Below are 55,816 nucleotides of genomic sequence, written 5' to 3' on the forward strand. Positions count from 1 at the left end.
CCGGTTTTTCAAACAGTGWAGCAGCTGCAGTTCAGCTAACGGATATTGTTCCTTTCCTGGTAGAAGATGAACTCAAAAAATCGGGCGGAAATTACACCAGGACAGACGACTGGGGAGTGCACGTTGTTCAGGACGGATTGCTAATTACGGGACAAAACCCGGCTTCTTCGGAAGGCGTGGCAGAAAAATTAATATCTGCTCTGAAAAATAATTAATCTATCTTTTGAGAGAGATAAGCTTTTCGGGCGGCCGTTGAAAACGGCCGCCCGAAAAGCTAACCATATAAGTTTAACATTACACCAATGAATACGATGACAAAAATATATTAAAGGAGATCATAAAGCAACGGGGAAAAACTTTCATATCATGACCTTGAATTTAAAGCTTAAATAAAAATACTTTCCTAACAAATTAAAAGAAGCCTGCACTCCCCTTCATTCTCTTTCGGAGCACGATGAATACAAGGCAAAACGCTTTGTGCGGGATGGTCTACCGCAAGTCTCCACAGGTTGCCTTTCCCTAAATTAACCGGCTTCGCATCTGCATTTGCGGCATAATGAAGATCAAAATAGTTATCTTTAAGAAAAGTTTCAAATTCCTCATTGGGGCCGTCATGCAGTTTTCGAAGCGCATCCCTTATTTCAGGAATGAGAATTTTTTGGGTGCACTGGTCATTTGGGATAAGTTCACTGGCTGCTCCGTAGTACGTACATAAAAAAGTAGAAGTTTCTATCGGGGAACGGTCTGCGTGAAAAGAATACACATCGGTGGGTATAATATCAAAATCATCGTCACGCTCATATTTTTTTAATAAATTAAGGGACGGTGCCGCTCCAAAATCCGCAAGCAGCTGGATATCCTGCATGATGATTTCTCTTGCTGCGTTTCCTTTTTCAGACAAATCGAGCGCTAAAAGATCATCAATGGAAATTTCTGTAATATTCTCCTTCAGGGTAAGCTTTGATACAATTTCTTGAAAATCACCTTCCGGATTTCTTTCCCAGCAAAGTGCATTGATGTTTCCCTGAAATTTTGTATTTACCAATTCCGCAAATGAAGAGACTATACCAATATGATGATGTTGTGGATATGTATTCATAAATAAAGCCTGCATTCTGGCAATGCAAAAATAGGAGCTTTGAAGATACTTTACAAGATGATATTTCTTAATCTTTACGTCACTCGGCAAGCTGCAAATATTCTGAATATAAGTGGTAAAGTTACCAATTGCACACAATTTGCTCATCTGTACAAACAAACCAAATACAACATATTATGCAGTTTATTGAATTTAAAAAAGAACATTTTAAAAAAGATGAAGAAACACACGATTTCGTGATTGAAATTTCTAAAGCAGAAATCGGATTCGGGGAAATTAAAGTACAGGAAAGAAAAGATGATGAAATCTATGAAGATGCAGATTATGAGATCAAAGATGACCCCTTAAAGATTACCATAAAAATGAAAAACCCTACCGATATAAGGGTTAATTTTTAGAATCAATAAATGCTCCGAAGAAATTCCGGAGCATTTTCAAAAACTAATAAAACATGAAAAACTACTATTTAACTTAAACAAATTTAATTCTAAAAACCCGAGGACCTGCATGATAAACTTTCTTTGTAAAGATGCTGCAGATGGGGAAGCCCCGGGATTTGTTATTATGTCTTATTTTCCAATTCTTTTACTTTTGTTTTCCAAATAATAAAGAAATTGAGGATTTTAATACATTTAAATATAGCAATAAAAGCGATCAATGAAATGAGGCACGTATACATCGAAAAGCTTTCCAGAAAGATGTACTGCAGGGCAAATATCAAAATATTCATCATCACAAAAAGCCCCGTAATTTTTTTATGTGATATTCCCAGCTGCAAAAGATAATGATGAATGTGTGATTTATCTGCCTTGAATGGTGATTTGCCCCGCAATACACGGTCTGCATAGACTCTTATGGAATCGATCATCGGAATGGTAAACACGAAAAACAGGAAAAACAGTCCATAAGGGAAGCCGGACACAGCATGATCAAATTTCGTAATATAAATTCCTATCGACACCAGAAAATAACCCAAGAACAAAGATCCCGAATTTCCCAGGAAAACCTTTTTCTTTCCTGAAAAATTGTATCTGAGAAAGGCCGCAATACCTCCTATGAATAACATGACCAGTTTCATCAGACCGTAATTCTTCGTGATAATGGTAATTGCTAAAAGCAGGATGAAGCCAATTCCGGCCATACTTCCGGCCAGCCCGTCTATTCCGTCGATGAGGTTGAAGGCATTAACTGCTGCTGCAATCACCAGAACCGTAATGATATATTGAGCATAAACATTAATTTCGTAAATCCCGAAAAACCCGTACAATGAAGTGATTCTTACTCCTGAAGAAGCGATTATAATGCTTACACAAATCTGGATCCCGAGTTTGTAAATGGCTTTGATATCTGTTTTGTCATCAAGTGTTCCCACCAGAAGCATCACGTAAGACGTAATGATGATCGGTAAAATTTCTTTTAAATCCTTCATGCTGGTTAATCCACCAAGTAAGGCCACTATTACTCCTATTGCCAAGCCGCCGATAAGCGGAATGGCTTTCTGATGCACCTTTCGGGCGTTGGGAACATCAACCAGCTTACATTTTTCAGCAACAATGGTCATCAGCGGAATGATGCAGATTGAGAGGGTAAAAGCCAGCAGGCCGTACACTGTAAGTTCTGTAAAGTTTCTCATAATGATTTGCTTTTAAATCCTGCTTTTAGCATTGTTAAACAACTGAATATTCTGCAGATGATTTACATGATATTTTGCGAGCACTTCCTGATCCAGCTTTGAAATTTCCGGATAGACACTGTTCTTTTTCGTTACTGAGAAGCTCTCCTGAATGATCCGGCTGTACTTTTCAGCGACGGTTTTCCAGACGTACTTATTGTTTGCAATTTTTTTCATTTTCAGGGCGCAATTTCTAAGCTCATTTAGGGTAAGGTTTTGGAGCAGATTTTTCAGCTCTTCTTCGTTAGAAAAATAGAGAGCTTGGTCGCCTGTGGTCGTCCTGTTATAAGAAACGCCGTAGCTGATAATGGGCAATCCCAAAAACATAGCTTCCACCAGAGACGGATTGGTTCCTCCCGCCGAATGTCCATGAATATACAATGAAGCATTCCCCCGGATAACGTCTAATGTATGCTGATCGTAAATGGGATCCAGCAGACTGATGTTTTCAAAAACAGAAAATTTTTGCTTCAGATTTTTTCCGTAAGGGCTATTATCCCAGTTGCCGACTATAACAAGATGCTGTTCGGGATTTTCACTAAAAACTTTTAAAATTGTAGAGACATTATTCTCAGGCTCAACCCGGCATACTTTTACTGCGTAAGGTTTAGATAAAAAAGGATATGTTGCAAAGTCCTGATCCGAAGGGGAAATATTTAATTTCGTATGATCTGCACCGTATTCAATAACCCTGCTGATCGTTTTATAGCGTAAAGACGTATAATCCTGAATTGATTCATTATCCGAAATATCAATATGGGAATATTTCACGGCCAGATTTTCTGCCCACCACAGATACAGTTTTGCAGCCAGTGGCCATTTATCTCTTTTCCACTCGATTCCGTCAATAGAAATAATTATTTTTTTATTGGTAAATAATCTTACAAAAGGCAGAAGCCATGCTCCCGCAACTCCGAGAATAAGCAGGACATCACTGCAGCGCAAGGCATGGAGAATAGACCAGCTGTCGTACAATATGCTCTGAATTCCGTTGGCTTCCAGAGGGATATATTTAAGCTTGCTGCCTTTCCAGCTTTGTTTTCTTTCTTCTCTGCTGTATTTTTTTGATGAACAGTATACGGTAAAATCATAGGCGTCGGAAAGCTCTTCTACAAGATGTGCCGTAAGGGTCTCGAATCCGCCGTAGCGGGCAGGAAGTCCTACAGTTCCGATAATAGCTACTTTAGTTTTCATACGATTATATTTTTCTTATAAAAGCAATACGATTGGCATTCCAAATTTAATTTTAATTATAAATAATTGATTTTCAATAGTTTAATTTAATACAATAAAATACCATAATTCCAGATTCCGGAAAAATGACCGTTAAATGGAAATCATCTGCACACAGGTTTCTTCAAAATAAGCTTCTGAAAACTCAAGGCTTTTTTGATATGCTGCTTCGCTGAAAGATTGGTAAATGTCTTCGTTGCACATGAGGTAATGGATTTTCCCGGACAGTTCATAGACATCTGCAGAATTGATAAGAAAGCCGTTTTTATTATCGCTTACAAGCTCTGTGATTCCTCCCACCGGCGGAACGATTGCCGGAAGCCGGTAACGCATTCCTTCGAGAATTGTTAACCCGAAAGTTTCCACCCATTCATCCGGCCGCGAAAGGTTGACAATAATGCTTGCTTCACGATAAAAGGCGTGCGTATCTTTCTGCGTTGGATACATTTTAAGATGATCCGGTAAGATTTTCCCTTTAAAATAAGCATCAATCTCTTTCTGCGAAGCATTCAGCACAAGCTTAAAAATATATGTGCTGTTTATTTCTGCCAGCTTTACAAATTCGTCTACGCCTTTATACGATTTTAAAGAACAGATCATCAGAATAATAGGTTCTTTGCTGCGAATAATATAGGATTGATCTGCTTTTTCCGCAAACTCACGTTCCAGAACATTGTACAGCAGCACCTGATTTTTAACAAGCGGTTCCTTTTTCATCAGGTAATCTGAAACAAAAACCCCTTTTGATGCAGTTAATCTTGCAATTCCGAACAGAAAATTTTTAAAAATCCTGGGCTTAACGGAAGTTTCATGGATGTGATAAATTATTCTGCAGCCCCTTAATTTTCCTGCAACAGCGGCTCCAAAAGGAAGCACGGTATTAATGTAGATAGTATCTTCCCTTCTCAGGAATAACAGAAGCTTAATCATAAGAAGAAGCTGACTGATAAAAAAGTTACAGATTTTTATCAGCGGGTTCTGAGAAAACCGGTACCAAATCAGATGGCGGGTTACTTTAGGCAAATCGGATAAAAAGCCTCTGCTCCCACCGGAAGTAAATAAGTGCGCTTCAATATTTTTTCCTGTCCAGGTTTTTAAAAGCTGCATTAATACCTTCGGGCTTCCGCTATAATCGTTTAATAAATGTATGGCTACAATTCTGTTCATATCATCTTGCTATAAATTTCATTGAGGTGTTCTCCCCTTTTTTCCCAGGAAAACTTCTCAACATATTGTTTTCTGGCTCCCAGGCTGAGTTTTTTTCTGAGCGGTTTATCTAAATATAGTCTCATCAAAGCCATGCTGAGTTCTTCCAGTGTTTTTTTATAATTCTGCTTCGGAACGGTGATTCCGCAGGAGTTATTGATAAATTCTCCCGGTCCTTCATTCTGAAGGCAGATCACCGGCAAACCGAAACAAAGCGCTTCCGGTACAACCATTCCGGCACCTTCATGTGAAGGAAAAAGAAATACCGAAGCACTGTCATATAGTTTCATTAATTCTTTTCTTTCGACCCATTCTTTGATTTCAATAAAATCATTCATCCCGCTGCGTTCAATCAGGCTTTCGTAGAGTGCTTTCTGTTCTCCGGCTCCTACCAGGATCAGCTTGCATTCGGCTTTATCCTTTTCCGGAAGCTGACTGATAAATTCTATAAATGAGCGTATCGTGAGATCAAAACCTTTTAAAGGCACAAATCTTCCCACACTTATTACGGTAAATCCGGTTTTAAGTTTGATCTCCTCATTTTGCTTAAAATCTTCCGTTGCTACTGAAGGGTACAGCGAATAAGAATTTCCGCTGAGATTCAGCTTTTCGGGAACACTGGTATTCATGCACCAGATGTGCCCGGAATGTTTGATGGTGTTTTTTAAAGAAGAAGAAAATTTCCAGAAAAAATTTTTCACGATCCAGGTCAACCTGTCTTTTATAAAATGGGTTTTTGAATACATATTTAAATACTGGCTTGGAATTAACGGATGATGTCCTACAGGTCCCCAAACCATTGGTTTATGCAGCTTCCAGAGAAAGCTCGGCGTCCAGTCATTGTGGAAATTTACGTTGTGGGTAATATCAAATTCCAATTTTTGTTTTTTGATGAATGAAACAATGCCTTTCTGCCAGAGATAGTAGTACAGCAATGCTCCCCTGCTTCCTTTTTTCCAGAACCTCATCCAGTACGGAAGGTCGAAATAAAGAAAAGTAATGTTTCTGTAAATGCCGTTGGGATGTTCCGCAATATATTTTTCGATATTTTTTCTGTTGTTTTCCCGTGTAATGGCGATCACTTTGCGAAATCTCGCAATCTGGCAGATAAAATTCCAGCCCATTGCATCTTCGGAGCCTTTATACGGATTTACGGCATAGCAGCTCGCCAATATAGTCTGATTCGTTTTCATAATTTCTTGTTTTTAAGAGTTTTGCAGGAACGCCTGCGATGATACTGTTTTCAGGGAATGATTTTGTGATAACGCTTCCTGCTGCCAGAATGCTTCCGTCGCCTATTTCCACACCGTCGAGGATGGTAACTTTGCTTCCGATCCAGCAGTTTTTTCCTATTTTAATTCCTTTCCGGCTCACACCCTGGTGCCGAATAGATAGATCAGTACGTTCATAATTGTGATTTTCCGGGTGACAGCTAAGATATTGTCCGGCAATGCATTCATCACCAATTTCGAGTCCTCCTGCACCGCCGAGATAGGCAAATTCTCCGATACCGACATTATTCCCTATTTTGATTTTTTCACCGGTATTATTCATAGAAGTGGAAACAATAATCCGGCTGAAAGCTCCGATGGAAACATTATTTCCGAACTCCACCCCTTTTCTTCCCAATGCGGAAACGTAGACGTCATTTCCCAGTCTTAAGAACTTTCCCCATTGTATTTTGGACGGGTTAAAAAAGCCTACTCTTTTCCCAAGCAGCATTCCCTTAGGATTTTTTAGAAAAAGCATAACTTTTAATCCGCGGAGCATACTGCATGCCTGAATCCATATCATCTGGATAACTGCACCGGAGTTCAATCCGGGATCCACCGTGAAATCAGGGTTTCTCATTTTTGCGATTTTCTCTACTATTTTCATTTTGCTGTGATTATGCTGTTCATAATTGTGTTTAAAGTGTCATTCAGATCATTATTCTCAATGGCAATGTATTGTGTATTGTCATTATGTTTTCCCAGTTTTGAAAACAACCTGTTGTACTCTGCGTTGAGATCACACACCGATTGGTAAGAAAGCTCCTTTTTCCTGCTGAGGATTTTTTCGGGCGATGCATACAGGAAGAAGTTGAATTTCGGCTTCATGAGGAAAAAATATCCGCTTTCAGTAACCGATTTGGGAAGGTTAATATTGCTTCTTCTGGCATCGGCCATGAAATCAAAATAATACCGGTCATACAAAACAATTTTACCGCGCATCACATATTTCAGATAGATGATAAACTGTCCGATAATATAATCTGTATAGTAGTAGCAGAATCTTGCGAAAGAAGACAGGATATTGTTGTTGCTTCCCTGCCTTGGCAATGAGCTTACCACATCAAGGTGCGCTTTATCCTTTCCTTTTACCCAGACGCTCAGAATCGGTAATAAAGAGGGCCTGTGTCTTAAAATTTTCACCGGTCTGCGGTACCGTTTTTCAATCAGATTCGAAATTTCCGAAATGACTGTTGATTTTCCGGCACCGTCAACACCGCTGAAGGTCATGACAAATCCTTTTTCGGAGAATGTGTCACTGATATATATGAATGTGTTTTTTAAAAATGATAATCTTTGCTTTGTACGCATTTTCAGTTGACTAATGTGTTCCGATATTTTTACAAGTTTATGTTCAGGAATATTTTTTTCAGTAAAAGCTCTGTAACGTTCCGGTACTTCGCTGCCGTTGAGGGTATAGAAATAATGCAGGTATTTTGCGGTATCACCGTTACAGGCAGTTTTAACCCCGAATTCATTTGGGAAAGACCGTTTGATAATCTTATTCGCTTTCATAAATTCCAATCCTTTCCACTGGATTTTCAGAATGAGATCGAGATTGAGGATCTGCTTATCCTTTGTGATAATCCTTACCCTGTACATAAATGATGTTTTTGTAACTGCAACTCTTTCTGCGAGGCTGTTTCTTTTGAGAAACCGAACCAGGTTTTCGGCATTTTGCGAAGACATTATTATATCAATATCAGAATCGAGGCTTAGTTTTTCGGGTTCCCGGTTGTGAAATTTTAATGCTGCATAAGGAATCGTGTGAAGGCTGTCAAAAATATCCATGATCAACAGTTCCCTTTCGGTATAGGATTTTTTTGCAAAATCGTTCAGTGCTTCCGTCCAGGTCTGCAGCAGCCAGTGGATCTGGAGATGCCATTCTTTCTGTTCAGCATATATTTTGAGGTAGGCTAATATATTGGTTAAAAGATAAAATTTCAGGTGATGGTACAATTCTTCTTCATTAAAATGAAAGGCAAGCCTGTTCTTTTGTTTAATTTCGTTCAGAATAGATTTCCATGGTTTTTTATCAACTAAAATCCCGTTCTGGATGATGAAATGAAAGAAATCGAAGCCTTTTGGCTTTTCGCAGGAAGCCAGTTCCCAATCGTAAACGGATAATGAATTATAGTAGACAAAACAATTCCATGGCGTGAAATCACCGTGAGAAAAAGAGAGATTGATAGATTCTGTTTCATTGGTTTTTCCCAATATTGTGTTCAGTTTCCTGATTAAATTCGGCGGTATTCTTTCGTCATGTATGGTCTCTAAATTTTTTTTCAGCATCTGAAAATACCCCCAATCTTCTATTTGGCAGCGGCGCTGATATTTATTTGTTATTCCCTTTACTGTTTGGGCGTGAATTCTTCCAAAAGAGTTCCGGCGCTGACCGTTTTTTGAAATATCTTCGGTCTGCAAAACATTTCCGTTGTGCAAAATGGTTTTCGGAACGGAATACAGCCGGCTGGAAGAGGCAAAGCGTATGTTGGCAAGTTCATTGATCAACAGGTCTTTTGCGGTTTCGGTGCACGCAATTTTGTAAAAACTTCCTGCAGTGTACAAAAGTGCTTTGTTATTAGGTCCCGGTGTTCCGGTGAACATTGCCCAGCTTGTTCTGATATTGAAAACAGGCTTTCCTTCCAACTTATAATATAAAGTCTCTTTTTCAAAGATGAGGTTTTGCAATCCAAGTTCAAAGACAATTTTTACCGCCATTGCATATAATCTTGCCTTAAAAGATGAAGCATTATAGAATTTTAAAAACAAGGGCTTTTTTGATTTTGAATTCCAAAACCAGCGTAACGAACCATCCGAATTTCTGATGTAAGAAAAAGATATTTTTAAACTTCCAGGCTGTTCTGTAGTGTACAATTTATATCCTGTGTTATTAAATAAAGTCTTCATAATTCTTGCTTTTATCTAAAGGATATAAATACACTGCCAAAAATATAAAATACTGATTTTCAATTATTTAAATAAATAAAAATCAGTACCGTTTTTCCATATTCTGGAATAAAGTCTAATTTTTAAACTCCATTTGCTTCATTAGATCCGGTCTTTTCTTCTGAAGAACTATTCTCTGAAGCCTGGTAAGATGATTATTATTGCGGAATGCAATGGAGAAAATAATGATCTGGTAGAACAATATCCCGTAATTACTTTCGCCAAAGATGCCGAATTCGGTGAAAGAATTAATGATGATAGGAATCAAAATCCCGATCAGCATAAGCTTCAACTCCTTCTGCGCGGAAAGTATGGATTTAACGGTAAAAAACACCTGAAAAAGAACGATGGTAAAACCGATAAAACCGAGGTTCATCAATACCTGCATAAAGGTATTGTGCGTCATTTTTCCGGGATAGGTATGTGCACTCTGAAAGAATTCCTTATAATCAATCCTCATAAAACCGAAGCCTAAAAGCGGTTCTCTTGGTAATCCCTCTGATATCAAAGCCTGCCAGAAAGGCAGTCTTCCGGTAAGGCTCATGACTTCTTCCAGCCTGGACTGGTCTCCGCCTTTTAAAATCACCGTGTAAACGGCAAATGGTGCTATTGCCATAACGACGGCAATAATTCCAAACTTCAGTCCTTTCCGTTTGGTCTGGTTGATATGAAAAAATATGATCAGCAGGACTCCGATAAGCGAAGACCTTGAACCCGTCATGTACAATGCATATAAAATAATAATGATTTTAATGATGGTCCAGACTTTATTTTTAAACCGGTAAAGATCGAAAATCAGGCAGGCACAACCTACTCCGGCAAGCATTCCCAATTCGTTAGGGTTCATTAAAGTTCCGCCAAGGCGGGCTTCTTCTCCTCCGTCGGTAAGACGGAAAAAGACATCAGGGTTTGTCCACATCCCGATCACAAAAACCAGCTGCAGCACGAAAACAGTGTTTCCTAAAAGATGATACAGCCGTATTGAATGGCCTTCGAAATAGACATCAAGTATTGCTAAGCTCTTCACAAAAAAATAAGCAAAAACAAAGCTCTGAAAAGTCATAAACCATTGCAACGCACTGAATCCCGGATTGGTACTCCAGGAGAATGATACAAATCCTAAAAAAAGATAGGCCATATATAAAACCGGTGAAAATATATTTTTATACACCAAAGAATTAACGCCTCCGTAAGAAATAATTCTGTGATAAACCATTATGGATGAAATCATCACACCCATTCGGCCTACAACTTTTATGGCTCTTGTAATGGCTACATTTTCGCTCCACGTAAAAAAACATGCTACCATAAGCAGCAGGATGATAAAAAGCTGATTGTTGATTTTTTTGAGGAAACGCTGATGATCCGTAGCCAGAGTCTGCATTTTTAGAAAGTGTATAATTTATTGTTCATTTCACTCAGAACATTGTTCCAGTCGAAGGCCTCTTCTACCATTTTCAGTGCATTATCGCTCATTGTTTGATATTCAGCATTATTTTTCTGACGGATATTGTATATTGTAATGAAAGCATCGGTAAGAAGTTTTGCATCAGGAAAAGCTAAGCAAATTCCGGCATTGTATTGTTCGATAAGATGTCCCACATTGGTATTCCTGGTCACAATACATGGCTTCCCGAATGCGGCTGCTTCAATTACGGCAACCGGAAGTCCTTCATTTCTGGAAGGATGCAGGAAAACGTCCATTTTCCTGATCAGGTCATTTTTTTCGTCTCCGAATTTACTTCCCATCAATTCTACACAATGTTCGAGATTATTTTGCTTAATCTGCTGATGAAGATTTTCTTTTTCCGTGCTGTCTCCGATTATCCATAATTTTGATTCCGGATATTGTTTTGAAAAAGCGGCGAAGCCATCAATCAAAATGTCGAGTCCTTTTGTGTAGACATCAAGCCTTCCTACAAATCCGAAAATCATGGTTTTTTTTGCATATATTGTTTTGGGATCAGATTGTATTTTTTCAAATCCGTAATGAATCAAAACCGTCTTATCAGTACGCTGAAGCGTATGAAGTCCATCAATCTCACTTTCTCCGATACAGTGAATTTTTCCGGCATTCGTAATAACTTTTTTTTCAAACCATTTGAAATAAAACTTTTTAATAAATCTGCTTTTCTTCATCGCAATTTCGTTATAGGAACCATGCGGTGTGATCACATATCTTCGGTTGCTTTTCTTTAAAAACCGGCTTAATGAAGAAAATACGGGGATCCATCCGCCATGAAGATGGAAAATCGTTTCATGTGCGCTTTTAAGGATTTCTTTTTTTAATCCTTCCGGAATGGAAAAAGGATTTTTTCTTCTTTGAAAAATTTTTGTGGTAAATATTCTTTCGGGATAGTTGATTTCCGTGTTTTCCGAAATTCCCCATACTTCAACATTCATCTTTCGTAAAGCCTGTTTCGAGGCAATGTTAAAAACAACTTTGTTCACCCCATTCATTTTTTCAGGGTTTGCTTTTCCTAATATCAGATGTACTATGTCCATAGTGAAATCTTTTTTTTGTTAAGGAGAATTTTCCAGTAAGCAATCATCAGAATCTGGTTCATGGCAAGCCCGGCAACCGCTCCGTACAATCCTCCGAATTGTAATAAAAAATGAAAGCTCATTATAGAAAACACAAACGAAATGCAGTATCCTGTAAAAAATGCTTTATTCTGTTCCAAAACCCTTATGGAAATCCGTGTCGGATAGCTGTAAATAATCAAAATATAAAGTACCGAAACAAGCTTTACGACAAATCCATATTCCCGGTATTTTTCACCACCGAGTAACGTAATAAGCGTTTGGGAAAAGACGAAAAATAATCCGATTACTATTCCCATAACAACCATCCACTGCACCATATTTTTAAACATTTTTTTTCTTACCAATTCCTGATCCTGATAGTACAGCTTTGCCGTTTTAGGAATATAATAATTCTCAACTGTCTGCAAAATAACGTTGATGACGCCAAAAAATGACTGAACCAGCCGTAACGCTCCCAAAGCACTGACTCCCAAATACATTCCCGCAGCCAGCGTAAAAAAGTTGGATGAAAACCACTGTAAAAGCGATGCGCTTACCAGCCATTTCCCGGCATTCCAATGATACTTCCAGAGTGCGGAATTTTTAATGTTCAAATCCGAATTCCTGATGATATACCAGATTCCCGGAACGGAAGCTATACAATTAACCAATCCAATAATCAATAAACTTTTATCAAGCGAAAGATTTTCCTGAATAATAATTAAAGGAAAAACAAGAATAAAAATACTGTCAATGAAAAGCACAAGCTGAATACGGTCTGTTATCAGCAGAATTTTTCTCAGAAAATCCTGTAAAATATAAGCTGAAACAAATAAGATGATGGACAAAATATGATGTCTGAAAATTGTCAAAAAGGGAAATGGTAACAATTTCAATGAAAACATCAGCAAAGCAAAAATCAATATTAGCAGCAATGCAGCCTGAAACACAAAGCCCAAAGATTTTTTACCGAATTTTTTTGCTGCCAGAATCTGAAACGGCTGTACGATAAACGCATTGCAAACCGCCACCAAAAGGTAGGTTACCAAAAGAACCGATGAATAAAAACCGAAATCTGAAATGCTTAATTTCCTTGCCAGAACAAACGCAAGCAGAAAATTGGATCCGCTGAAAATAAGCTGATCGGTAAATACCAGAAACGAATGCTTTTGTATGAGTTTAAAAACATTTTTCATGATCTGAATTTTTTCAGCATCTTATTAATTGTGAGCATCAGGCTTGGGTAATACCCTTCTTTGTTCAGGACAAACCAGAGATTATCAAGATGGTATTCGTCTTTCAGAAGTTCAACATTCATGATATTTCGGGCGGCAGTTTTCCGGCTGTCCAGCAAAAAAATATTCTGATCGGCAATCTTCAGGAACAGCAGCGGAAGCTTTCCTTTTTTAACAGCCTGATTATTAATAATGCAGAGGTCTTTATCTTCCATATTCCTTCGTATGATTTCTTCCATTTCATGGGCGGTATGCTGAAGGTTTTCTTCTGCTGAAAAATTGAGGTAGTGATCTCCGATTTTATTTTTTAATGTTCCGGCAACATCCACTACCAATATTTTCCTGGATTGTGCTTTTAACGCCTTTATCATATGTTCTGCATGGAAAGCATGCTGCGCTGCAGCGTCATAAGAGGTAAGACAGATGATATTTTTTTCTTTGAGCATTCCTTTAAGATCCATCTCAAGAATATTTTCGAGGAAATGATGTAGTACCTGGTTTTTATCTTTAATGTATGGCGTAGCAAATGCAACAGGGATTGCGCTGTTTTTTTCGATGGTATCAATATCATTTACCTTGGCTTTGGCAAAATGAACCGCATAAATCAATATGATGGAACCGATCATTCCTACAATAGCAGCAACAATAATAATAATTGAACGCATGGGAGAAACGGGATGTTCCGGAAGCTCTCCTCTGGTAATGATTTTATGGAAAGAAATCTTGGCGGATTTGGCGATTTCTGCGTCTATCCTTTTTTCATTGAGGAAGTTATAGTTTTTTTCATACAGATTAAATTCCCTGTTCATGATGTTGAGCAGCTTTTCTTTTTCCGGCAGCCCTACAAAAGCCTGTTCGGCAACATTGATGTCTTTGTCCAGGTCATTATATTTTATCTGAAGATTATTCTGTGTATTTTTAATGCTTTCAATCTGGTAATCGGTAAGGTCTTTTATTTTAGCATCAATAGTTTTTACTTTTTCATGTTCGGGAGTGTAGGTAAGAAGAAGCTCTTTTTTTTCGGCCTGAAGCTGCTTAATATTTTTGATCATCTCCGTGGAAAGAAGATCGTTGAATGCTTCAAAATTCGTTGCCAGATCAGCAAAGTTGTCTTTTCCTTTTTCAACATAACTATTAAGGTTTTTGATGGCATCCAGATTCATTTTAATATTGCTTTTCTGAATTTTCAGCTGCGCGATTTTCCTGAGATCCGTTTCTGTTTCCTGCGGGATATTGATAATATTTTCTTTCTCCCTGTAATTTTCAATACGGTTTTCTGCCTGTGAAAGTTTATTATTGGCCTGCCCGATTTCACCTTTAAGAAAATCTACGGTGGTGTTTGCTGCGCGGTATTTGTTTTCAATATAATCCTGAATATAAGTTTCAGCCAAAGTGTTTACTAAAAGTGAGGCTTTTTCCGGAACGTTGCTTTTAAAATTGATTCTGATCACAGGAACGTCTTTATCTACTGAAACGATATCGAGGTTCTTGTTGATTTTATCTAAAAGATTTTCCCTGCTGAGAAATTCAAATTCATACTGATCAATGATTTTAGCGTCTGGTTTTGCCGACAAATATTTTTCATTCTTTGAAATGAGTATTTTTCCGCCTTTGATGTTTAAAGGACTATTAAAAGTTCCTTTTATTTCTTTGGATGAACCCGGAACTAACAAGGTATAATGATTTTGGGAATTTACAATAAGCTGAAATTTTTTATCATAATTTTTTTTATCGTTAAAAGTTGCTTGCACCGTAATGGGAGAATCATTGAATAATTCTACGGAACGCACTTTTCCTTTCCGGTATATTTCGGTTGAAAAGGGTAATTTTTCGAGGGTTTTTTCAAGCAAAGATGTGGATTTCAGGACTTCAATTTCCGTACTGATTTTATTGGGCGATGCAAATACATCAAAATCTTTGAAAAGATTCGCACTGGGAACACCTTCCTGAGTGTCTGCCAGTTTCAGTTTTGCGGTACTTTCGTACATCGGGGTAACGTAGTTGAGGTATTTTTTGGCACCCAATACGGAAATTACCATCACGGCAATTACGATAGGAAGACCTCTTAACAGAGGTTTTAAAAATCTTACATTCTCGTTGTTCATGGTTAATCGTTTATAACAGTCCGAATACAATTGCCGCAGCAGATGTAACCGTAGCAAAAGGGATAATGGTAGAAATTCTCTTGTCGAAATCTTTGCTTTTCTTGGAAGGAACGATAACGTAATCTCCCGGATGCAACACAATGTTTTGGTTGGGAACATCTTTCATTTGGGTAAGGTCTATATTCGTTACCCGCACATTTTCGCCTTCCTGCCTGAGTATTTTGACTGATTTCAGGTTGGCATACATTTCAAATCCTCCGGCTTTGGAGACGAGCTCCAACAACGTATTCTGGTCTTTATCAACCTGAATTACAGCCGGATTGCGCACTTCTCCCATTACTGCAATTTCCTTGTTGAGCACTTTCACATCAACAATGGGATTGACCAGCCATTTTTTAAGCTTGTTTTTTATTTCCTCTTTAAGTTCCGGAAGGGTTTTGCCTAACACGGGCGTGGTTCCCAGCCTCGGAATTTCAATATTCCCGTTGTTATCTACCAGCAGCCATTTTCCGTATACTTCGTTAGAATTATAGATTCCGTACACTGAACCTACGCTGAGATCATCCTGCCCCCAAACCGACAAAGTGATTTTATCATCTTTCCGGATTCTGTACTGATAAGCGGGATCAAAGCTGAAATCCTGCATATCCCGTGTAACATTCTCTTCTTCTAAAACGTTGTAGGTTTTGCAGGAAAGAACCAACAACAGAACAATGGCGTAAATGATTACTTTTTTCAACATGGCTTTAAAATAATAATGAGAAAAACCTCCTGATCGATTTAAATTTATTCTGAGCCATTTCCTGCCTGATGCTTACAATCTTTTGTATCGTTTCATTCATTTTTTCGCAGACATCATTTCCTTTCACCAAATAATCGAAAGTGCCGTATTTCAGCGTATCTACAGCCGTATCGATACTTTGCTGCGCAGAAACCATGATTACATAAATATTGGGGTCGTACCGTTTTATTTTCTTCAGTACCTCAAAACCGGTAAGGTCTTCCATATTGTGATCCAGGAAAATGATATCGGGTTTAAGATGAAGTGCATTAAGGCATTCCGTTCCGTTGCTGAAGATCGTAATATCGCTGTAATGGTGGTTTTTTAAGTACCGCTCATACATGCTTGAGCAGAATTGGTCATCATCTACAATAAAAAGCTTCAGATTGTGCGTGTTTTCCATTTGAATTAATTTATGGATTAACCGTTTCCACAATTATACCTTTTATTTAAACCACTGATTTGCAAATATTTAACTTTAAAAAACTTTCCAGAATATGGAATTTAATCCTGATTCCGGACGATTACAGCTGATCTTTTTTCATCATTGCAATGGCCTCCATGAGTGTATTTTTGATTTTTTCAAACAGTAAATACAGCTTAGAAATTTCCATTCTCTGTTCTTTTGCAGAAACTTCCAGTTCCCTCATTTCCGAAGATATGGACGTAATGCCTACCGCTTCCACGCTTGGCCTGATCTTATGAATGAGCCTCGCAATTTCTGCAAAGTTTTGATTGTTGAATGCAATCTCTATCAGCGGAAGCATTTCCTGAGTCTGGGTAATGAATAATGCAATAATTCTTTTAATAAACGCTTCATCCCCCTGTCCGAGTTTTTTTATGCCCGTTAAATCATAAGCCATTTCTTTTACCGCTACTGTATCTGATTGAGTTTTTTGCTGTCTGATATGCTTATCGATAATGGTAATCAGGCTTTCCTCTGCAAAAGGTTTGGTGATGTAATCATCCATTCCGATGCTCAGGCATTTGTCGATTTCGCTTTTAAAAGCATTTGCGGTAAGCGCAATAATCGGGGTTTTAATTCCCTTTTCTTCCCGTAAAATCTGCGTGGCCTCAATACCGTCCATTTCAGGCATCTGAATATCCATTAAAATAATATCAAACTGTTCTTTTTCAAGAAGCTCTACGGCAATCCTTCCGTTATCTGCTTTTGTTACCCGGCAATTGTAATGCTTCAGCGAATTTTCGGCAACGAGCTGGTTCAGCTCATTATCTTCAACCAGTAATACTTTCGTTCCATCCAGCACAATTCGCTGCTTTTCTGATGGATCTTCATTGCTTAATTTTTCACTTCCTTTTTGAAGAACAAGCTGTATGGTAATTGAAGTTCCGACGTTTTTTTCGCTTTTTACATCAATATCACCTTTCATCAGGTGGATAAGCTCTCTGGTAATTGACATTCCTAATCCTGTACCGCCATATTTTCTGGATATGGAGCTGTCTTCCTGATTGAATTTTTTAAATATGCCCCGAACATATTCTTCACTCATCCCGATTCCTGTATCGGTAATGCAGATCAAAAATCTCTGCTGATGAGGAAAATCTTGTATAACTTTACAATCAACCGAGATCTCTCCTGTGTTGGTAAACTTGAGAGAATTGCCGAGAATATTATATAAAACCTGCTCTATTTTAGAAGGATCTCCTTTAAAAACAGGGTAAAGCTTATCTGAAAAAAATGTGCTAAGCACCAGTCCTTTTTCCTGCGCTTTTGGTTTAAGAATAGTAATTACGTTTTCAACGCTTTCTTTCAATGAAAAGTTTTTATTTTCCAGCAGCATTTCGCCGGATTCTATTTTTGAAATATCCAGAATATTGTTGATAATTGAAAGTAAATGCTGGGAAGCATTGTAGCTGTAATCTAAAAATTCCTGCTGAGAGCCGTTTACACCCACCCTTTTCAGCTCACGCAAAAAGCCTATGATGGCATTGAGTGGAGTTCTGATTTCGTGGCTCATATTGGCGAGGAAAACCTCTTTGGCCTTAGATGCTTCAAGTGCTTTGGCCCGCTGAAGCTTCAGTTCTTCTTCCAGTTTTTTCTGATCTGTGATGTCGAGATGAATTCCTATTGCACCGAGAAGGTTTCCCTGATCATCGTAGTTGGGGGCTCCGCTAATCGCCCACCATCTTATTTCTCCCCGTTTGTTCTTTATTGGAAGCTGATATACGCTTGAGACGCCTTTTTTTCTTAATTCAATCTGGTCGTCTACAAATTGAAGATTTTCTTCACCGTGGATAAACAAATGTCCCGGATTTTTATCAATCAATTCATCGGCTTCATAGCCGGATATTTCACAAAAGTTCTGATTGGCGTAACGGATCTTTTCATTATTATCCACTTCCAGTAACCCGAGGTTCATATTGGCAATAATGTTCCGGTATTTTTCTTCCTGTCTCCTGAGGTGGTCTTCTGCTTTTTTTCTTTCCGAAATATCAGTATATTTCCAGAGATGCCCCTGGTATTCATCATTAATGAAAATAGGAATATAATCTCTCTCGAGAAATTTTCCGTTCTTCATTTCCAGCAGCTCGTTGGTAACAAGTTTCCTTACTTTAAGTATTTGATTGATTCTCTCGACAAAATACTCTTGATCTTTAAACAGTACTTTAGATTCTTCCGCAGAATTTGTGCAGTCCAGTCCTACCATTTCATCCACAGAAACCGGTATATTAAACATGTTGCAAAAAAGGTCATTAGTAAAGATGATCTGACGTTTTTCATCTTCCATTAATATGCCTGACTGCAAGTTTGCCAGTAGCTTTTTAAGCATTTCAACTGTTCGGGAAAGGTTTCTTTCAAGAACGAGGCGTTCTCTTACGTTGACAAGAACCTGGGTAAATATGGTGAGCAGGTTTTTCTCTGTATCCGATAAATTGTGATAATTTTTCACAAAATCAAAACCTACAAAACCTAGGCATTCATTCTGCATCATAGCCGGAATTACAAAAAGGCTTTTAATATCCTGGGCCTGTAATATTTCTTTGAGTTCGCTGTCGGGAAGTTCTTCAACATTAGGATAATAAATGCTTCCTCCTTTCCTGTTGATCTCCACCCAGTCGCCCATCATTTCAAGAGGGATATCCTGAAGGTTGTCTATTTGCGGGGTAATTCCTTCATTGCAATATTCATAAATATTGGAACAGGTTTTTCCGGCAAAGTTATACCTGAAAATATAAGCGCGGTCTGCCTGTACGAATTCAGACATTTCTTTAAGAGATTTGTTGACGCTTTGCGATACTTTTTCAATCGGAATATTGATATATTCGGAAGAAATATCCATTAAAAGATTCTGAAATCCAAGCTGTTTATTAAGCTGTTCCTGCAAAAAGATTCTTTTTTTAAGCTGCTCTGAAACATACGAGGAAAGTTCTGTAATATCTTCGGAATCCTGATTTTCAACAGAAGAATCAAGCATTTTAACCGCTTCATAAAGATTTGAAATTGACTTCTGCTTAAGAATATTTTCACTTTTGAGACTTTCATTAATCTCATTATATTCTTCTTCGCTTTGCTTAAAAACATGATCCATAAGATCTTTATCCCGCTCAAAAGATTTGTAGGATTCATTAACTGCATTGATAAAGCTTTTGAACTGAGGATGATTTTTGCAGTCTTCTGTAAGATATTTATCGATTTGCCTTCTTAAAAGCTTATGAAGTTCAATTTCCATTTTGCGCAATTTCATTAATGGTGGTGATGGTAATGGTCTGGTTATGCAAAACGCAGTTATCAAAAGGACGCAGTGGCGATATTTCGCCGTAAGAATAAAATCCGGCAATCAGAGTATCCGGTCCTAAAACATCCTTTACCATATCAACTTCTTCGGCGGTACGGTCTCCCAAAACAAGCTTTCTTCCCACACAGCTGATGATAATTGCCATTTTAGGATTTTGGCGGCAGATTTCAAGACACTGATTGGCTGCATCGTGAGCCGCATCAACCAGGCGGTCGATATTGGCTTTCATAAACCGTACTTTGCTGCCTTCCGGAAGATCGCCTGCAAATACCATTGTGCTATCATTCTCATTAACAGACAAAATGGTTCTCACCACAGGATAAGGATGATCGCCTGAAGTAAGCGACAACGGGAAAAGTAAAGCTGAACCCGGCAATTCCTGCGCATATTTTCCGAGGTATTTTTTATACAGTTCGAGTGCATTTTTACCGTCAATCTCATAGAGGACATTATTATGCGATTTGGTAACGGTTTTTTCAAGCCCGAAACTTTCCCATCCGCCAAATGAAGAATGCGATAGCATCAGATTGTTCCCGTAAAATCCTATCGCTACAATTTTGTTGGGTTCTGCCGCAGCATTTAGCCCTACAACCGTTTTTTCAAAATGGTCTCCATCACCGGCAAGGCCTCCGGTAATTAAGACACCTTCGGGACGTCCGGAATTGAGGCCTTCAACAAGCTGGCTTCCGTTGACACTGCTGCCGTCCGACAAAATGAATACCCATTTCAGGTCTTCTTTCGGGAGCTGATTGATAAGCAACTTTCCGGCCTCATAGCTATCAGGGAAATCCGTAATATCTATCTGGGCAGTTTTCAGGCAGGCGGTTTCAAAGCTGAGTATGGTTACTGCTACGGTATCATCATAAACATCATTGCTGTAAATTTCTCCGGAAGACGATGATAAAGCGATCTCCGCATTGGGAAACTTTTCTTTTAAAAGGCTGAAAAAAATTTTATCTTCAATACTGTTTCTTACTCCGTAAGCCAGTACCAGCTGGGCATTTTCGTAGTTGAGGTTTTCATCATTTCTTTCAAGCTTCCATTCTCTGTTTTTATAAAGTAGTTCGGCAACTTTCATGTATTATTTTGTATTTTGTTTTCAGTCTGGCTCAGTAAATTATATATTGTAGATTTCCCGATGTCCAGCATTTTAGCTGTTTTAATAACATCATTATTATTTTTTTTCAGAAAATGGAAGATAATATCGGTGGTGTATTCCTTCAATGTTTTGTGCCCGTTGAGAAAATTTTCAGATTTTTTTTCAAGGTTATAAAATGTAAGGTCTTCGGCCATAATTTCTCCGTGATCTGCCATTACACAGGCAAGATCAATAACGGATTTCAGCTCCCTGACGTTTCCCGGAAAACCGTACGACAAGAGCTTCTTTTTCGCTTCATTTGACAAGGATAAAGGTTTACATTTATTTTCCTTTGCAAACAGTTCTATAAAATGCCTTGCCAGAATTAAAGTGTCCTGTTCTCTTTCGCGAAGCGGCGGAAGTTCTATCGGAAGCCCAATAATCCGGTAATAAAGGTCTTCTCTGAAAGTGCCTTTTTTAACTTCATTAGCCAGATCTTTATGTGTTGCGGTAATGACCCGTACATCAAGCTTTATTTTCTGGTTTCCGCCAACTCTGGTAATTTCCCTTTCCTGAAGGGCACGAAGCAGCTTGCTCTGGATGTTGAGATCGAGTTCGGCAATCTCGTCGAGAAAAATAGTTCCGCCGTTGGCCTGTTCAAATTTTCCTAACGCCCTTTCTGTTGCCCCGGTAAACGCTCCTTTTTCGTGGCCGAAAAACTCGCTCTCGACAAGCTCTTTCGGGATGGCAGCCATATTTACTGCTATAAACGGTTTATTTTTCCTGGAAGAATTATAATGAATCGCTTTCGCAACAACTTCTTTCCCGGTACCGGTTTCCCCTGTAATCGAAACATTGATGTTTGACTGTAAAGCTTTGTTTATTTTTGAAAATGTATTTTTTATGGATTCGCTCTGGCCGATGATTGTTTTTTCAAAAGCATATTTTGTCCCGAGTTCGTCTTTGAGGTCTTCAACTTCCTGTTTTAGAGAAATATTTTCTTTGATTCTGATGATTGAATTCCACAGCAGCTCTTTCGTATGCTCGTTTTTTACAATATAATCTTTTGCACCAAGCTTTAAAAAATTTACGGCAACCTCAATATTTTCCTGTCCGCTGATGACGATAATCGGAAGTTCCGGATATAAATTTTTGATCTGGTTAAATAGCTCATCTCCCTGCAAATCAGGCAATCCGAAATCAATACAGATAATATCAGGAGACTGATAAAGCGCTGAAAGACATTCCTTTGCGGTACTGCAGATATGAACATCATAGTCGGGATTAAGCTGTAGGTAATATCTTAGCATCTCTGCGAAGAAAGGATCATCATCAACTAAAAATATTTTCATTATTGTGGCTGGTTTTAGTTTTTATGGTATCACTAATTTAAAAACTTTTGATCAGACTAAGAATAATTTTCAATAAAAAAATATAAAATAAAAAAAAATAAATATTTATTATCGCAATATTAAAAATCAAGTAAAAAAATTAAGTTTTTTTAAGCGATTGCAGTCTGCGTTTAAATATTAATATTTAATAATCCCGACAGTGCAGGACAATATATAACTCCGTTTGTTTTAGATTGCAATCATTAAATCGTATGACAATGAAATTCATCAATCATAGAATAAAAATTCTTGCCTTAGCAGCTTTTTATGCAGGAATAGGTTTGACTTCGGCACAGTCTGCAAACCAGAATAAAACAGAAGCCACAACAACTCAATCCGGCAAAATTGTCCCTGCTGATCTGAACTGGTCAGAAAGGATGCTGCTTTCAGAGATGCACCGCTTCCCGGAGTCCTGGATGCTTGATTTCAGCAAAAGCCCGAAGTGGACGTATCCTTCCGCCATTGTATTAGACGGCGCCGAACAACTCTACACAAAAACAGGAAAAAAAGAATATTACAACTACATCAGCGACTTTGGGGAAAAGCTTGTAACAGAAGACGGAACAATCCTCACGTACGAGCTGGAAAAATACAACATTGATCTTCTGAATAGTGGAAACGTATTGCTTTATCTTTACGAAAAAGAGAAAAAAGAAAAATACCTGAAAGCACTGCAAACTCTTCGTTTACAAATTGATGGTCAGCCAAGAACAAAAGAAGGTTCTTTCTGGCACAAAAAAATATATCCGTATCAGGTCTGGCTGGACGGACTTTACATGGGAATGCCTTTCTATGCCCATTACACAAAAGATTTTTCAAAAGGGAAAGATGCTGCAAAAGCTTACGATGACGTTGTTTTTCAATTCGATTCAGTGCAAAAAAATCTCCTTGATAAAAAAACAGGATTGCTTTATCATGCCTGGGACGAAAGCAGGCAGCAAGCGTGGGCTGATAAAGAAACCGGTCTTTCACCTAATTTTTGGGGAAGAGCTATGGGATGGTACGGAATGGCAATGGTGGACGTCCTGGATTATTTACCACAAAATCATCCCGGAAGAAGCAGATTAATTTCTTACATTAAATCTTTTGCAGATGCCATCATCAAAGTTCAGGACAAGCAAAACGGGCTCTGGTACCAGGTCTTGGATAAAGCAGAAGAAAAAGGGAATTATACTGAAGCTTCCGCCTCGGCAATGTTTGTCTACATGATGATCAAGTCTGTGAACAAAGGCTATCTGCCACAATCTTACAAAAAATACGCTCAGAAAGGATACAATGGAATCATCAAAAATTTAATCACCGTTGATGAAAACGGCGTAGTGAATCTCAACAAATGTTGCGCAGTGGCAGGCTTGGGCGGAAAACCCTACAGAGATGGTTCTTACGAGTATTATGTGAATGAAAAGATCCGATCTAATGATGCTAAAGGAACGGGTCCTTTTATTCTGGCAAGCATAGAATTCGAGAAATAATCATACAATAAATAGAGCTGCTCATGAAAAAACTGGGATTACTTCTATATTTTCTGGTAGTAAATTTAACTTCTGCACAGGAAAAAATTATGTTTTGGCCGAAAGGAAAAATGCCCAATTCCAAAGGATTACAGTTAAAAACCGAAGAAAAAGACGGAAGAATCATTCAGATAAAAGAACCTGAACTTTTTGCCTTTCTTCCGCCTAAAGAAGACAGAACACCAATGGCTGTCATTATTATTCCGGGCGGCGGCTATTACAAGCTGACTTATGATCTTAATGGATTCCAGATCGCTAAATGGTTCAACACCTTAGGAATTTCGGCTTTTGTGCTGAATTACCGTTTACCCATTTCTCCGGATGTACAACAACGTGAAATTGCTCCATTGCAGGATATTCAGGCGGCGATAAAATACATCAGGAAAAATGCAGGACAATACGGAATTTCTCCGGAGCAGGTTGGCGTTATCGGGACTTCAGCCGGCGGACATCTGGCTGCAACAGTCAGCAATATCACAACAGATTATACGGAATTGAAAGGCGACTGGACCTCTATTTCTACCATTCCGAATTTCGCAATCCTGGTTTCTCCGGTTATCGATTTGGGGGAATTTGCGCACGTCGGAAGCCGCAAAAGCCTGTTGGGAGAAAATGCTTCTCAGGAAAAAATCAAAGAATATTCCATGCAAAACCGGGTAACTGATAAAACGCCGCCAACTTTACTGATTCATGCACAGAATGATAAAACCGTTCCCGTAATGAACAGTATTCTGTATTATCAGGCAATGACCAAAAATAAAGTGAAAGGCGCGCTATTTATCTTTCCTGAAGGTGAACATAAAATAGGGATTACCAACAAATCCGAATTAACAGATCATTGGAAAGAACTCTGTTCCGACTGGCTCAAAAACTTGTTTCCTAAGCAGTAATTTCATTAACCGACAGTGCAGGATAATCAATCCTTAGATTTATTTTAGATTGCAGTACCTACAAATTATCCTAAAATTTTGAATCCGATCTTATGAAAAAATATATTCCGCTCTTTCTTTTAATTCTTTCGATTGCCGTTTCCGGGCAATACAAACCGTGGACTTCCGCAAAACAGCCTTTAAAAGAGATTAAAGCTTTAAAAAAGCAGATTAAAAAACCAACATTCAGAAATGCAGATTATATGATTACTGACTTCGGTGCTGTTGGAGACGGAAAAACAAAAAATACGGAAGCCTTCAAAAAAGCCATCGAAAAATGTAACGCTGAAGGCGGAGGAAGAGTAATCGTTCCGAACGGTATTTTCCTGACGGGAGCGATTTATTTAAAATCAAATGTTAACCTTCATCTCAGCGACAATTCCACAATTTTATTCAGTCAGGACAGCAACGACTACCCTATTGTTTTCACACGATGGGAAGGAATGGAATGTATGAATTATTCGTCATTAATTTACGCTTACGAAGAAGAAAATATCGCTATTACCGGAAAAGGAATTTTAGACGGAAATGCCGACAATGACCATTGGTGGTTCTGGTGCGGTGCCACAAAATATGGTTATAATGAAAACCGTCCCGGAAGACAGAATCCTGCCCGTGCAAAGCTTCACGAATATATGGCACAAAGAAAACCTGCCAGAGAAAGAATTTTTGGAGACGGTTATTATTTAAGACCGAATTTCGTTCAGCCTTACCGATCTAAAAACTTTTATATGGCAGATATTTTGGTTAAAAATTCTCCAATGTGGAACTTAAATCCTGTACTTTGTGAAAATGTTCTCATTGAAAGGGTAAAAGTCATCAGCCACGGACCGAATAACGACGGTTTCGACCCGGAAGCCTGTAAAAATGTCTGGATTAAAGATTCTTATTTTGACACCGGAGACGACTGTATTGCCATTAAATCCGGAAGAGACGAAGACGGAAGAGATATCGGAAGACCTGCCGAAAACCACATCATCGAAAACTGTGAAATGAAAGACGGCCACGGCGGTGTCGTTATCGGAAGTGAAATTGCAGGCGGTGCTAAAAATATTTATGCCGTAGGAAATGTAATGGACAGTAAAAATCTTGACCGTGCATTGAGAATTAAAACCAGCTCAAGCCGTGGCGGAACTATCGAAAATGTATTTTTCTACAATACAAAAGTCGGGGCTTATAAAGAAGCTGCCGTTCGTTTCAATATGCATTACGAAAAGCCGGGAAATCATATTCCGACGATCAGAAATATCTGGGTAGAGAATTTAACCGTAGACAAAGGCGGAAAATATGCAGTGTTTTCCGATGCGTATGAATCTTCCCCTGTAACGGATTTCACGATGATTAATGCTAAAATGATCGGCGTTCAGATTCCTTACAAAGTAGATTATATGAAAAACGTGACCTTAAAAAATGTAACTGTAAACGGAAAGCCTTTAACCGAGTTAAAACCCTAAAATGCACAGAAAGACCATTGTCGCCGGACTGATTGTTTTATCATCATTCTCACACTCTTTTGCCCAATCGAAACATTGGCAGAACATCGAGCGTGAGCTGCATTACAAAGAAGACAAAGGCGATTTTTTATTGGTCAACGGAAAGTACAGATTCAATCGGGCTTTGTACGGCGACAATCGTGCATCAAGAGTTGAAGCGGGAGATTTACCCGAGTTTGCACTTTATCTTCCCGGAATGGGCGGAAACCTTCAATTCATTATTCAGAAAGGAAATTCCATTAAGAAATTAATTCAGGCTGAAAAGATTGAAACCCGTTATCGTCCCGGTTCAATGCTGTATGAAATCAAAGACCCGATTCTTGGAAAAGGAAGTTTAAAATTAACTGTTTTAGCACAGGTTAAAGATGAAGGTTTAGTCCTTAAAATGGAAACTTTTAATATAGATTCTTCGGCAAAGATTTATGCAGTTTTTGGTGGTGCGAGCGGAACGGCTTTCAGCAGAAACGGCGACATCGGCGCAGACCCGGAATCCGGATTTTATCTCCTGCCTGAGTATTGCCTGAATAATGAATATAAAATTAGTACAAATCATTTTCAGCTTAATTATTTAAATAAGAAAAAAGAAACGCAAATCGTCAACGGAAGTTTTTCAAATGTAAATTCTTTAGAACAAACCGATGCAACGACTTTAGAAAAATTGGGTGAGTTTACTCAAAATAAAACAGATAAATCTCCGATTGTTTACGCTTCGTATTCTTCACAGAAAAATCCGGTTTTTATTCAAATTTCCAAAGGAAAACCAACGAAAAACTTTTCTGATGAAGAATTGGAAAACATTTTTAACGAAGCCGAAAAAGCCCGTTTAACCTTAACCAACAGGATTCATTTAAAAACTCCTGATTCAGATGTAAACAATTTCGGAGCTAATTTAGCTATTGCAGCTGACGGAATCTGGGAAACTCCGACATTTCTTCACGGCGCCGTTGCGTGGAGAATGCGATTAAATGCATGGCGCGGTGCTTACGCAGCCGATGTTTTAAGCTGGCACGACAGGTCAAAAGAACATTTTGAAAGCTATTCCAGATCGCAAGTTTTGGAACCTAAAACTGCTCCGGTTGTTATGGATACGATGCGTCATTTAGCAAGACACGAAGAAAAAATGGGAACTTCTGTTTTTTCAAGCGGCTATATTTCCAGAAATCCGAATGACAACTCAAAACCGCATCATTACGATATGAATCTGGTGTTTTTTGACCAGCTGTTTTCGCACTTCAATTACACAGGAGACGTAGAATTTCTCAAAAAAATGTGGCCAACAATGGTTCGTCATATGGATTGGGAAAAACGAAATTTCAAACGTGGCAATTTGTACGATGCCTATGCTGCAATCTGGGCAAGTGATGCACTTCAATACTCTGGCGGAAAAGTGACACATACTTCGGCGTATAATTACAGAGCCAACCGTGAAATGGCGAAACTGGCAAAAATCATTGGCGAAAATCCTCAGCCTTACGAACAGGAAGCTGATGCCATTTTAAAGGCTATGAAAAACGAACTTTGGATTAAAAACAAAGGCTACTTTGCTGAATATAAAGATGCTTTAGGCAATCAAATCGTTCACGATAAACCGGGAATCTGGTCGATTTATCACGTTTCGGATGCGTTTATTTTGAATGAATTTGAGGATTATCAGAATGTACAATATATCAATAACCATACTCCGAAAATCCCGGTTACGGTGAAAGGAGCTCAAAGTAAAGAGTATTACACCCTATCCACCACCAATTGGCAGCCTTACGACTGGTCCATCAACAACGTTGCGTTGGCGGAAAATTTACAGACCGCTTTGGCGTATTGGCAGGCCGGAAGAAATGATGAGGCCTACCAGCTTTGGAAAGGAAATTTGGTTGAATCGATGTACTACGGCATCAGTCCGGGAAATTTTGAGCAGCTTTCCCATTATGATGCTTTTCGCGGAGAATTGTACAGAGATTTTGCCGATCCGATTGGGGTGGCTTCACGAACTTTAACGGAAGGCCTTTTTGGAGTTTATCCTAAATTATTAAACAATAAAATTGAAATAAAACCCGGATTTCCAAAAGACTGGAATTTTGCTGAATTAAATCTTCCGGATTGGGAATATCAGTTTAAAAAAAGTGCTAAAAAAATAGAATTTGCTTTCATCTCAAAATACCAAAACCCGCTGTTTTTAGAAATGCAGATTCCTGTGAATGAGTCCAAAATCAAGTCGGTGAAGGTAAATGGCAAAAAAGTGGATTGGAACGTAAAACCAAACTCTATTTTACATCCAGTTGTTCAGTTTGAAACACCAAGAGGAACAGACTTCAAAATTGAAATTAAACATTCTGAAGAAAAATTAAAAAGTGAAAAGACAGATTATATCAGTTATATTTCTGAGAATTTCCAGCTGAATTTTGATTCAAAAAAGAAAATCACGCAAGTGTACGACCCACAAGGATTGATTAAGAATTCCCCTCCACTGGAGGGGTGGATTCGACCAACGGGAGAAGACGGGGTGGTCAACTCAACATTCAGTCTTATTCAACAAGAAAGAAAAGGAACATTTTTCGTTCAGGCCGAACAAAACGGAACGACCTGGTGGCAACCGGTGAATGTGGATATCCGCTTTCCTCTGGAAGTAAAATGGGTGAATAAAAAACTGAAGATCCAGTCAAGTATTTCCCATACAATTAATGGAAAACTAACAGTTAATGATTTTCAAACAACGTTCAGCATTCAAAAAAATCAAAATATATCGATTGAAATTCCATCAAATTATTTGAGTAAAGGAACCAATTCTATCAAGCTTGAATACAATGGAATTAAACAGAGTATTGAAATCACCGACTGGGAAATTGAGAATCAGGATGAGTTCAGCACTATTTCTTTAGCGTCAAAATACAACGAAAAAGTAACGGAAATTTTCAACCAAAAATATCTTTCTCCAAGATTAAAAGTTCCTACTTTACAGCTTCCGTGGCAGGGAATCGGGAACTGGTGCTATCCGTTGATCACGTCTCAAATTGATGATTCCGGATTGATGAACGAAAGAAAAAATGACAAAGCTGACTTCCTCGGAATTCCTTTTTTGATTGATAGAGCTGATAAAAATATTGTTTTTGTAAGTCAGTGGGATAACTATCCGGATTCGATTGAAATTCCCTTAAGTGGAAAAGGGAAAAAGATGTATTTTCTCATGGCTGGTTCTACCAATCCGATGCAGTCCCAGATTGTGAATGGTACAATCACAGTTCAATATACCGATGGTTCAACTTCAGAACTGGAACTGAAAAACCCTACCAATTGGTGGCCGATTGAGCAGGATTTGTTTGATGACAATTTCGCATTTGAAATTCCGGATGATAAAATTCCGTATCGTGTCAAATTGAAAACCGGAGAACTGTACAAAGGCGGAACTTTGAGTAAATATTCGAGCATCAAAGGATTTACAGACCGGCAGGTTGATGGTGGTTCTGCAACGATTTTAGATTTGCCGATTGACCCGAATAAAGAATTAAAATCGATAAAATTAACGGCAGTGAGCAATGATGTGGTCATTGGAATGATGAGTGCGACGGTTTTGAAATAAGTATTAGAAGAGGAATGAGTGAAGAATATAGAAAAAGATAGCGTTCCTACGGAACGCAGAAAAAATAAAATTTGTTCTCTACACAGATATTATTCCTAACGGAATAAATAAAATAATGTTCCATAGGAACATTATCTGTGTAGATAAATGTAAAACCAGCGAGGTTATTGCGTTCCATAGGAACGCCATCTCAAAAAGAGTTAAACTGGAAAATATTTTTTAAATATTAAAATAAATTTAAAAATGAAGAAAATTGCAATATATCTGAGTCTATTCTGCCTTGGGTTTTCATCTTTGAACGCTCAAAAAATCGATCGTAAGAAGGTTGTTCAGCGACACAATGTAGTTAACACTAAAGCGGATACTTTAGCTTCATTAACGGTTGGAAACGGGAAATTCGCCTACACGGTTGACATTACCGGAATGCAGTCGTTCCCGGAATATTATAAAAACGGTGTTTCCTTGGGAACGCAGTCGGAATGGGGCTGGAACAGTTTTCCGAATTCCGGAAATTATCAATTTGAGGAGACATTAAAATCTTACGATTTCAATAATGAAGGACGAAAAGCGTTGTATAGTGTACAAATTAAAGAACCGGAACGCAACAAAAAGGCGGTGGAATATTTTCGTGTCAACCAACATCGTCTGCAGTTGGGAAATATCGGTATTGAGCTGATAAAAAAAGACGGTAAAAAAGCGCAGGTTTCAGATTTACAGAACATCAACCAGAAAATTGATTTGTGGACGGGAATTATTACCAGTGCGTTTTCTCTGGAAGGAATTCCGGTAAAAGTGTGGACCACTTCATTTCAAAATTCAGATAAAATCGGGGTTAAAATTGAATCGGATTTGGTAACACAAAAGAGATTGAAAGTTTTCGCAAAATATCCTTATCCGAGCGGACAATTCCTGGATGAAGCGGCTTTCTACGGAAACGCAGATCAACATTCAACAAAATTAATTTCCTCAAATTCAACTCACGGATTGATTGAACACCAATTAAATACGGCAGATTATTTCACCCAATTGTATTTCACCGAAGGAAAATTAAGTGAAGCAGGTAAGCATTATTTCGTATTTGAACCTTCCCCGAAAAGCAAAACTTTAGAATTAACGGTTGAATTTTCAGAAAAAAATTCTAAAACTTCAAAAACTTTATTTGCAGATGCTGAAAAGGAAAGCATTTCCGGCTGGAAGAATTTCTGGGAAAGCGGCGCAGCCGTTGATTTTGAAGGGAGTACCGATAAAAGAGCCAGCGAGCTGGAACGCAGAATCATTTTATCGGAATATTTAACAAGAGTTCAGTGCGGAGGAAGCAATCCGCCACAGGAAACAGGTTTAACCTTCAACAGCTGGTACGGAAAACCACACACGGAAATGCATTGGTGGCACGGCGTTCATTATGCACTTTGGGGAAGGCCGGAAATTTTAGAAAAGCAGCTGGATTATTATTTCAGATCATTTGATAAAGCTAAAAAATTAGCAGAAAGACAAGGGTATAAAGGCGTTCGCTGGATTAAAATGTCGGATAATGAAGGCAATGAAAGTCCGTCTTCTGTCGCCGCCTTTTTGATCTGGGAACAACCGCATTTGATTTATATGTCCGAGCTTTTATATCGAGATAAAAAGGACAAAAAAGTGTTGGAAAAATATAAAGATCTGGTTTTTGCGACGGCCGAATTCATGGCTGATTTTGCAACGTATGACAAAGAAAAGAACCGCTACAATCTTGGGAAAGGAATGATTCCGGCGCAGGAAGTTTTCCCGGCAAAAGATACTTATAACCCTACGTATGAAGTCGCGTATTGGGATTGGGCGTTGAAAGTTGCTCAACAATGGAAAGAAAGATTAGGCGAACCGAGGGATAAAAAATGGGATGATGTGATTAATAAACTGGCTCCGCTACCGGTTCAGGACGGTGTATATTTATCGACAGAATCAGCAAAAGATTCATTCACTTTTCCAAAATGGATGACCGACCATCCTGCTGTTTTAGGCGCATTAGGAATGGTTCCGGAATCTCCGAAGCTGGACAAAAAGATCATGAAAAACACTCTGGATATTGTTTGGGAAAGATGGAACTGGGGACACACCTGGGGTTGGGATTTCCCGATGACGGCGATGAATGCAGCAAGACTCGGACTTCCGAATAAGGCTTTGGATGCTTTATTTATGGATATTCAGACCAATACGTATTTAAAAAACGGCCATAATTTCCAGGACGGACGTTTGAGAATTTATCTTCCCGGAAACGGCGGAACTTTAACAGCTGTCGCCATGATGCTGGAAGGCTGGGACAGTTCAACAGGACAATTTCCGGGTTTTCCGAAAGACGGCAGCTGGAAAATAAAAGCGGAAGGGTTTAAAAAGATGCCTTAAAAAGTTTCACATTCATATAGTTGAAGTCTGTCCGGATGAAGGGCAGGCTTTTTTTTGTTTAAGGTTTGGTGTTTAGGGTTTAGGGTTCAAAGTTCGGATTTAGAGTTTACAATAAAATTGGAGTTATCATCGTTTTAGAGTACAGAATCGGTAATTTAACAAATTCAAACTTATATGAGTTTATAATTTTAAATCATTGAAAATAAACCGATTATATTGTTATATTTTATTAAACATGATGATTATCAGTTATTGTAATTTTTTGTAACTTGTCTACTTTAACAAATCATTTTTCTGAAATTCATTTTGTTAAAATTAAATCATTCCTCATACCTCCAAACTATGGCAGAAACTTTTGAAATACATATCAACGAAAACTCCAGAGTTCCCAAATACAAGCAGATTGTAGATTCAATTCTAAACGGAATTGATGGCGGAGAGATTAACATCGGTGAAAAAATTCCGTCCATTAATGAATTGAGCGAATCTTGTTTTCTTTCAAGAGATACCGTTGAAAAAGCCTACAAAGAGCTTAGAAAAAGGCAAATTATTGAATCGGTAAAAGGCAAAGGCTATTATATTTCACGCATTAACAAGAATGATACGATTAATATTTTCTTTCTGATCAATAAACCGAGTACCTACAAAATGATGATTTATAATTATTTTGTAAATGCAATCGGTTCCAAAGGCAATGTGGAAATGTATATTTACCACTGTGATGAAACGCTTTTCATTAATGCTTTAAAAAAGAATCTGGGCGGATTTGATTATTATGTGATCATGCCTCACTTCCGGGACGATCAGTCGAAGCATACCAGCTCAACCCAAGAAGTGCTTGAGATGATTGAGCAGATCCCCAAGAATAAACTGCTGATGCTTGACAATACAAAGCCCAATATTTCAGGGGAATACGGCTCAATTTTCCAGGATTTTGAGCATGATATTTATAATGCCTTAAAGGAAGGACTGGATAAAATCAGGAAATATGAAAAAATAATATTGGTTTATCCCGATAAATCCATTCACCCCTATCCTTTCCGGATTGTAAGAGGTTTTGAAAAATTCTGCAGGGATTTTAAGCTGGATTATGAAATTCTCGATGAAATTTATCCCGATATGGAACTGCAGGATAAAGATATTTTTATTACCATCCGCGAACGTGACCTGGTAAATCTTGTAAAGCAGATCAGGCAGAAAAACATGAAGCTCGGTGAAGATATTGGTATTATTTCCTACAATGAAACACCATTAAAGGAATTGCTGGGAATCACTGTAATCACAACTGATTTTAAAGCAATGGGGGAATCTGCTGCGTATATGATTTTAAAAAACAAAAAAGAGTCGGTGAATAACGTTTTTAAATTTATTCAGCGGGATTCTCTTTAAGAATAATTTAAATCCTGTAACAGTTGCGCAATCGATTACATTATCTTATTATTTTAAATACATTATTTCATTATGATTAAAAAATTAATTTTAGCCTTGAGCTTTATGATGGCTTTTACCATTTCCGCACAAAAAAATAATGATACCCAGGCCGTAACCGAAGCTGCAGAAAAACTTAGGCTTGCGATGATTAGCGGAGAAAAATCAACCTTAGAATCTCTGATTTTACCGGAACTGACTTATGGACATTCAGGCGGACATATTGATGATGCCAAAGAGTTTGTCGAAAAACTGGTTACGAAGAAATCTGATTTTGTGACCATTGAAATTACCAATCAGACCGTACAGATTGTCGGCAATACAGCGATTGTCCGACATCATTTTTACGCAACGACAGCCGATGCAGGAAAAGCTCCGGGAGATGTTACTTTGGATATTTTATTGGTTTGGGCTAAAGTGAAAAATAATTGGAAATTAATGGCAAGACAGGCAGTGAAATCTGAGAAGAAAAAGTAATTGAATAATTATGATAAATAAATTAAATTCGCAGGGAATCCTTTGCAGATTTTTTATTTTGAATTATTTTTTTTCAAACGCAAAGATTTATTATTTATTCTAAGATTTCTTAGAGCAAAGATTGGAATCAATACATTGATTCTTATGAAGCTAGCTCCTTTAGCAGCTTTAAGTTTCGGCTAAAGCCAATTGAGTTTATTTAACAAGAAAACGGGCTAAAGCCCGTTCCTATTAATCAATTTATTTTTTAATATTTCTTGAGAATGTTTATTAACTTCCATCATCCAGCTTCCCGCTCAAAACCTACCTCACCCTAAAATCCTGCAGCTGCTCCGGCTTTTCACAGCAAAGCTGCTCCATTACCTGCCTGAACTGCATCTTGAGCATTTCAATAATATGGTCGCCGCCTTTGTCACCCAAAGCGCCTACGGCATACATAAACGTTCTTCCCATAAAGGCAAATTCGGCACCGCAGCTTAATGCACGGGCAACATCCGGACCGGTTCTTACGCCGCTGTCCATCATGATTTTAATCTGATCTTTGTATTTTTCGCTGATTTCTTTCACCACGGCAATCGTAGATTCTCCGGCATCCAGCTGTCTTCCGCCGTGATTGGAAATAATCATTCCGTCGAAACCCAAACGTATTGCTTCTTCGGCATCTTCATCGGAAGCTACTCCTTTGATGACCAGCTTTCCTTTCCACTGATCGCGGATCGCTTTGATTCTGTCCGAATTTAGTCTTCCCGAAAAAGTAGAATTCATGAACTGTCCGAGCTGTTTAACATTCATGTTTTTATCCATGTATTTTTCCATCGTTTTAAAACCCGGAACACCGTGCTTCAGCATTTCTAAACACCAGTGAGGTTTTACCAACGCCTGGGAAACATTTCTGAAATTCAGTTGTGGCGGCATTGCTAAACCGTTTCTAATTTCTTTGGCTCTGTATCCGAAGGTAGGAACATCTGCCAGAACCACCAAGGCATCATATCCCGAAACTTCACAACGGTTAAGAATATCATCACGCAGCCATTCTTCTCGTGGATGATACAGCTGATACCAGGCTTTACCTTCCGTTAATTCTGCAATTCTTTCAATGCTGCTTGTGGTAACGGTGCTTAAAATAAAAGGAATATTATGTTTAAAAGCTGCTTTTGCAAGGATTTCCGGGGCATTCGGCCACATTAATCCCTGCAGACCGACCGGAGAAATTCCGAAGGGTACGGAATACTTTACCCCGAATAATTCGGTTTCCATATTGGCTTCCGCAAAATTGTTATTTAAATACCTCGGACGAAGCAAGACTTCTCTCAACTCGTTGGTATTTCTGTCGCGGTTTATATTTTCATTACAGCCGCCGTCCAGATATTCAAAAGCAAAACGGGGCATTCTTTTTTTAGCTCTTTCAATTAAAAGCTCAAGCGATGCATATCTGGTGTCAAATGGAAATGCCATAATTACAGGTTTTTATGTTAAAAGTCAGAAGTAAAAAGTAAAAAGTTAGAAGTAAGAAGTAGGAAGTAGGAAGTTGATTCTTTACATTTTACTTTTCACCTTTTACTTTTTACTTACATATTACAAATTAAAAATTAACGGTTGAAGCACTTTCATCTGATAATGCTGCTGTAAAAAAGTCTCGTCTATTTTTTTATTGGAAATCACCATGGAAGCTCCCAATGCCGAACCCAATGGAGAATGACTGGACATCACATTGTAATGCTGAAAATGGTGCGACATCAGTTTCATAAATACATCATTGTCGGTAAACCCGCCATCGATATAAATATTTTGAATTTCCGAATTTCCAATAGCGTTTTTAATGGTGTGAATCTGTAGATCCATCAGTTCAATCATCAGCTGATGATACGCTTCTTCAAAAGTTGCGAAAGAATTTAAATCGGTTTCGGTGATCATTTTCCTTTTTAAAATTATCCCTTCAAAACGGAAATAAACCGCTTTATGCTTCATCAGTCGCAAATACAGTTCCTGGTCAAACTGTACTTCCCTGTGGAAACCATATTCTTTTCCGTAGTGTGCACACAATTTTTCGACCTGGATTTTATATTCATTTCCCATGAAAAAACGGGATGCTTTTACACGTTTTCCATCAATTCTCATGTAGTTCAGGCAATTGTTTTCGATGTCTTCATCGGTTAAGCTTTCATCATTGAAAGGATTCAGAGAAATACTCCAGGTTCCTGTTGAAAGCAGCAAGAACGGTTCTTTTTTGCTTAAAATATACGGCAAGAGTGCCGAAGAACTGTCGTGAATTCCAACACCTATTTTAATTTTCTTATTTCTGTATGAGGTATTGATGCTTGCCGAAGTCGGAACGATTGGAGGTAATAAAGCATCAATCTCTTCTTCGTACACCCAGTCGTGGTAATCTGCTTTATCATAATCCCATAAATTGGTGTGACAGCCGATTGATGTAAATTCCGACACACAGATTCCGGTAAACAGGTATGATAAATATTGAGGTAAATGAAGGCTGTACCGAATTTTTTTAAATATTTCCGGATGTTTATACTTCAGCCAAAACAGCTGCAACCCGGAATTGAGCATTCCTGCCTGCGGAGAAGCGGTTTCACGCGCGATCTTTAGTTTGCTTCCATGCTTTTGATAAAATAACTCCAATATTTCCTCATCCATCGGTTTGGTATAATTGTACAATGGCGTGAGAACATTTCCTTTCTGATCCAAATGTACAAAACTTGCTCCGTATGTTGAGAAATTGATGGCTTTAACTTCAAAGTTTTCATCATCAAGAATGGCATTGAAATTATCTTTGATCCAATTTTGTAAGGCTGCCAGATCTTCCGTCGGATAACCGTCTTCATCAGTCGTAAGGGGAAGTTCCGTATATTCCCGAACGATTTCTTTATAATTTTTATCAAACAGAAAGAATTTTTTATTGGTTTTTCCAATATCAAATACAATGGTTACCTTCTTTTTTTTAGACATTTTCAAGGATGATTAATTTTTTCATTGCGAAAGACTTTTTAAACGCAAAGCTCGCAAAGTTCTTTTTTTAAATATTATATGTTTTTAAGTTCGCAAAGGCGTTCTACTTAGCAAAGATTTTTTTAATACTAAATATTATATTAGGCTCGCAAAGGTGTTATACTCAGTAAATAATAGTTATATTCATTGAATATTCAATTACATTAATAATTTCTTTACACCATTAAGGAGTGTTCAGATATTAAGACCATTAAGAAAAAATCCACTAATTCTCTAAGCAATAAAGCTTAAATCCCAATAATCTAAACACTTTCAACCTTAATGATAAAAATATAAGGATACATATAATTGAAAACTTTCGATTGCACTTGAAAGTTCAAATTATCAAATTAAAACAGGTTATAATCCTGTTGCTTTTACATTCAGTCCTCTTTCGGAAATCAAATTTTCTCTCACTTTAAGATTTCTGTAAGATGCAATAGGATCCAGCGCTGCACCTGTCTGTAATCTTGCAGCTTGCAGTAACGGACGAACATCCGTTCTGTACGCATTTTGCAAAATTTCCTGAGCACGGACCACATCATTATTCAGCTGTGCTTCCTTCAATGCTTTTTGGTCTACTAAAAGTGCCTGTGCATAAGCGATCAAAATCGCTTCCAATGACTGAATAAGATCTTCCAACGGATCTTTAATATTGTGACTTGCATCAATCATCCAAGCCGGGTAAGGATTTTGCGGATTGTTCTCCATTCCGTATACCAATTCATTGAAAATCAGGAATAATGCGTAAGGTTTTATGGATCCCACCGTTAAATCATCGTCTCCGTATTTGCTGTCGTTGAAGTGGAAACCTCCCAATTTTCCTTTATACATCAACGTGGCAACGATTTGCTCAATGTTTGAATTGGGTAAATGATGCCCCAGATCCACTAAGGTATAAGCTCTTTCTCCACAAGCATTTGCCAGCATAAAAGAAGTTCCCCAATCCTGAATGGTTGTTGAATAAAAATTCGGCTCGTAAGGTTTATATTCGATGAATAATTTCCAGTCTTCCGGCATTCCGGCATAAATTTCTTTTAAACTTTGCTCTGTTTTTGACAATGCCGTCTGGAAGTTTAACTGTCCCGGAAAGCTTGCACCGTCTGCCAGCCAAACCGTTAAGCTTTTGGAGCCTAATTCTTTACCAATCCGAATTACTTCTTTATTGTGTTCAACCGCATAAGCTCTTGCATTTTCGTTTGCTGCATTTAGAGAGCCGAACTTATAAGATTGTTCTGCTCCAGGTTGATCCTGGAAGGTATTGGAATTCATTGCATCGAAAATCAATCCGTGAGCAGCTGCTTTTTCTTTAATTGCCTGTACATCATTCGGAATATCCCACGGAATATGAAGAGAAACCGCTCCTGCAGAGTTTGTTAATGCATGAATCAGCCCGATATCATCTAATTTATGTTCCAGTGTCGCAGGTTCGCCTCCATAAGAAAATCTTCCGAAACGTGTTCCTCCGGCACCCAAAGCCCAGCTTGGAATGGCTACCTGAAAATCGGCTATTTTATTGACGATTTCAGAAACGTTTGTTCCTGATTTCGCGAGTTTATCTGATAAATAGGCAAAATCCGAATTGAAATTTTCGGTTTCACTTTTATTGTTTTGCTCTATACTGTCTTTGTTTATAATCATGGTATGATTTATTTTCCACAGAATTTATTTTTTATGCGCAGGGTTTTACCCTATGCTATTGTAAGTCGCCACTTTGTGGCTCTGGTTGATGAAGTTTATTTGAAATTCATTTAACATAATAATATCAAACTTACGATTTAAAATATACTCCTTCAGTATTGATGTAAAAAATTATCTTGGGAAGGCATTTGCCATTCCGCCATTTACATTAATGATGTTTCTTTTCAATAGGGTTTCTTTATGTCGCCACTTCGTGGCTTTGAGAAAAAACAAATGATTAAACTGACAAAAATATAGTTTAATCAATTGCTTATTCTTTATTTTTATCTCGGGAACGCATTGGCCATCCCGCCGTCTACATTGATGATGTTTCCTGTACTTTTATTTAAAATGGCAAGGCATGCAAAAACGCCATTAGCGATGTCTTCCGGAAGAATGATTTCATTTAAAAGATTTCTTTTAGCGTAAAACGCAGGTAATTCTTCCACCGTGATTCCATTAGCTTTTGCGCGGCCTTCTGCCCATTCTCCTTCCCATATCTTGCTTCCCACGATTACGCCGTCCGGATTCACAACATTTACCCTAATCTTATCCGCAGCCAATTCTGCGGCCAATAGTCTTGTCATATGCTGTTGCGCTGCTTTTGCAGTTCCGTACGCGACATTATTCGGTCCGGCAACGAGTCCGTTTTTGCTTGCGATGTTGACGATATCGCCGCCCAAATTCTGCTTTTTCATGATCTCGGTTCCTGTTTTTGCCAATAGGAACTGCCCTTTCACCAAAACATTCTCCAGCAGATCCCAATCTTTTAAAGTAGTTTCTTCCAAAGATTTAGAAATGGCCAATCCTGCGGAATGGACAATAATATCTACTCCACCGAATGCCAAAACGGTTTGTTTGAAGGCTTCTGCAATCGCTTCATCATTGGTCACATCACACTGAACGGCAACTGCCTGATCTTTGCTGTATTTAGATGTTGCGGATTTTACAGCTTCCCCATTCAAGTCTGTATACACAACAACTGCGCCTTCCGCAACCATTTTGTCTGCAATGGCCTGCCCGATTCCGCCTCCGGCTCCGGTAACGATGGCAATTTTTCTTGACAACGGCTTTTCTTTCGGCATTCTCTGAAGTTTAGCTTCTTCCAATAGCCAGTATTCGATATCGAAAGCTTCCTGTCTTGGTAATGAAGTGTATTCTGAAATGGCTTCTGCGCCACGCATTACATTAATAGCGTTGACATAAAACTCACTGGCCACACGCGTCGTCTGCTTGTCTTTTGAGAAGCTGAACATTCCCACTCCCGGATAAATAATGATCACTGGATTCGGATCACGCATTGCCGGACTGTTCGGATGTTTGCAGGTTTCGTAGTATTCTTTATATTCCTGTCGGTATTGCTCGAAAAGCGGATTTAATTTTTCTAAAATCGCTTTTGAATCGCTTAAATCTTCATTTTTATCTAAGGTAAGCACCAGCGGCTGAATTTTCGTTCTCAGGAAGTGATCGGGGCATGAAGTTCCCAGCGGAGCCAGTCTTTCAAGATCATTGCTGTTGATGAATTCCAGCACGGCATCGCTGTCTGTAAAATGGCCAACCATTCTGTTTTCTGAAGAAGCCAGACCTCTCAACAACGGCATAATCTGCGCCGCTTTATTCTTACGTTCGTCAGCAGGCAGAGATTCTGTTTTTTGTCCGCCAAAAACCTGTCCGTTTTCTTCAATTTTTTTAGCGATGTATTCGGAAGCCATTTCGATAACTTCCAGGCTGTTGATATAGCATTCGTAGGATGTATCTCCCCAGGTGAATAATCCGTGGCTGCCCAAAACAATTCCCCTGATTCCCGGATTATCATGTAAACATTTTTCCAGCTGCAGACCCAGATCAAAGCCCGGTCTTTGCCATGGAACCCAGCCCATGGTATCTCCCCAGATTTCTTTGGTAATCGCTTCGCTGTCTTTGGCGGCTGCAACTGCAATTAATGCATCAGGGTGAAGGTGGTCTATATGTCTGAATGGAAGAAGTCCATGAAGAGGTGTATCGATGGATGGCGCTTTGCTTTCAAGATCGTAAATGCAGTGATCGAATAATCCTACCATTCTGTCTTCATCTTCCAGGCCTTCATATACATTCTTGAGGTTTCTCAATCTTTCGGTATATAACCCTGCGATGCCTTTTCTTGTTAACGTTCCGATATCGCCCCCGGAACCTTTCACCCACATTACCTCAACTTCTTCATTGGTTAAAGGATCTTTTTCTATGGTTTTGCAGCTTGTGTTTCCACCTCCATAATTGGTGATTCTTAAGTCTGCCCCGAGAATATTTGACCGGTATAAAAATAAGGCTACCTGATCATCTCCAAAAGATGCTGCTTTTTCATCATCCCACAAATAGTTTACGTATCTGAATGTTTTTAGTTTTTCCATTGTCTTTACTTATATTCTAAAATTCTAACCCAAAATTAGATTCTTCCATTGTTTACAGCATCCCGTACTATACTGTTAAATGCTTTTATTTAAAGATAAATTAACATTTTATTTTAATTCACATTGTATGGATTATTTTTATCTAATCTAGGGTTTTGCTCATTAATATTTTGTGATTTAGCTTAAAAAATAAACATTTAGAAATTTAAAATTTCCCAATGTTTATCTTGAATGATTTACGTTGATTAATATCCGGGCAACTGACTCAGATTAGGATTATCAACCAAAGGATGACCTGCCGAAGCTGCAGCAAATGGAAGCAGTTCTGTTTTATTCGGGACAAATCCGTAGAAAAGTCCGTCTCCACCCCCTTCAATCCAGTTCGGATAAGTACCTCCGTTTTCAGCGGAACCTGTAGGTTTGGTATAGATAATATTCCCGATCTGCAATGCATTAAATCCTTCAACAAATCCTACCGCTTTTCTTGCATTTCCGTTAAATGTACTTGTGTAAGCCTGGAACATATTTACAGGATACCATTTGTCTTCAGCCGTTGAAGTTTGTCCGTTTGCCAGTGCTATATTTTTTAAAGTCGTCTGATAGGCTGCATACCCAGAAGAGTTGGTAGGCACTGCCTGAACCAAAGCAATCTGTGCCGGATCTGTTAAATCGATATAGGTAACTGCCAGAAACGGATCTCCGTAAACCTGTGCATTTTTGTGGAATTTATACAATCTGTAAACCGGTATTGAAGCAAACTGTCCTGTTCTGTCCGAAAGGTTTTTCATTGCCTGTTTCGTAGCATTGATTTCGCTGGCGATACGGTTCATTCTTATTAAGTCTGTACGAAGCATAAATTCATCGGAAAATTCCCATTTACGCTCCTGAACAAGAGCATCCTGAAACGCTTGCTGACCGCTTGGTATTGGCAATGAACCAATTCCTGCACGGTTCCTTACCTGCTGTAAAGCAGCTGTTCCTGCGGCTGTAGGACCTCCATTCAAATAATTTTGTGTCTCAGCATACATAAGCAATACATCAGCGTATCTTATAATCGGAATGTTCAGGTTACGTGCATCGGCAGCCTGTGGCTCCACACACCAGCTTATTCTGAATTTACCCGGCATGATGCATGAATAGGTAGTTCCCACGTCTACCCAGGTATCTGATGCATTACCTGTTCTTAAGAAATAAATGCTGTAAGAAGTACAGGCAACATCCCTTCTTTTATCAGCCTGATTAAATGACAGGTAATAAGTAGGTAATATAAACTGCAGCGCTTTTCTTGATCCGAAAGTTCCTCCTCTGGAACCCGGATGTGCATACACTCCAAAGGCAGAGTTGGTGTTGGGACCATATTCAGCGATATGCCAAAGCATTTCCTGGTTTACGGCTGCAAAATTTCTTCTGTCAAAATTGAACCATAATGCTTCAAAACCGCTTTTTCCTCCCTGCGCCTGTACTAAGCTGTTGGTACCGGCATTAATTACAGAAGCCGCTGCTGCATCTGCAATCTGGTAAAGCTGCTGCACTCTGCTGTTATCAGAACGACGGGACATGGTGCCTGCCGATCCTGTATTCAAATCCCAACGAAGAGAATATCCCGCAGCATATAAAGCAATTCTTGCTAAAAGTGCATTGGCAGATTGTTTATTTAATCTTTCCGGAGTACCGTTTGAGGCTGGTAAACTGCTTAGCGATTCCTGAATATCAGCAATAATCTTATCGTAAATCCCGTCCCTTGGGGAACGTTTCGGGTATAATGTGTTCGTGTCGTTAGGATCTGCATCTTCAAGCGGGATCCAGATCGCAGGAACGTCTCCGTAAACACGTATTAAGTTATGGTAGCAAAACGCACGGATCGCTTTTGCTTCTGCCAGCAATGCATCACGCTTCGGACTTGCCGGCATTGTAGGCAATCTGCTGATCGCAATATTGGCTCTTTCAATAATGGCATACATCGCGGCATAAATTCCGGTAACCGTATTTGGGGTGTATGCATCATACTGATAATTGCAGATATTGTATTTGGAGTTATTGGTTGAACCATCTTCCGCAGAGTGGGTTACGGTATCTCCAGCACCCAGCTGATAGAACATTTCAGTTGGGACAAGACCCCTGTAAAGTCCCTGGACAAAAGCATCTGCTGTTTCTATGTTTTCGAATACCGATTCTGTATTGGATGAATTATACGCAGGCTGATCCAGAAAATCATCGCTGCAGGAATTGATGCTGATACCGCCGGCTAACATTACCGGAACAATAATCAGCATTTTTATAAGGTTTTTTTTATGATATCTGTTTTTCATGATGTAATCGTTTGCATTTAGAAAGTTAAATTAATACCAAGAACATAACTTCTTGAACGTGGAAATGAAGAGCTGTCGTATCCCGGTGTCACCGTAACACCACTTGCAGCAGAGACTTCAGGATCATAGCCCGAATAGCCTGTGATGGTTGCCAAATTATTAACGGTAAAATAGATGCGCGCATTGGTAAGTTTAACCGTACTTAAAAATTCTCTTGAAAAGGAGTACCCCAACGTAACCATGGCAATTCTTAAATAAGAACCATCTTCAACATAATAGGATGATGGATAGGTGATATATCCTGAATTGGTCGTATTCAAGCTCCAAAGGCGTGATCCTTCATCAGGATTCAGCTCTTTTAATCTTGCAAGATTTGTAGTGGCCTGACCAGTATTAGGATCAATGATACGGTAATAATTATCTCCGAATTCCGAAGGTGTGTTCTGGAATAAAGCATAAGGACTTAAGCTGTGCTTAGTTGCATTGTAAATATCACCCCCGACACTGAATTTCATAAATACCGCCAGATCAAAACCTTTGTATGAAAAATTATTGCTGATCCCTCCGATAAAATCAGGAGTTCCGTTTCCGATTTTCACCAGTTTCCTTGTAAACTGATCTCCGGCTTCATTGTCTGCCGCAAACTTGATATCACCCGGTTTCGGAGTTCCTGAAGCAGGCTTTACCACGCCTGGTTTTAATGTTAAAGATCCGTTGGATTCCTGGATAAAATCGTCGGTGGTGTAAATTCCCTGGTAAACATATCCGTACATATCTCCCAATTCTTCTCCAACTGTCGCATAATAGGTTACCATACCTGCCCTGTTGCTTCCGACACTGAAGTTCCTGAATTCTCTTCCTTCATCCAATGATAATACTTTTGATTTATTGAAACCTATATTGGCGTCGGTAGACCATCTGAAATCGCCGGATTTTACGTTGATTGAGTTTAAGGTAAATTCCATACCGGTATTTTTCATAGAACCGATGTTTTTAAACTGTCTTGCGTACCCTGTTGAAGCAGGCAAAACGGTTTCCAGCAACATTCCCGTAACATTATTGTTATACCATTCTGAGGTTAATTTAACCCTGTTATTGAATAATGCCAAATCTACTCCGATGTTGGTTGACCTCATCTCTTCCCACTGTACCATACGATTCCCTAAAACACTGCTTGTTACGAGGGCTAGATTTCCCACCGTATTATTCAGAGGATAATCGGTTGCAACAACATTGGTTCTGAAAACGTTATCAGGAATACTGTTATTGCCGACAATCCCATATTCAAACCTAAATTTAAGATCATTAACATAATTTTCGATTTTTGAATTTTTCCAAAACCCTTCTTCTGAAACTCTCCATGCAGCAGCTACCGACGGGAATACGCCCCACTTGTTATCCGGTCCGAATTTAGAAGATCCGTCACGACGCACCGTACCGGTAAGAAGGTAACGGTTATCGTAATTATAATTAACTCTTGCAAAATAAGAAAGCAAACTGAATGATGATCTGTCTGTATTTTTATCCGCAACAGTAGCATTGGAAATAACATCCAGTCCATAATTTAAAATAGATGGAAATCTTACCAGCCTCATGCTGTTGCTCTCGCTTTCCTGATAGATGATTTCGTTACCGATTAATCCAGTGATTTTATGCTTTTCACCTAGCGTTTTATTATACGTCAAGGTATTGGTGATCTGGTAGCGATAGGCCTCAGAATTTCCGATGCTTCCGTTGATGCCTGTATTAACCGGATCAGTAAGGTAGGCACGGGAATTTTTATCTGAAAATGCAGTAGCTTTGGTATTGGTCCAGTTATATGATCCGGCAGTTCGGAATGTAAAATCTTTCAGCAAATCAAATTCAAGCCCTACGTTGGCAAGAAATGTTCTTACCCTTCTGTTTTGTGTAGATGCTGCCGTTTCAATAAATGGGTTTTCCGTATCGAAACCTGAATCCAGCGCTGAGAAATCCGGGAACGTCTGGGTATTAAACAGCTGATCCTGGGTAAATAATGTTCCTCCCGTAATAGGCTGAAGCAATATTTTTTTCATTCCTGAATAAGCTCCTCCGCCATTCGTAGAATTGGAGGTAAACATGGAACTGAAATCCAGACGTATTCCTTTATACAGTTCTGAGTTCACATTAGCACGTAACGAGTTTCTGGTTTCGCTGAAATTTTGCAGCAAACCATCCTGCTTATTATAATTGTAACTGATGAAAGTTTGTGTTTTATCTGAACCTGCCGAAACACTAACATTGTGGTTCTGCGTAACTCCCGTTCCTCCCAGCAATTTTTCCTGCCAGTCTAAAGACGGTGCGGATGCATAACGGTTGTTGATCCTGCTAAATGCGCCGGTGTAAAATCCCGGTGAGTCTGTTCCCAGGCTGTTATCAAAAACATTGCTCCATTGGGTGACTTTACCCTGAAGCTGTGCCATTTCGTACTGATATTTCACGAACTGCTCAGAATTGGAAATCATGTCCAGCTTCTTTGAAAGCATATCAAATGACATGAAAGAATTGTAGTTGATGGTAACCCTTCCCTTTTTTCCTGTTTTTGTTTTAATGACAATAATACCGTTAGAACCTCTTGCACCATAAATAGCGATAGCGGAAGCACCTTTTAACACATCAATGCTTTCAATATCGTTGGGATTGATAATATTCAGCGCATTATCCAGCTGGAAACCGTCTACAATATAAAGCGGCTCCGTTCCCTGGGTAATGGAAGCACCACCACGAACAGTAACATTGGCTCCCGCTCCTGGCGCACCACCTGCCGTAATGATGTTTAATCCTGCCGCTCTTCCTTGTAAAGCCTGTAATGCATTCATTGCCGGTGTTGCAGCCAGATCTTTTGCAGAAACCGAAGATACCGATCCCGTTAAGTCCGATTTTTTAACTTTACCATAACCGATAACGACTACTTCCTCAATATCTTTAGTCTTGTCTTTCACAGTGTCATTTACTGTCTTTTGCCCGAACATAAAGCCGGATGCAAGCAAAAACAGCGGTGCAATAAGCGGCTTAAAATTCTTCTGTTTGATTTTAATAGACATATATTAATTTTTACATCACCAAAATACATCCTTAGAAATATACCGGCATCCTGCCATATCCTGTATTAAAATATTCATCATTTAAGTTAAATAAATATCAATTTTACAATTAACAACCGTTAAACATATAAATTTAATCACAATTAAATGAAATAAAACAAAATTCCACAATAAATAAATTTTATCGGAAATTAAAGAGGCACTCCCGATTATATGCATCGTATAAAAAAAGGTGCTGAAAAATCAGCACCTAAGAGAAATTAAACTATATAAACTGTATGAAATAATACCTGATGAATGCTGTATCTACCGCAAAGAATTTCCGTATCCGACAATCAGGATAGAAATAAACATAACGATCATCCCAACTACAATTGTGGAAATTGTTTTTTTGGAAACGCCTTTCCATTCTTTGATGACTACCCCCCAAAGATTGGCAATTAAAATGATGAATGCCATGTGCAAAATCCATGAACTCGGGCCATTTCCCATTTTACTTTCACCCATTCCGTAGAAGAAAAACTGTAAAAACCACATGGTTCCTGCCAATGCACAGAAAAAAATATTTCTCGCAACAGGAACATTTTTTTTGGTATAATCGGTATATGATTTATTCTTAAAAGATAGATAAAGGCAGCCGAGGAGATTGGAAGCCATACCGCCCCAAAGCACTACAATATAGGTTACATTATTCTGGAACAAAAATTCTCCGTTACCGGGATTTGCCGTTTTCCATGCTTCGTTGGCCACCATCGCCATGGGTTTTCCGGCTTCCAGTCCGAAATTGAAACAGGCACTTAAAACTCCCGAAATGATGGCAACCGTAAGTCCGAGTCCGAACTTATATTCCGTTTTCACCTGTGTTCCATGAGGATCTGTTGATTCGTGCTGAAGTTCTTTGTCTTTCATGACACCGGCCTTTCCGCTGATGATAATTCCGATAACGCACACAAATAGTCCGAGAAGCACCATTTTTCCCCATGTGCTGGAAATCATTAATCCGATATTGTCTTTTCCTGCCTGAGGCGAAAATTCGTAAAAAATAGAAGGTACCAGCGAACCGATAACCATCGTAAGTCCCAGCATGATACTGCTTCCCAAGGCAACGCCTAAATACCTGACTCCCAAACCATACATGAATCCACCGATTCCCCAAAGCGCTCCGAACAAAAAGGTTAATCCTAAAATTGATGAACTTTCATTCTGAATAATTTCCCAAAAATCCGGAATGGTGAGATAGGAAGCCAGCGGCGGAACAATAATCCATGAAAAGACACCTCCTATTAACCAAAATGTTTCCCATTGCCAGCCTTTTACTTTTTTATAGGGCAAATAAAAACTCCCAGAAGAAAAACCTCCTAAAAAATGAAAAATAACTCCTAATAATGCGTTCATAATTTTATCTTTCGATTGAGTCTGAAAATTAACAAGATGTAATCGATCTCGCATCTTGTAGTGTCATGTAATAAATATGATTTCTAGAACAGAAAACAAATTTAAAATTTATTAACATAAATGAATATGATTATAGTATTGACAAAATAAAATGCACATTCAAAAATTTTATATTATTTTAACTGATATACTTCGCTTGCCGCCAGCAACAGGCAACCCAATCCATAATCTTCAAAATCAGGCTCTTTGTTTACTGAAAGCGGCTGACCGTCTTTAGGTTCTTTTCCGGTTCCCTGAACCCATCCTAAAAATCCGTTGGGTTGAACCGAATCTTTTACAATGGCATTCCAGGCTTTTGTTATAACAGGCAGATATATTTTTTTATCAATTAAATTATTATTGATTCCGTAGGCCATTCCATATACGAAAAGCGCCGTTCCTGTCATTTCTTTACCTCCGAAATTCGTGGGATCGTGCAAACTAACATTCCAGAAACCGTCTTCTCTCTGAATCGGAACCAAGGCAGATAATAAATCTTTATAATCCTGTAGATATTCCTGATAATGAGGATCAGATTTTGGCGTGTCTTCCAAAGTTCTGGCAAGTGCCGCTACCACCCATCCGTTTCCACGGCTCCAATAGCAATCTTGGCCATTCGGTTCTTTGTAAGGCGGAACAAAGCTTTTATCCCTCCACCAAAGCTTATCTTTCGGATTGTACAATCCGTTTCCTCCATGCTTATATTTGGTGAAAGCATACATTTCGTAATTTTTGTCGAAATATTTTTTGTCGCCGGTGATTCTTCCCAGTTTGCTGTAAATCGGCATTCCCATTTGTAGCGCATCAATCCACCACCAATCATCGGATTTTCCGGAAGCGATCATGCTGTCCATCGACATTTTTACGTATTTGATTCTTTCCGGATGTTTTTTCCCATCAATTTCGTAAAGATCAAGGTAAGTCTGTCCGCAAGCCTGGTTATCGGCATTTCGGGTATAAGTGCCACGCATCATATCCCATTTGTGCTTTTGAGACCAGTCCAAAGCGTAGTTATAATATTCTTTTTTAGGATCAACTTTATATAAAGCCATCAGACCTTCATAATAAACTGCTCTTGTCCATAAGTTACTTGGCCATACTTTTTTACCAACCACTTCTTTTCCCGGATCCGGCCACTTGTTCATAAAATACCGATTGGCTCGTTCGGCGACTTCCAGCACTTCTTTTTTATTCGGAAGATCTGCATTTGCCGTTGTGTTTTGCTTTTGAACCGAACAGGAAGTCATTCCCGCAATCATCAGTGCAAAAAAGCCTGCTGTTAATAGTTTTTTCATTTTATATTTAAATTTAATTATCAATTTTTGGGTTTACAGTAAAAATTTTGGGTTTTGGAATTTCCTTCACCGATTCATCAAGATAATAATCCGGGTGCGGTGGCTGATTGTAGCCGACATTCTGCCAGACAATGCTTAACCGATACTGCGGATTGTGCATTAAAGTGTACAATCGATGATTTGTCGGAATGGTTGTACTGAAAATTCTCAATTCCTGATTATCTGCTGTCCTGTACATTACTTCCTCGCGCCAGTCTCCGAATAAATCGGCAACTAATGCCGGGTTTTTCTTTGTTCCGTTATTGGATTCACATTGAAAATCTTTTGCATTAAAAACAAGATTTGATTTTTCGTTTCTCCAGTCCCATTTTGAAACAACCGTTCCGTCGAGAATTTCGTTTAAAAGATCACCATCCCAGTAAATTCCCATATTTGCCGGAGGATTTTTATCGCTGATCTTTTTCCCTTTTGCAGTATAAATACCTTTTAGTCCGGCTCCGGCAGCCCAACATTCCGAGCCTTCATGACGAGGGTCGATATTCAACGACAACCCTCTTCCCGGCCCCTGGAATTTACCGGCTTTACTGTAGACGGTAGACGGTAATTTCCACAACACTTTTCCGGTTTTACCATCTCGGAAATGCGCTCCCGCATCATCAAATCTTTCCTGAATATCAAAAATTTCCAGTCCGGGATTGGATGGATCTAAATCTCCGACATGCAAAGCATCGCCGTGCCCGAAACCTGTACTGTTCAGTACTTTTCCGTCGTCATCAACCGTCATTGCGCCGAAAACAATTTCGTCTTTCCCATCATTATCGACATCGGCAACTGTTAAATTATGATTTCCCTGTCCGCGGTATTTTTTGTTTTCTTCCGAACTTTCCGTATCAAAAAGCCAGCGGAGATTCAATTTTTTATTTTTATAATCCCAGGCTGCAATCGCTGTTCTTGTGTAATATCCTCTCGACATCATCACACTCGGTGTTTTTCCATCGAGGTAAGCAACCGCTCCTAAAAAACGGTCGATGCGGTTTCCTTTGGCATCTCCCCAGGTTTCAGTCATTTCTTCATTGGTAGGATTTAAATTTCCTGAAAATCTTGGAACCTGATAATTTACCGTATGGATCTCAGCTCCGGTTTGCCCATCAAAAACCGTCAGAAATTCCGGTCCGGAAAGAATCATTCCGTTTTCATTGACGTAATTTTTTGTTGGGTCACCAATGAATTTTCCTTTTCCGTCTTTGCTTCCGTCGGCGGTTTTCATGACGATTTCCGCTTTTCCGTCCTGATCTAAATCGTAAACCAAAAACTGGGTGTAATGCGCACCTTCCCTGATATTTTTCCCTAAATTAATTTCCCATAAAAACTGCCCATTCAACCTATAAGCCTGAATAATAGGCGGATCTGTTTCGCCTTTCTGACTGTTGTCTTTGGATCTTCCGGTCTGATGAAGGATGATTTCATATTCTCCGTCACCGTCGAGATCGGCAACAGAAGCATCATTCGGCGTGTAACCTTCCGGAGTTTTCAATGGAATTGAAAAATAGGTTTTTTGATTGGCCATATATTTAGCAAAATCCTGGTCAACGTCCTGATGTTGTGTATTTGATTTTACGAAATAGGTATAGCTTTTCTTTTTGTCAGCGGTTTTATCTAAAAAATTCGTTTCGTGAAGCAAAGGTTTTTCATTCAGTTTTTTAGTCTGATTGTTTTCTGTGCGATACACATCGAAATGTGTATTTTGAGCTTCCGTTCCCAGCAATCGCCAGCTTACAAAAACACCGGATTCCGCTGGAATGGCAACGATTCCTCTTTTCAGGTATTCCATTTGTCTTTGCGCAAAAAGGGTTTGCGAAAGAAATAGCGCAGATGTAATGAAGATATATTTGATTTTCATAAATCTTTTTTAGTAAGTTTTGGCTAAAGCCGAATTGGAAATCTCATTTTTATTAAACGGGCTAAAGCCCGTTTCTATTGATTTTGCGTCGAATCTTGTGTTTTGCAAAACCTCATAGGTTTTTGAAACTTATACGGGTTGTCAATTTGAATCGCTCGCAGCCCGACTTGAACGGAGCTCTTTTTGTCGCAGCAAAGCGGAGACAAAAAAGCGGGAGTGGAAGGCGGAAGAGCTGCCCTAAAAATTAAACCCAAATTCAATCGATTGCACAAATTGTTTTATTTTATTTCTGGGAAGCTTCTTTAAGCAGCCACATTACCCATTCTTCGGTTCCTTCATAATTGGAAAAGTCCTGAGTAAGCTTTTTTCCGTCAATGTATTCGTTATAACACCACGGATCGCCCAATGCGAAAACGGTTCCTTTTCCTACTTTCGCTATTGCACCAATCACCTTATTTTCGGCATAAAGAAATGGCTTTGCAGGTGCTTTTACTGAAATCGTACTAACTTCTTTCATATATAACTTCAGTTCTGAAAATACTTCATTTCCCGGTTTTACATAAACTGCACCTTTTTCAAACTCTCTGCCTTTCAGCCTGTTGATGCTGTCATCATTGAAATGAATACCGAATTGTTCGGCCAGTTTGTTGAAATGCTCAAACTCAGAGTTTCCGTTATCGTTACTCATTAAAACCAAAACACCGCCTTTATTAATCCATTTTACAAGGTTTTTAATGGTTTTTGAGTCTATCAGATTGGCTTTTCCTCCGTAAGCTTCCTTGTCGATATCCGGGTCAACAATAATGTAGATATTGGCATTTTTTAAATCTTTTTTAGACGGAGCCGTTGTTAATGTACTGATTTCGGCGCCTTGCTTTTGAAAAAGTTCGCCCAACATGGAGAATCCGCCGTTGCTGGTATCATTCCATGTGTAATGCCAGGATTCCAATTGCCTGGTTTCTTTGTTTTCTCTTTTTTCATTGTTGAAAAAGTTGTCCAAAACGACCTTTGGTCTGTTTTGGGCATTGGATAATCCAAATGTGAGGAGTGTTCCCAATGCTAATGTTTTTACGATATTTTTATTCATAAGTCTTTATTTAATATTTAAATTCAATTTATTCTGCTGTAATTTTTAACGCAAAGTGTGCAAAGATTTTTTTGACTACTATTCTTTTTTAAGTTCACAAAACAAGTTTCGCCGATTCCGATTATCAATTATAAATTGAGGCAAAAGCGTTTCACTTAACAAAGATCACAAAGTTTAATTTTATTTCGATGCATCAAAAAGAATTTATTTCGGATAATATACAGGAATTAATTGAATTTCGCCATCTAACCCTGAAGGTTGCACTTTCCAGCCGGAGGCATCAAACGGTTTGTAATCGATGTTCACAAAATTGATTTCATGATAATTTCGCCACTGGATTTTGTTTTGATCCATATAGCGTATTCGGTTGGCCATCAGATTTGAAACCTCAATCTGAATGGTATTTTTCCCTTTTTTTAAATATTTTCCAACGTTGATTTCAAACGGAAGGCTCCAAACGATTCCTGCGTTCTGACCATTGATGATTATTTTTGCGCTTTCATATAATTTATCAAGTTTAAGCACAAAATCATCAGCTTTATTTTTCTTAATTTTAAAAGACGTCCTGTAAACTCCAGTTCCTGAAAAACTTTGTGTTGAAGCGTCGTCCGTGAAACTCGTCCACGGTTGAATCTTATCCAAAGTTCGGGATTTAGGAAGTTCCGGGCCGCCTTCTTTGAAAGTCAGCTGCCAAGGTTGATTTAATATAATCGGTGCATCTGCTCTTTCAACGTATTTCCATTTTGGAATTGAGCGATCCTGAATTTCTGATGCTTTTATAATTAATGATTCTCCTGATTTCAATTGAATTCTTACTGAATTATTCTGCGTTTCGGCAATTCCAAAATCTCCGTTTCCAGGATTCATTAAAGCAGCTTGATTTCCCATGAAATTCAAAGGAATGTTTTGATTGATTTCTTTCGAAGTATGATTGACGATGTAATAATATTTTCCGCCATCGAACTTTCTTCTGACGAATTTCAGGCCGGCATCGGTTAATTTTTCCCTTTCAATTTTTAAGAATTCCAGTGCTTTTTCAATATCAGAGCTCAAAACAATTTTTCCTTTTCCGAAGTTTGCTGACTGTAAATTTACATTTTGCTGAAAAGCAATTGTTTTCCATGCCTCCTGCAACTCTTTTCTTCTTTTTTCAAATTCAAAAAATCCGGGAACATCTTTCGGTTCACTTTGAAAAATTACAGAAGCACCTTTCTGAGCTAATTCGAGGATATTCTTTAAAGTAGATTCAGGTAAATAATTCAATTCCGGAATAATTAAAACTTTGTAAAAGCCACCATCTTCAGCCACCTTAATATTCTGATTTACAAACTTCGCTTCAGAAATCATTTTATCCGAAATCATATCGAGAGAATAGCCGGCTTTGCCCAGTTTTTCAAGGTCTTCATAGAATACCGTCGGATGCAGCCATTTTTCAATATTGTGAATTTTGAAGGTCATATCCTTTCCTTTCGGACTTGCCCATTGGTCGTAAACCGGCCAGTACAGGAGGATTTCATTGTCTGACTTTCCGCTTTGTAAAACGGATTGTGTTCTTTCGATGTAAGAATTCAAGCCTTTGATATTCGGCCACAAACTGTTTTCAGGAACGAAATTCGTTGAAGCATAAAACAGCCAGCCCGGAAACTGAACATCAGCCGGCGTGTACGTTGTGCCGTGATAAAAAATGTGATTGATTCCGGACAAAAAAATCTGTTCCGCTTCCGGTTTTACCTGCGACCAGGACGTTTTGAAATGTTCTGTCAGCCATGTGAACGACTCGTTGGAAATCAAAGGTTTTCCGGTAATATTGGCTGCCGAAGATGCGAATTTCAACATATTGATATCCGGAACTTCCTTTGTATTAATGTCTTCCAGATTTCTTTTCAATCCCTGAATATCGAATTTTGTGCTTCCGAAAGTTTCAGATTCCGGAATATCGACTGCGGCGTATAAATCCAGTAAATTTCCTGGAGAACCGTGCGCCTGATTGGTATTTTTGGAATTCTTAGAATGCGCCCAATTGGTGAAATTTTCTGTAAAATTGTGAAGAATCAATTCACTCATCGTTTCCCGGTAATCCGATTTTATTCTTCCTGCCATTTCACTTTCGCTATCGTTTACCAGATATTTGATGTAAGGACTCAAATCATAGCCTCTTCTTTGTTTGAATTCTTCCTTAAAACCGGCAGTCCAGTCGGCATTGTACACTTCATAACTGTCATTAAAAAATGAACGGATTCCGTAGTTGGAATTTCCAAAAGCTGTATCAAATGATTTTAAATATTCTTTGGCTGCATCGGGGGAAAAATGGTCTAATGTATACCCTTCTCCTCCCGGAGCAGCACGTTTTACTTTTTGTAAAGTTTTACCCGAAAAAACTGCATACACTGTCCATTTTCCGGAGGTTGGTTTCCAGTTTAAAATTCCGTCCTGAGTTACTTTATCCGTTAAAACAATAGCTTCATTTTTTTCATTATAAGCAGTGACGATATCAAGCTTTACTGTTTTTAAATTCTTTTGTTTTTCGTCTTTCAGAATAATTTTTTCTGAAATTTTTTTATCAGGTGAAATCTCGTAAGTCTGGACAATCATTTTTGTCGCTGCGTCCTGTTCGCTCACTTGCGGCCCACCGATCGGCCATCCTGTTCCGACTGCCATATCAACGCCCATATTCAGACTTTTGGCTTTATCTGTGGTGAATTGCAGCATCTTCATCCATTCCGGGGAAAGGTAATTGATGTATTTATTTTCAAAGCCTTTTGCACCATAAATCGGGACAATCTCCACTCCACCGAAACCCGCTTCGGATAGTGTTGTTAATTGTTTATCCAATCCCTTTTCGTCGACGGCGCTTCCCATCCACCACCAACGCGTCCACGGTTTTGCGGCTTCGGTGGTTTTTGGCCACGGATTCTGTGCGGAAAGATTTCCGAATGCAAAACAGAAAACGCTGATTTTTATGATATTTTTAAATTTCATTTTTACTTTTAAATTTAACCACAAAAGTCACAAAAGATTTCGGACACATTTGTTATTTTAAGTTTGTGATTCGGGTTTTGAGAAGAACACATTATTTTTAAAAAATCGAAGATTTTTTGTTTAATCAACATTAAGAAATTAAGATTTAAGCATCTTCTTAATGATTGTTATTCTAAACCAAACTATTAATTCTTAATTTTATGTTCACTCTGTTTTTTAAATTCTTAATGTTCAAATTTTTAATATTTTAAAAGAATAAACTTTGTTTATTTAATTGAGTTTATTAAGAAGCTGTTTAAACTTATTTTAGAAAAAAAGTTCCGAGAAAATTAGCAATTTTGGATTGCAATTAAAAAAACTAATAATCTGGAACTCATCAGCAAAGATAAAATAGAGAAATGGATTTTACCCCATTTAAGCAAAGGAAAAAGGGGATTTTCTACAAAGTTTGACGTGGTAAAAATAATCCAGACCATTATAAAACGGCTGAAAACCGGTTGCCAGTGGCGTGAGATTTCTTTAAAAGACTATTTTGGGGAAGAAAAGATAAGCTGGCAAAATGTGTATTATTTTTTTAATAAATGGAGC

Annotated in this window: 36 protein-coding genes and 1 pseudogene; 10 read left to right on the top strand and 27 right to left on the bottom strand. The window is 38.5% G+C overall.

Annotated features, from left to right (window positions below; all coding sequences use genetic code 11):
• Positions 1-215: pseudogene (locus SOP96_RS06850) on the top strand (type 1 glutamine amidotransferase domain-containing protein); the annotation flags it as partial.
• 188 nt (positions 216-403) lie between these two features.
• On the opposite strand, the gene SOP96_RS06855 reads toward SOP96_RS06850, so the two are convergent.
• Positions 404-1,099 (bottom strand): DUF1826 domain-containing protein, encoded by a 696-nt coding sequence (locus SOP96_RS06855; RefSeq protein WP_326320285.1) that lies wholly within the window; start codon positions 1,097-1,099, stop codon positions 404-406.
• 176 nt (positions 1,100-1,275) lie between these two features.
• On the opposite strand from SOP96_RS06855, the gene SOP96_RS06860 reads away from it, so the two are divergent.
• Positions 1,276-1,497 carry a hypothetical protein gene (locus SOP96_RS06860; protein WP_326320251.1) on the top strand — a complete coding sequence of 74 codons (222 nt, stop codon included), beginning with the start codon at positions 1,276-1,278 and terminating at the stop codon, positions 1,495-1,497.
• A gap of 164 nt (positions 1,498-1,661) precedes the next feature.
• Here SOP96_RS06860 and SOP96_RS06865 read toward each other — a convergent pair whose 3' ends face one another.
• The 15 genes from SOP96_RS06865 to SOP96_RS06935 form a co-directional block, all read right to left on the bottom strand.
• The gene (locus SOP96_RS06865) at positions 1,662-2,732 is read right to left on the bottom strand and encodes a glycosyltransferase family 4 protein (RefSeq protein ID WP_326320252.1); all 1,071 of its coding nucleotides are present in this window, start codon (positions 2,730-2,732) and stop codon (positions 1,662-1,664) included.
• A 12-nt stretch (positions 2,733-2,744) separates the two neighbouring features.
• Positions 2,745-3,965 (bottom strand): DUF1972 domain-containing protein, encoded by a 1,221-nt coding sequence (locus SOP96_RS06870; protein WP_326320253.1) that lies wholly within the window; start codon positions 3,963-3,965, stop codon positions 2,745-2,747.
• A 132-nt stretch (positions 3,966-4,097) separates the two neighbouring features.
• The gene (locus tag SOP96_RS06875) at positions 4,098-5,171 is read right to left on the bottom strand and encodes a glycosyltransferase family 4 protein (protein ID WP_326320254.1); all 1,074 of its coding nucleotides are present in this window, start codon (positions 5,169-5,171) and stop codon (positions 4,098-4,100) included.
• Complete coding sequence (locus SOP96_RS06880) at positions 5,168-6,403, bottom strand: glycosyltransferase family 4 protein (protein WP_326320255.1); 1,236 nt, start codon at positions 6,401-6,403, stop codon at positions 5,168-5,170. The genes SOP96_RS06875 and SOP96_RS06880 overlap by 4 nt, the downstream gene beginning before the upstream one ends.
• The gene (locus SOP96_RS06885) at positions 6,351-7,088 is read right to left on the bottom strand and encodes an acyltransferase (protein ID WP_326320256.1); all 738 of its coding nucleotides are present in this window, start codon (positions 7,086-7,088) and stop codon (positions 6,351-6,353) included. Before SOP96_RS06885 ends, SOP96_RS06880 begins: the two co-directional genes overlap by 53 nt.
• Positions 7,085-9,391: a hypothetical protein gene (locus SOP96_RS06890; protein WP_326320257.1), complete on the bottom strand. Its 2,307-nt coding sequence runs from the start codon at positions 9,389-9,391 to the stop codon at positions 7,085-7,087. The genes SOP96_RS06885 and SOP96_RS06890 overlap by 4 nt, the downstream gene beginning before the upstream one ends.
• Before the next feature lie 115 nt (positions 9,392-9,506).
• Positions 9,507-10,814, bottom strand: a complete 1,308-nt coding sequence (locus tag SOP96_RS06895) for an O-antigen ligase family protein (RefSeq protein WP_326320258.1) — start codon at positions 10,812-10,814, stop codon at positions 9,507-9,509.
• Between the two features lie 2 nt (positions 10,815-10,816).
• The gene (locus SOP96_RS06900) at positions 10,817-11,935 is read right to left on the bottom strand and encodes a glycosyltransferase family 4 protein (RefSeq protein ID WP_326320259.1); all 1,119 of its coding nucleotides are present in this window, start codon (positions 11,933-11,935) and stop codon (positions 10,817-10,819) included.
• Positions 11,926-13,152: a lipopolysaccharide biosynthesis protein gene (locus tag SOP96_RS06905; RefSeq protein ID WP_326320260.1), complete on the bottom strand. Its 1,227-nt coding sequence runs from the start codon at positions 13,150-13,152 to the stop codon at positions 11,926-11,928. The genes SOP96_RS06900 and SOP96_RS06905 overlap by 10 nt, the downstream gene beginning before the upstream one ends.
• A complete protein-coding gene (locus SOP96_RS06910) occupies positions 13,149-15,296 on the bottom strand; it encodes a GumC family protein (RefSeq protein ID WP_326320261.1) in 2,148 nt (715 codons plus the stop codon). Before SOP96_RS06910 ends, SOP96_RS06905 begins: the two co-directional genes overlap by 4 nt.
• Before the next feature lie 10 nt (positions 15,297-15,306).
• A complete protein-coding gene (locus tag SOP96_RS06915; protein WP_326320262.1) occupies positions 15,307-16,038 on the bottom strand; it encodes a polysaccharide biosynthesis/export family protein in 732 nt (243 codons plus the stop codon).
• 4 nt (positions 16,039-16,042) lie between these two features.
• Positions 16,043-16,480, bottom strand: a complete 438-nt coding sequence (locus SOP96_RS06920; RefSeq protein WP_326320263.1) for a response regulator — start codon at positions 16,478-16,480, stop codon at positions 16,043-16,045.
• 121 nt (positions 16,481-16,601) lie between these two features.
• A complete protein-coding gene (locus tag SOP96_RS06925) occupies positions 16,602-19,769 on the bottom strand; it encodes a response regulator (RefSeq protein ID WP_326320264.1) in 3,168 nt (1,055 codons plus the stop codon).
• The gene (locus tag SOP96_RS06930) at positions 19,759-20,913 is read right to left on the bottom strand and encodes an FIST signal transduction protein (protein ID WP_326320265.1); all 1,155 of its coding nucleotides are present in this window, start codon (positions 20,911-20,913) and stop codon (positions 19,759-19,761) included. The genes SOP96_RS06925 and SOP96_RS06930 overlap by 11 nt, the downstream gene beginning before the upstream one ends.
• Positions 20,910-22,265 carry a sigma-54-dependent transcriptional regulator gene (locus tag SOP96_RS06935; protein ID WP_326320266.1) on the bottom strand — a complete coding sequence of 452 codons (1,356 nt, stop codon included), beginning with the start codon at positions 22,263-22,265 and terminating at the stop codon, positions 20,910-20,912. Before SOP96_RS06935 ends, SOP96_RS06930 begins: the two co-directional genes overlap by 4 nt.
• Before the next feature lie 257 nt (positions 22,266-22,522).
• Between SOP96_RS06935 and SOP96_RS06940 the strand changes: the two genes are divergently transcribed.
• The 7 genes from SOP96_RS06940 to SOP96_RS06970 all read left to right on the top strand — a co-directional run bounded on the left by SOP96_RS06940 (position 22,523) and on the right by SOP96_RS06970 (position 34,092).
• On the top strand, positions 22,523-23,776 hold the full coding sequence (locus SOP96_RS06940) for a glycoside hydrolase family 88/105 protein (RefSeq protein WP_326320267.1): 1,254 nt from the start codon (positions 22,523-22,525) through the stop codon (positions 23,774-23,776).
• A gap of 23 nt (positions 23,777-23,799) precedes the next feature.
• Entirely contained in the window at positions 23,800-24,705 is a 906-nt protein-coding gene (locus tag SOP96_RS06945) for an alpha/beta hydrolase (protein WP_326320268.1), read from the top strand.
• A gap of 92 nt (positions 24,706-24,797) precedes the next feature.
• Positions 24,798-26,198, top strand: coding sequence for a glycoside hydrolase family 28 protein (locus SOP96_RS06950; protein ID WP_326320269.1), 1,401 nt, complete (start codon positions 24,798-24,800; stop codon positions 26,196-26,198).
• A gap of 1 nt (position 26,199) precedes the next feature.
• Positions 26,200-29,808 carry a DUF4450 domain-containing protein gene (locus tag SOP96_RS06955; protein ID WP_326320270.1) on the top strand — a complete coding sequence of 1,203 codons (3,609 nt, stop codon included), beginning with the start codon at positions 26,200-26,202 and terminating at the stop codon, positions 29,806-29,808.
• Positions 29,809-30,051: 243 nt separating this feature from the next.
• A complete protein-coding gene (locus tag SOP96_RS06960) occupies positions 30,052-32,187 on the top strand; it encodes a hypothetical protein (protein ID WP_326320271.1) in 2,136 nt (711 codons plus the stop codon).
• Positions 32,188-32,529: 342 nt separating this feature from the next.
• Positions 32,530-33,576, top strand: coding sequence for a GntR family transcriptional regulator (locus SOP96_RS06965; RefSeq protein WP_326320272.1), 1,047 nt, complete (start codon positions 32,530-32,532; stop codon positions 33,574-33,576).
• A 72-nt stretch (positions 33,577-33,648) separates the two neighbouring features.
• Complete coding sequence (locus SOP96_RS06970) at positions 33,649-34,092, top strand: nuclear transport factor 2 family protein (protein WP_326320273.1); 444 nt, start codon at positions 33,649-33,651, stop codon at positions 34,090-34,092.
• 303 nt (positions 34,093-34,395) lie between these two features.
• On the opposite strand, the gene SOP96_RS06975 is transcribed toward SOP96_RS06970, so the two are convergent.
• From SOP96_RS06975 to SOP96_RS07025, 11 genes are all read right to left on the bottom strand, one after another.
• Positions 34,396-35,547 (bottom strand): alpha-hydroxy acid oxidase, encoded by a 1,152-nt coding sequence (locus SOP96_RS06975; protein WP_326320274.1) that lies wholly within the window; start codon positions 35,545-35,547, stop codon positions 34,396-34,398.
• Positions 35,548-35,667: 120 nt separating this feature from the next.
• Complete coding sequence (locus tag SOP96_RS06980) at positions 35,668-37,056, bottom strand: FGGY-family carbohydrate kinase (RefSeq protein WP_326320275.1); 1,389 nt, start codon at positions 37,054-37,056, stop codon at positions 35,668-35,670.
• 399 nt (positions 37,057-37,455) lie between these two features.
• Entirely contained in the window at positions 37,456-38,736 is a 1,281-nt protein-coding gene (locus SOP96_RS06985; protein ID WP_326320276.1) for a sugar isomerase, read from the bottom strand.
• 323 nt (positions 38,737-39,059) lie between these two features.
• On the bottom strand, positions 39,060-41,162 hold the full coding sequence (locus SOP96_RS06990) for a bifunctional aldolase/short-chain dehydrogenase (protein WP_326320277.1): 2,103 nt from the start codon (positions 41,160-41,162) through the stop codon (positions 39,060-39,062).
• Positions 41,163-41,407: 245 nt separating this feature from the next.
• Positions 41,408-43,471, bottom strand: a complete 2,064-nt coding sequence (locus tag SOP96_RS06995) for a RagB/SusD family nutrient uptake outer membrane protein (RefSeq protein ID WP_326320278.1) — start codon at positions 43,469-43,471, stop codon at positions 41,408-41,410.
• Positions 43,472-43,488: 17 nt separating this feature from the next.
• Complete coding sequence (locus SOP96_RS07000) at positions 43,489-46,533, bottom strand: SusC/RagA family TonB-linked outer membrane protein (protein WP_326320279.1); 3,045 nt, start codon at positions 46,531-46,533, stop codon at positions 43,489-43,491.
• Positions 46,534-46,839: 306 nt separating this feature from the next.
• On the bottom strand, positions 46,840-47,928 hold the full coding sequence (rhaT, locus tag SOP96_RS07005; RefSeq protein ID WP_326320280.1) for an L-rhamnose/proton symporter RhaT: 1,089 nt from the start codon (positions 47,926-47,928) through the stop codon (positions 46,840-46,842).
• A 173-nt stretch (positions 47,929-48,101) separates the two neighbouring features.
• A complete protein-coding gene (locus SOP96_RS07010) occupies positions 48,102-49,262 on the bottom strand; it encodes a glycoside hydrolase family 88/105 protein (RefSeq protein ID WP_326320281.1) in 1,161 nt (386 codons plus the stop codon).
• A 13-nt stretch (positions 49,263-49,275) separates the two neighbouring features.
• Positions 49,276-51,162 (bottom strand): rhamnogalacturonan lyase, encoded by a 1,887-nt coding sequence (locus tag SOP96_RS07015; RefSeq protein ID WP_326320282.1) that lies wholly within the window; start codon positions 51,160-51,162, stop codon positions 49,276-49,278.
• Positions 51,163-51,445: 283 nt separating this feature from the next.
• Positions 51,446-52,249: a DUF4350 domain-containing protein gene (locus SOP96_RS07020; RefSeq protein WP_326320283.1), complete on the bottom strand. Its 804-nt coding sequence runs from the start codon at positions 52,247-52,249 to the stop codon at positions 51,446-51,448.
• 204 nt (positions 52,250-52,453) lie between these two features.
• The gene (locus SOP96_RS07025; protein WP_326320284.1) at positions 52,454-55,228 is read right to left on the bottom strand and encodes a glycosyl hydrolase; all 2,775 of its coding nucleotides are present in this window, start codon (positions 55,226-55,228) and stop codon (positions 52,454-52,456) included.
• 402 nt (positions 55,229-55,630) lie between these two features.
• Between SOP96_RS07025 and SOP96_RS07030 the strand changes: the two genes are divergently transcribed.
• Positions 55,631-55,816: transposase (locus SOP96_RS07030; protein ID WP_326320286.1), on the top strand; the 186-nt coding region annotated here is incomplete at its 3' end.

Origin of the sequence: Chryseobacterium salviniae (assembly GCF_035819015.1) — a bacterium.
Lineage (GTDB): Bacteria > Bacteroidota > Bacteroidia > Flavobacteriales > Weeksellaceae > Chryseobacterium > Chryseobacterium salviniae.

Excerpts from the sequence above, each read along its gene's own strand:
- SOP96_RS06895 (WP_326320258.1), bottom strand. The coding sequence starts at position 10,814 with ATGCAGACTCTGGCTACGGATCATCAGCGTTTCCTCAAAAAAATCAAC.
- SOP96_RS06980 (WP_326320275.1), bottom strand. The coding sequence starts at position 37,056 with ATGTCTAAAAAAAAGAAGGTAACCATTGTATTTGATATTGGAAAAACC.
- SOP96_RS06855 (WP_326320285.1), bottom strand. The coding sequence starts at position 1,099 with ATGAATACATATCCACAACATCATCATATTGGTATAGTCTCTTCATTT.
- SOP96_RS07025 (WP_326320284.1), bottom strand. The coding sequence starts at position 55,228 with ATGAAATTTAAAAATATCATAAAAATCAGCGTTTTCTGTTTTGCATTC.
- SOP96_RS06915 (WP_326320262.1), bottom strand. The coding sequence starts at position 16,038 with ATGTTGAAAAAAGTAATCATTTACGCCATTGTTCTGTTGTTGGTTCTT.
- SOP96_RS06945 (WP_326320268.1), top strand. The coding sequence starts at position 23,800 with ATGAAAAAACTGGGATTACTTCTATATTTTCTGGTAGTAAATTTAACT.
- SOP96_RS06975 (WP_326320274.1), bottom strand. The coding sequence starts at position 35,547 with ATGGCATTTCCATTTGACACCAGATATGCATCGCTTGAGCTTTTAATT.
- SOP96_RS06970 (WP_326320273.1), top strand. The coding sequence starts at position 33,649 with ATGATTAAAAAATTAATTTTAGCCTTGAGCTTTATGATGGCTTTTACC.
- SOP96_RS06925 (WP_326320264.1), bottom strand. The coding sequence starts at position 19,769 with ATGGAAATTGAACTTCATAAGCTTTTAAGAAGGCAAATCGATAAATAT.
- SOP96_RS06920 (WP_326320263.1), bottom strand. The coding sequence starts at position 16,480 with ATGGAAAACACGCACAATCTGAAGCTTTTTATTGTAGATGATGACCAA.
- SOP96_RS07015 (WP_326320282.1), bottom strand. The coding sequence starts at position 51,162 with ATGAAAATCAAATATATCTTCATTACATCTGCGCTATTTCTTTCGCAA.
- SOP96_RS06950 (WP_326320269.1), top strand. The coding sequence starts at position 24,798 with ATGAAAAAATATATTCCGCTCTTTCTTTTAATTCTTTCGATTGCCGTT.
- SOP96_RS06965 (WP_326320272.1), top strand. The coding sequence starts at position 32,530 with ATGGCAGAAACTTTTGAAATACATATCAACGAAAACTCCAGAGTTCCC.
- SOP96_RS06880 (WP_326320255.1), bottom strand. The coding sequence starts at position 6,403 with ATGAAAACGAATCAGACTATATTGGCGAGCTGCTATGCCGTAAATCCG.
- SOP96_RS06910 (WP_326320261.1), bottom strand. The coding sequence starts at position 15,296 with ATGAACAACGAGAATGTAAGATTTTTAAAACCTCTGTTAAGAGGTCTT.
- rhaT (WP_326320280.1), bottom strand. The coding sequence starts at position 47,928 with ATGAACGCATTATTAGGAGTTATTTTTCATTTTTTAGGAGGTTTTTCT.
- SOP96_RS06905 (WP_326320260.1), bottom strand. The coding sequence starts at position 13,152 with ATGAAAAATGTTTTTAAACTCATACAAAAGCATTCGTTTCTGGTATTT.
- SOP96_RS06940 (WP_326320267.1), top strand. The coding sequence starts at position 22,523 with ATGAAATTCATCAATCATAGAATAAAAATTCTTGCCTTAGCAGCTTTT.
- SOP96_RS06960 (WP_326320271.1), top strand. The coding sequence starts at position 30,052 with ATGAAGAAAATTGCAATATATCTGAGTCTATTCTGCCTTGGGTTTTCA.
- SOP96_RS07000 (WP_326320279.1), bottom strand. The coding sequence starts at position 46,533 with ATGTCTATTAAAATCAAACAGAAGAATTTTAAGCCGCTTATTGCACCG.
- SOP96_RS06990 (WP_326320277.1), bottom strand. The coding sequence starts at position 41,162 with ATGGAAAAACTAAAAACATTCAGATACGTAAACTATTTGTGGGATGAT.
- SOP96_RS06865 (WP_326320252.1), bottom strand. The coding sequence starts at position 2,732 with ATGAGAAACTTTACAGAACTTACAGTGTACGGCCTGCTGGCTTTTACC.
- SOP96_RS06935 (WP_326320266.1), bottom strand. The coding sequence starts at position 22,265 with ATGAAAATATTTTTAGTTGATGATGATCCTTTCTTCGCAGAGATGCTA.
- SOP96_RS06870 (WP_326320253.1), bottom strand. The coding sequence starts at position 3,965 with ATGAAAACTAAAGTAGCTATTATCGGAACTGTAGGACTTCCTGCCCGC.
- SOP96_RS06885 (WP_326320256.1), bottom strand. The coding sequence starts at position 7,088 with ATGAAAATAGTAGAGAAAATCGCAAAAATGAGAAACCCTGATTTCACG.
- SOP96_RS06930 (WP_326320265.1), bottom strand. The coding sequence starts at position 20,913 with ATGAAAGTTGCCGAACTACTTTATAAAAACAGAGAATGGAAGCTTGAA.
- SOP96_RS06875 (WP_326320254.1), bottom strand. The coding sequence starts at position 5,171 with ATGAACAGAATTGTAGCCATACATTTATTAAACGATTATAGCGGAAGC.
- SOP96_RS07020 (WP_326320283.1), bottom strand. The coding sequence starts at position 52,249 with ATGAATAAAAATATCGTAAAAACATTAGCATTGGGAACACTCCTCACA.
- SOP96_RS06860 (WP_326320251.1), top strand. The coding sequence starts at position 1,276 with ATGCAGTTTATTGAATTTAAAAAAGAACATTTTAAAAAAGATGAAGAA.
- SOP96_RS06900 (WP_326320259.1), bottom strand. The coding sequence starts at position 11,935 with ATGGACATAGTACATCTGATATTAGGAAAAGCAAACCCTGAAAAAATG.
- SOP96_RS06955 (WP_326320270.1), top strand. The coding sequence starts at position 26,200 with ATGCACAGAAAGACCATTGTCGCCGGACTGATTGTTTTATCATCATTC.
- SOP96_RS06985 (WP_326320276.1), bottom strand. The coding sequence starts at position 38,736 with ATGATTATAAACAAAGACAGTATAGAGCAAAACAATAAAAGTGAAACC.
- SOP96_RS06890 (WP_326320257.1), bottom strand. The coding sequence starts at position 9,391 with ATGAAGACTTTATTTAATAACACAGGATATAAATTGTACACTACAGAA.
- SOP96_RS06995 (WP_326320278.1), bottom strand. The coding sequence starts at position 43,471 with ATGAAAAACAGATATCATAAAAAAAACCTTATAAAAATGCTGATTATT.
- SOP96_RS07010 (WP_326320281.1), bottom strand. The coding sequence starts at position 49,262 with ATGAAAAAACTATTAACAGCAGGCTTTTTTGCACTGATGATTGCGGGA.